The organism is Metabacillus niabensis, assembly GCF_020524345.1.
Lineage (GTDB): Bacteria > Bacillota > Bacilli > Bacillales > Bacillaceae > Metabacillus > Metabacillus niabensis_B.
Genome location: NZ_JAIVLH010000012.1, coordinates 115,076 through 172,746, shown reverse-complemented (window position 1 = coordinate 172,746; position 57,671 = coordinate 115,076). Strand labels below are relative to the sequence as shown.

Sequence of the window (57,671 nt, the reverse complement as noted above, 5' to 3'; positions counted from 1 at the left end):
GTACAGATTCAGATGTGGAAAAAGAAAAAAGATATATGAATGTTCTAATGGGAAAACGAATAGATGGCTTAATCATTTCCTCAGCAGGAACTGGAGAGCATTATAACGACTTAATCAATGCGAACGTTCCTCTAGTATTTCTAAATCGTTGCCCAGATCATATAACCTCGAACATGGTCATGACCAATAATATTAAGGGTGCATATCAAGCAACTGAACACCTAATTAAACATGGCTACAAGAAGATAGGAATTATTACTGGCCCTATGCATCTTAGCACTGGAAGAGATCGATATATTGGTTATGAAAGAGCACTTGATGATTATGGAATTCCCGTTAAAAAGGAACTTGTATTTGAGGGGAAACTTGATATTGAAAGTGGTTATGAGGTAACGAAAAAAATGATTGAGTCAGAAGTTGAAGTAGATGCATTATTTATTTCGAATAACTCCATGTCTCTAGGAGCTTATAAATATATGAAAGAAAAGGGTTTGAATATTCCGCAGGATATCGCTGTATATGGATTTGATGATCCTGAATGGGCTGATATCGTAGATCCACCTTTGTCAGGTATTAGGCAACCGGCCTATGAACTGGGTGTATTAGCAGCCCGAAACATCATCAATATTCTTCAAGGAGATCAGGAGGAAGTACAAAGTATTCAATATCTTGATCCAGAAATGGTCACTAGAAAATCTTGTGGGTGTTAATATTGTGTTTTTAACGTTTAACGCCATTTTTTTGAAGGTTAGTTAAACGTTTAAATATATATCAAATTAGTAAAAAGGGGATGCTTAATGATGAAAATAGCGGTTGGAGGGGACCATGCAGGGTTTCCGTTGAAGGGTCATGTGATTGAAGTATTAAAAGAGTTAGGACATGAAGCAACCGACTGTGGAAGCTATACGCCAGAACCCATTGATTTTCCAGACATTACAAAAATTGTTTGCGAAAAAGTGCTAGCTCAAGAAGCGGATAAGGCAATCCTTGTTTGTGGGACTGGGGTAGGAGCGTCAATTGCAGCAAATAAGATTCCAGGAATCAGGTCTTCCGTATGTCATGATATCTATTCCTCACATCAATGTGTTGAACATGATGATGTGAATGTTATGTGTATTGGTGCTCAAATCATTGGTCCTGCTTTAGTAAAAGAGTTGGTTGAATCCTTTTTAACTGCAGAGTTTAGCACGGAGACAGAATTTAGAAGAAGAGTAGAAAAGCTTTCCATTATGGAAGTGGAATATGCAAAGCAATTAGTAGAAGTAAATAAAAAATAGGGGGTAAAAAAATAATGATAAAGAAAGCGTTAACATTAATTGTGAGCATGATCTTGTTGTTTGGTTTAGCTGCATGTGGTGACTCAACAGAATCGTCGACAGATGCCGCCTCTGGTTCAGGGAAAGAGGTTATGAAAATTAAATTAGGTCACGTAACAAACGACCAATCTGCTATCCACAAAGGTGCCGTAAAGTTTAAAGAAATAGTAGAAGAAAAATCAGATGGAACGATGGAAGTAGAAGTTATTCCTGGTGGCCAACTTGGAAGTGAGAAAGATTTAGTTGAAAGTACTCAAATTGGTACAATTGAAATAACAATACCATCTGCAGCGGTTCTTTCTAATTTTGTCCCTAAAGCAGCAGTCTTAACACTACCTTATGTGATTAAGGGAGAAAATGAGCGTGAAAAATATAAAACATTTGTTGAATTAGGTAAATCAGAAGCATACAAAGAAATTGCCACTCAAGCAGAAGATGCAAAATTAGTAGCATTTCCTGAAGCGATTTGGTGGGTTGGTGATCGTCATGTAACAACGAGTGATGAGCCGGTAAAAACTCCTGAGGACATAAAAGGATTGAAAATTAGAACACCTGACGCAACAGCACACACTGAGCCATTTAAAATCATGGATGCTAACGTAACGCCAATGAATATCTCTGAGGTGTATTACTCTCTAAAAAGTGGAACCATTGCAGCGCAAGAAAACTCTGTAAATCAAATCTATACTAACAATTTCCATGAAGTTCAAAAATATGTAAACCTTACTGGTCATATGTCTCAAAATGAACTTCCGGTGGTTAGCTTACAATGGTGGAATACGCTAAGTGAAGACCAAAAGAAAATTGTGACAGAAGCGATGAATGAATCCGGAGAATATATGTCTGAGCTACAGTTAACAGCCAATGAAGAAGAATTAGAAATATTAAAAGAAGAAGGCATGGAAGTTGTAGAAGTGGATATTGAAGCATTTAAAGAGGCAACAAAAGACACGTATAAATCTTTTGAAGACGTATTAGGGAAAGGTTATTACGAGAAAATCAAATCAGCCCAGGAATAACCAAGAAATATTGGAGTGATGAGCCATGAAGCTTGCTAAAAAAATGTTTTTCAATATAGAGGAAATTGTAAGCAGTGTGTTTTTTACGATCATGTGCATCTCGGTAGCTCTGGGGGTTTTTGCAAGATTTTTTGAACTTTCCTTAGTTTGGACGGATGAACTGGCCAGGTATACATTTATCTGGTCAGTCCTTTTAGGAACAGTCGTGGCTTATAAACATAAAAAACACATCGTGATTGATGCTCTTAGTAGTTTGTTACCAAAAAAAGTGAACGCCATTATACAAATAATCGTACGTTTAGGTCTACTATATTTATTTTTTATTCTATTAAAATATGGTTGGGGTTTAACCATTCAAACCTGGGGTGTACCAACAACAAGTTTAGAAATACCCACAGGGTTTGTTTATCTAGTCGTACCGTTAGCTAGTTTTCTGTTAATCGTCTATACCTTAATTGAGCTATATCAAATTATTATTAAAAAAATAAGTAATCCAACATAGGAAAGGAGGAAAGGATTTATGCTTATTATACTCATTGCATCTTTATTTGGGCTACTTCTCTTAGGTGTTCCTGTTGGATTTTCATTATTAGGTTCTGCTTTGATTGCAATTCTCGCACAAGGGACAATTCCGTTAGAAGCTATTCCGCAGAGACTTGCTTTAGGTCTTGACTCCTTTCCGATGTTAGCCATCCCGTTATTTATCTTGGCTGGTACATTAATGGAGGCAGGAGGTATTACCAAACGGTTAATTACTTTATCGGAAGTGCTCGTTGGTCATATTAGAGGAAGTTTAGCACATGTAACCGTTGTTTCTAACGTGTTTATGTCTGGAGTTTCTGGGTCTGGGGTTGCAGATGCTGCGGCAACTGGATCTGCCTTAATTCCATCGATGATCAAAAGAGGTTATGGTAAAGGATTTGCAGCAGCGATCCTAGGTGCTAGTGCGACGGTAGGACCTATTATTCCTCCGAGTATCCCGATGATTCTCTATGGAAGTCTAGCAGGTGTATCGATCGGGAAGTTATTTTTAGGGGGAGCCATTCCTGGGTTACTAATGAGTGGTTCATTGATGATCGTATCTTACATGATTGCTAGAAAAAGAGGGTTCGAGAAAAGAGAAAGAGCAAGGTTAAAAGAGATTATTAAAGCGTTTAGGGATGCTTTATGGGCACTATTAATGCCAGTTATTATCGTTGGTGGAATTTTCACGGGATTCTTTACGGCAACAGAGTCAGCTGTAATTGCTGTTATCTATTCCTTAATTATCGGTCTTTTTGTTTATAAAGATCTGAAACTAAGGGAATTGCCTAAAAAATTATTAGAAGCGGTTAGTATGTCATCTTCAATTGGGGTTATCATCGCTGCTTCTGCACCATTTGCTTGGGTAATGGCATATGCACAAGGACCAGCAAAAGTATTAGCAATGTTCCAAAATATCTCTGATTCAACGATTGTCGCTTTACTACTTTTAATGTTGATTCTTCTTGTATTAGGATGTTTCCTAGACGGTATGGCAATTATCATTATTACGACACCTGTTATCATGCCAATTTTGACACAATTCAACATTGATCCTTTACATTTTGGGGTCATTTTAGCCATTAACGTGATGATTGGAACGATTACCCCACCGGTAGGAACATTAATGTATGTAGCAATAAGTATCGCAAAAACATCAGTTTTTCAATTTACAAAAGAAGTATGGCCGTTTTTCTTAGTCTTAGTGTTATTATTAGCTATTTTTGCCTTATTCCCTCAGCTTGTCTTATTCTTGCCTAATTTACTAATGAAATAGAAAGAAATCTTAAATCTAGGTGATAAATTATGAAAAAACCTGTAATCACAATAATCGGAAGTCTCAATATGGATTTAGTTACTGTTACAAAACGCGTTCCTGAAAAAGGAGAAACGATCACTGGTCAATCCTTTTTAACCTTTCCTGGTGGTAAAGGAGCAAATCAAGCGGTTGCTGCTGCTAGATTAGGTGCAGAAGTATATATGCTAGGAAAAGTAGGGAATGATTCTTTTGGAAAACAACTTATAGACATACTAACACAAGAAGATATACATGATGAGTTTGTAAAGGTATCTTCTACTAAAGAAACAGGTACAGCTTCTATCACTATTTCTGAACAAGATAATCGTATTATCGTCGTTCCGGGAGCTAATTATGAAGTAACACCTGAATGGGTGAAGAGCCGAGAGTCCATTATTGCTAAAAGTGATTTGTTGTTAATTCAGTTAGAAATCCCACTTCATACGGTTATTAAAGCAACAGAAATTGCTAATAAATACGGAATTCCAGTCATTTTAAATCCTGCTCCTTATCAAAAGTTGCCGAAAAAATTAGTAGAGAGCGTTACTTTCATAACACCTAATGAATCTGAGTTTGAGCGACTATTAGCAGATATTCCTATTGAAGAAAGGGATAAGGTTGTAGCGAAATGCATTGTGACAAAAGGAGAAGAGGGAGTAGACTTTCATATTAATCATGAAAAGCAAACAGTCCCTGCGGTAAAAGTTGAAGTTGTCGATACCACAGGAGCCGGCGATACCTTTAATGGTGCGCTAGCTGTCGCTTATGCTAAAACAGAAAATCTAGAAGAGTCTATTTTATTTGCAGTCCATGCTGCTTCATTGTCAGTGATGAAAATGGGAGCGCAAACTGGGATGCCTTTAATCGAAGAAATAAAGGATAAAAGGATTCATCTGTAGGGAATTGTCACACACTTTGTATAGTCGTATAGATTTTTATGAATTTGGTTCTTCTTTACTAGGATAGGAGAAAGCTATTGAATTTTAGGGGAAAACATTTGCACCTACAAAAGGTTAGTTTTGGCTGAGAGTCCTTCTGTTTTATAAAGAATAAGAAATAATTAACCATATGATGAGTGCTCTGGATGAAATGATCCAGAGCTTATTTTTGTTCATAACGGCAAAAAAATTTCACGTCACTAATCCCATGTATAGATGATTAGATAAAGAACAAATAATATAAAGACTTTTCGACATTATTACCCATTGACAAAATCCTAACACTTCTTTCCAAAATTAATCTTGTCAACATTGTGTCAGACAAAATCGAATTTAGTTTAAATTGTTTCTCCACTGAAATCGCTTTATTATTAAGACAAGAAATAACAAAGAGGTGACTTACATGGAAGCGAATCAAAAGCAAGGTGATTTTCGCGTTAAAATACAAAGATTTGGTAGCCATTTAAGTGGAATGATCATGCCAAACATCGGTGCTTTTATTGCATGGGGGATTATTACAGCACTATTTATCCCAACAGGCTGGGCGCCAAATGAAACACTAGCATCATTAGTTGATCCAATGATCAAATACCTACTTCCACTATTAATCGGTTACACAGGTGGTAAGATGGTATACGATGTCCGCGGTGGTGTCGTTGGTGCAACCGCAACAATGGGGGTTATCGTGGGAGCGGAAATCCCGATGTTTCTAGGAGCCATGATTATGGGTCCACTTGGTGGATACTTAATTAAAAAGCTTGATGGCTTATTAAAAGATAAAGTTCGTTCAGGTTTTGAAATGCTCGTGAACAACTTCTCTGCAGGTATTTTAGGTGCACTGTTAACATTAGCTGCCCTAGTTGGAATTGGTCCTGTTGTTGAAGGATTAAACAAGGTATTAGCAGGCGCAGTTCAAGGTATTTTTGATGCAGGTTTACTGCCATTAGCAAGTATTTTCATCGAGCCGGCAAAGGTTCTGTTCTTAAACAATGCAATCAATCACGGTATTTTAAGCCCGATCGGTATTGAGCAAGCTTCAAGTGCAGGTAAATCTATTTTATTCTTACTTGAGTCAAACCCTGGCCCTGGTTTAGGTATTCTTTTAGCTTATATGTTTTTTGGCAGAGGTTCGGCGAGACAAACAGCTCCTGGTGCAGTGATTATTCACTTCCTGGGCGGTATTCATGAGATCTACTTCCCGTACATCTTGATGAAACCTATGTTACTTCTTGCAGCAATCGCAGGTGGAATCAGTGGTGTATTCACATTCTCAATCTTCAATGCTGGTTTAGTAGCAAGTCCATCACCTGGTAGTATCATTGCTTTACTAGCAATGACGCCAAGAGGCGGCTACGTAGGAGTAATTCTAGGTGTCATTGTAGCTGCAGCTGTATCATTCTTAGTTGCATCACTTATTTTAAAAACAAGCAAGCAAAAAGAAGAAGATTTAACAGAAGCTACAGCGAAAATGGAAGCAATGAAAGGGAAGAAAAGCTCTGTAAGCAGCAATCTTACAGCACAACCGGAAGCTGAAGTGGTAGCAACAACTTCTAAAGAGTTCGATTTCGGTCATGTGAAAAAAGTCATCTTCGCTTGTGACGCAGGTATGGGTTCAAGTGCAATGGGTGCATCTATTTTACGTAACAAAGTGAAAAAAGCAGAGATTGAAGGAGTAGATGTGACAAATACATCAATCAACAACATTCCTTCTGATGCTGATATCGTTATTACACACAAAGATTTAACAGATCGTGCAAAAGCTAAATTACCTTCTGCATACCACGTATCTGTTGATAATTTCTTAAATAGCCCGAAATATGATGAAATTGTGGGTAAACTAAAATAAGATCGTGAAAAAAATGGTGCGGCTACCTTGGTGGGGAGTGGCACCATTTTTATGTTAGTGCTGATGAATGCATGATGAAATGTGTCGGATTTTGGCAAATAGCAAATAAAACTTGAAAATTGAAAATGAATTTACAGAATAGTAAATAAAATCTCAAAATCAAAAATAAATCCGAAAAATTGAAAATAACCCGCTTCACCCAGGGTATTTTTAAACCCAAAGGACATTCTAATTAAATAATGTCAGCAACATAATTGAAAAAACTGCTCTTTCTATCTTTTGAAACCTGTATATATACATGCGTATAATTAAACTATGTCAATAACTCATATAAAAGAGAGTTGATTTCCATGATTGTTTCCGCAAGAGAGCGTCTGATCGTGCAATTGCTGATGGAAGACGCAGATCAGGAAGTGACGATTAAGGAGCTTGCTGAACAAATCGATGTTAGTGAGCGGACGATTCATCGTGATTTGAAAAATATTGAATCTGTCCTGCATAAATTCAATCTTCAGCTCGTGAAGCGGGCGGGGATCGGAATCAAAATGGTGGGAAGTGAAACAAGTCTCACAGAACTAAGGTTTGCGATTCAAAAGCAGGATTATAAAGAATACACGCCAGATGAGCGGATGATTGTTGCCCTTTGTACACTGCTTGATCATCATGATCCAATTAAGCTCCAAAGCTTGGCGAATGAACTCGGCGTGACAACAGCTACGATTAGCCATGATTTAGATAAAATGGAGCCATTTGTTGAAGAATACGGCCTTACTCTTATTAGAAGAAGAGGGTATGGAATTGAACTGACAGGTTCGGAAGAAGCAAAGCGAAAGGCTATTAAAAGCTTAATTTCTGACAGGTTTGATGTGCCGGACTTTTTACGAATGGTACGGGAAAATATAGAACGAAAATCAACAAATAAGATTGATTCCATATCTGAGCGTTTACTGGGACTTGTACAAAAGGAAAAGCTCATCATCATTGAGGATTTAATTAACAAAATTAATTCACGCCTGCCATACCCATTGGCAGACAGCTCATATGTTGGGCTTGTTGTTCACCTTGCACTTGCAATTGAGCGTATACAACGTGGTGAAAACATCACAATAAAAGGTGACTATCTAAAAAAATTAAAAGTATCAAGGGAATTTACCTTTGCAGAGGAAATTGCCGGAAAACTTGAGGAGACCTTTCAGATTCAGATTCCTGAGGATGAAAAAGGATATATTACGATGCATCTGCGGGGTGCAAAGCTGCGGTTCGAAGGTAAAGTCGATATTCAGGATGAAAATGTTGAGATTGCTTATCTTGTACAAAGGTTAATTGAACAAGTAGAACAGCTTACAAACAAAGAATTAAAGCATGATACATCTTTATTTCATGGCTTGCTTGCCCATCTTCAGCCAGCGGTGTATCGCCTGAAACAAGGAATGAAAATCACGAATCCGTTATTAAAAGAAATAAAACGTGATCATCATGAGCTTTTCGGAGTTGTTCAACAAGCTGTAAAAGTAGCTCTTCCATTTGATGCAGTTCCTGAGGAAGAGATAGGATATTTAGTATTACACTTTGGAGCAGCCTTAAATAAAAGGAAATCGATCCGGAAATTAAAAGCACTTATTATTTGTTCAAGTGGGATTGGCACGTCAAAAATGCTGGCAACGCAAATTAACAATCAGTTTCCACATATTGCAGAGCTGCGAAATATATCAGCATTTGAACTGAAGGAAACAGATGTGACCAAATATGATCTCATTCTTTCAACAATACCAATCGAGGACATTTCAACAGATTATCTGCTAGTAAGTCCAATTTTAACGACTCAAGAGTTGGGAAAAATCAAAGGATATATTGAAGAAAAGGGTCTTGAAATCGAACAAAGTACGTCGTTTGAAGAATCTGATGAACGGGTAGACATTACAATTAGCTTTGAACAATATGAACGATTTACAAGTCAGTCACAACGGTTGATCAGACTTTTGAAGGAACTCGAAGTTTTTCAACTGAATAACACAAATCATGTTGAAAGTATTCTACTACCTGTCAGTAAGCAGCTAAAGCAAATAGGACTTGTAGACAATGAACAAAGAATTGTAGAGGCACTGTTGGAACGGGAGCATATAGGAGGGCTTGCCATTCCGGAAACAAAGCTGGCTCTGTTTCACGCGCGAAATGAGGCTGCTGTGAGACCGAGCTTCCACATGATTGATCTTCAAACACCGATGAAGCTAAGGGCAATGGACAATGAATTAAATGAAGTATCGAGAATTCTTTTGCTCATTGCACCTGAAAATGCTGAGGCAGAAGAGCTGGAAATCATGAGCTTTATTAGTGCAATTATTATTGAGTCACAAGAAAGTATCCATATGTTTGAAAAAGCGACAAAGAGTGGATTATCTCATTATATAAGCCAAAAATACTTCACAAACTATTTACAACAACTAAGGAGTGTTTAATACATGTCAATTTTAAAAGAAGAAAATATTTTATTAAATCAACAATTTGATCACAAAACAGATGCGATTAAAGCAACAGGACAAATTTTAGTCGAAAAAGGTTATGTAGAAGCTTCTTATATTGATGCCATGATGCAAAGAGAAGAATTATCTTCTACATATATGGGGAACTTTGTTGCCATCCCACACGGAACAGAAGATGCAAAATCAGCTGTGCTAAACTCAGGCTTATCTGTTATCCAAGTACCGGGCGGCGTTGACTTCGGCGGCGGAAACATCGTGAAATTTTTAATTGGAATTGCCGGAAAAGGTGACGAACACTTAGAAATCCTTTCAAAAATCGCGATTGTGTTATCTGAAGAAGAAAATGTAGAAAAACTTGTCCAAGCACAATCAAAAGAGGAAATCATCGAACTTCTTAGCGAGGTGAACTAACTTGAAAGCAGTTCATTTTGGTGCCGGTAATATCGGAAGAGGTTTTATCGGCTTATTGTTACATCAATCAGGCTATGCGGTCGAATTTGTTGATGTGAATGAAACATTAATCAATGAATTAAACAAAGAAAAAGCGTACCGGGTGATGTTGGCAAACGAGGATAAGCAGGAGTTTTTTGTTGAAAATGTATCAGGAATTAATAGTCAGCAAAACCCTGATGCTGTTGTTGAGGCGATCTCAAAAGCGGATATCGTGACAACAGCTGTCGGACCAAACATCCTAAAATTCGTTGCTCCGCTTATTGCTGAAGGGTTGAAAAAACGTCAGCAAATGAACGGAGGCCCGGTGAATGTCATTGCCTGTGAAAACATGGTCGGTGGAAGCAGTGAGCTAAAAAAACATGTTGTTGAAAAACTTGGTGCAGGAGAAGTCGCTTGGGTTGAAGAAAATGTCGGTTTCCCGAACTCAGCAGTAGACCGCATTGTACCAAATCAAAACAATGAACGCTTACTAGATGTATTGGTTGAACCTTTCCATGAATGGGTCATCGATTCAACTGGGATTAAGGGTGAGCAACCTAAGATTGAAGAAGCTCTATTTGTGGATAATCTTCAAGCATATATCGAACGTAAGCTATTTACTGTAAACACAGGTCATGCGGCAACAGCTTACTTAGGTAACCTAGCTGGATATAAAACAATTGCAGAAGCTATCTCCCAAGATGAAGTGAAGCAGGACGTACTTGGTACTCTTGGTGAAACAGGAAAAGTGTTAACAACAAAATATGGTTTTGACGCAGACCAGCATAGTACTTACATCGAAAAAATCATTGGACGCTTTGCTAACCCTCATATTGTCGATGATGTACAAAGGGTAGGAAGAGCACCTCTACGTAAGCTTGGCGCAAAAGACCGATTGGTTGCACCAGCACTGGAGTATATAGATGAATTCGGTAACGTACCAGAGAACCTTGTAAAGGTAATCGTAGCTGCCCTGCAGTTTGTTTCTGAGGAAGATCAGGAATCTCTAACTCTTAAGCAGATGGTCGAGGAAAAAGGCACTGCTGCAGCATTTAGTGAGGTTTCAGGTTTAGCGATGGATCATCCGTTAGTTGTGAGCGTAGCGGAGAAGTTTTAGTATAGGTAAAAGCCAGCATCTAATATGGTGCTGGCTTTTTTGATAATTTGAGCCAGATAAAGGCTGAATCGACCTGAAAAACTAAATAATGCCCACTACCAAACGGCAGTGAGCATCCTATCAGTCACAAATTACTGCAAATCAGCAGCACCTTGAGCGATTAAGTCAAATAATTCTTCAATATCCTCTTCTTCTACACAAGAGAACGCAATACGTAAATCGGTTGAGTTGATGGAAATGGTTCCAACTCCATATTGATCTAACAGATGCAAACGTAATTTCTCAGCATCGATGTTGTGAAGCTTCAAGCACATAAAGTAGCCTGAGTTGAATGGGTAGTATGTCCAGTATTTTTGATATTCTTCTTTTGCCAGCACTTCTTTTGTTTTGTCTGCACGGCTTTTCATTAAAGCGAATTTCTGTTCTTTTTCAACAGCAAATTCGTCTGATTTTAATGACTGTAAAATCAGTGATTGTGAAGGGTGTGAGCTGCTTGAGATTGTACCCCTGATAAGACCCTTAGTTTTTTGCTCTAATGCATTCAGCACGTTCGCTGATTTGCTCGCATATGTGATAAAACCAACGCGGAAGCCCCATACATAGTTTTCTTTTGTAGCTCCGTCAATTTTTACGGCTAAGATACGCTCGTGAGCATCTGCTAGGTAACTGAAAATGGATTCAGTCATGGAGTCTTCATAAAATAATCCGAAGTAAGCATCATCGATCAGCACAACGATGTTTAACCCTTCATCTGCTGCTTCAGTTAGGACAGCGGCAATTTCTTTTGCTTCAGATTCCAACGGTGTATAACCAGTTGGATTGTTCGGGAAGTTTAGAAGAACAATCACTTTACCGGATGATTTATGTGCGTCGATTGTTGCTTTTAAACCTGCTGTGTTAAAACCGTTTTCTTCATTAAATAATGGGAAGGTGGCAACAGTTGCACCACGGCGTGTTTTAAATGTGATGTTGTAATTTCCCCAATATTTATCAGGTACAATAACCGGTGTACCTTCATCAGCAAATAAATCTGCTGCAATGCTTAAACCGTGAGTAAGGGCATTTGTGACAATTGGTGAACCTACGACATCTTTATTTAAACTTGGGTTATCGTTAAAGATTTTTTCCTGCCATACTTTACGTAATTCTTCTTTTCCTTGAGGTGGTGCATATGGATAAAGATCCTTTGGTGCTACTTTATCGCCAAAAAGGTCTTGCAAGTGTTGAAAGTGCATAGGCTGATTGTTTTCAGTTGCAATTCCGATTGTTGCATTAAAACGATGAGCTTTTTTTCCTGCTTCTGCCGATTGACTTAAGATACCTTTTGGATAGAACATTTCCTTTCCAAGCTGAGACAACATGTTATAAACGTGTTCGTTATCTTCTTTCATTGCTTGATTTAAAGCTTGTGCTAATTCATTCATGATCCTTTTTTTCACCTCTATAGGAAATAAAAATTTTTGAAAATTCATTAAGAGATATTTTATCACAGTGAAGAGTGTTCTCACAGTAGTTAGATGAAAAAAACTGACAAATAATTTATCTTTCAAGATATACTATGATTGATAGTAGAAAAAGAGATGTGAGGAATTCATATGGAAATTGGTTCAATTTTACTCGGGTTTATATTCCTTTTAAATACGTTTTTTGCGATTGTCATGATTTTTAGAGAACGAAGAGATGCCTCATCATCTTGGGCATGGCTGTTGGTCTTGTTTTTTATTCCGTTATTGGGGTTTTTGCTGTACTTGTTATTTGGTCAAAATTTAAGCAGATATCGAATGTTTCAATGGGAAGATCGGAAGAAGCTTGGAATTGATAAGCTGCTTGCTACTCAATTAGAAGAGATTAGAAATAATTCGTTTGTTTTTAAAAGTGAGATCGCCAAAAAATATAAGCAAATGATTAACATGCATGTGCTCAATAATGATGCCTTGTTAACAGACGATAATGAAGTCGAGATATTTACAGATGGAAATGAGAAATTTGAAACATTATTGAAGGATATCGAGCAGGCAAAGCATCATATTCACCTTCAATATTATATTTTTAAAAAGGATGAACTTGGCAAACGATTAGGTTCGGCGTTAACAAAGAAAGCAGAGCAAGGTGTGAAGGTCAGGGTTTTATATGATGATCTTGGGTCAAGAAGCTTAAGGCCAAGATTTTTTAAAGAACTACGGAAAGCAGAAGGAGAAGTTGAAGTGTTTTTTCCATCAAAACTTAGATGGATCAATTTGCGGCTTAATTATCGAAACCATCGTAAATTAGTGATTATTGATGGAAACATCGGGTATGTTGGAGGTTTTAATGTTGGTGATGAATATTTGGGGCTTGATCCGTCTTTTGGCTATTGGCGTGATACACACCTGAAAATTCAAGGAACAGCTGTCCATGCGATTCAAGCCCGGTTCATACTTGATTGGAACCAAGCAACAGAAAAACGGGTGATTTCCTACAGTCCTGAATTGTTTCCGGAGCAGCCGAAAACAGGTGATAGCAGCATCCAAATCGTGACAAGCGGACCTGATTCAGAATGGGAGCAAATTAAAAATGGCTATATGAAGATGATTTCATCAGCGAGTGAGTCTATTTACATCCAAACACCTTACTTTATCCCTGATGCAAGTATTTTGGATGCCTTAAAGATTGCGTGTTTATCAGGTGTTGAAGTGAAATTGATGATCCCGGATAAACCTGACCATCCATTTGTGTATTGGGCAACACTTTCATACTCTGGTGAGTTATTAAAATCCGGAGCTGAAATCTACATTTATGAAAATGGATTTATCCATGCAAAAACAATTGTCGTTGATCATGAAATTGCATCAGTGGGAACAGCAAACATTGATATGAGAAGCTTTAGATTGAATTTTGAAGTGAATGCCTTTTTATATGATGTTGATATAGCGACAAAGCTGTATGAGTCATTTATCGAGGATATGGAGAAATCAAGACAATTAACCATCGAGGCCTATGTTCAGCGTTCAAGAACAATCCGGATTAAAGAATCTGTTTCGCGGCTTCTTTCGCCAATCTTATAATATGAAACAAGGACCTGAAAAAGGTCCTTGTTTGCTTTAGCCTTCAGTTTCCTTCTTATTTTTACCCCAAATAAAATTCAACTTTCGTTTTGAGTCTATCCCCTGATAAAGGAGAATAGCTGAATAGATGGTCGTTAAAATGAGGCCAAAGATCGCAATCCAAAACAGCGTATTAATCTTTTTTCCTAGTCCAAACATTCTCATCCTCCTTTTCCTATCGATTATGAACTAATATTCCCAAAAGGTGATGGAATATGAGGGATATACATACGAACATCCGGATGGAGAAGTTAAGATTGATTCAAAATTATCGATTAACTGATTACCTTTTTCAATTTTATATAGCCCTTTTCCCTTTTGAAAAATGCACCATATTGTGGAGCCTACAAGTATATTTCGCACGAAGTACTGACATTTTCACAAATCCTTTGTGCGAGTCTGCACTTAGGGGAGTTTATTTAATCCGATCTTAGCCGCGCTGATACTTGGTTTTTAGAAGCATTTGTTAAGTGGTTAAAACCAACAAATTTTTTGCCTTCTTCATCCCATAGACGGAACTTTAACGACTTAAGACTTGTAGCCAGTGTAATGGTTGGAACGTTTTGCAATGGTTCAGTGTTGTTATGTACTTCTTCAAGTTTGTAGTTTGGGACTCTTGGGCTTAAATGATGAATATGATGGAAACCGATATTGCCTGTTAGCCATTGCATAACTTTTGGAAGCTTATAAAAAGAGCTTCCTTCAACGGCTGCTTTTACATATTCCCAGTGTTCATCTTCTTCAAAATAAGAATCCTCAAACGTATGCTGAATATAAAACAACCAAATTCCGAGGGATCCCGATATCATAAAAATTGGTACCTGTACCAGTAGGAAGCTTTGCCAGCCAATGGCCCAACATAAAAGTGCTGCCAAAGCGAAGATTCCGAGATTTGTTACATACGTGTTCATCCGTTCTTTGCGTTTAGCTCCTTTACGATTAAAACGATTGGTAATTCCGAAGACATAAATCGGCCCAATGACAAACATAACAAACGGATTTCTGTACAGGCGGTACAATATTTTTGTCTTAGTTGAGGCCTCCTTATATTCCTCAACAGTCAGTACCCAAATATCGCCTGTCCCGCGTTTGTCCAGATTGCTGCTAGTCGCATGATGGACAGAATGATCGTGTGCCCAATGGTCAAAAGGATGTAGAGTCAGAATTCCTGTTATTGTTCCAAGGATTCGATTCGCCTTTCTGCTCTTAAAAAAGGAATAGTGGCAGCAATCATGAAAGATGATGAAGGTTCTTACTAAAAAACCTGCTACAAAAACCGAAATCGCTAATGTAAGAAAATATGAAATCGACAAGCTCTTATATGCCAAACACCATAAGAGGAAAAAAGGTACCAATGTGTTAATGATTTGCCAATTGCTTTTTTGTAAATCAGACTTTTCATAAGGGCTAACCATTTTTCTCAAAGCCCTTGGGTTTTGTTCATTCATTTTTTAAGGTTTCTCCTTTCCTGATGTTGTTTATCTATGTCTAGAAAACGATTATTGCCTTTGAAGGATTAGTGGAAATACAAACCTGATTTCCGGTTCAATTAAATCTATATTAGCAAAGCCAAAAGGGATACATAGGGTGTATCAAGATTATACCCGGCTGATTATCGGGCCAAACTCTCCCATTTACGGGAAAGCAGTTAATATTTTCTCAATTAGCTAGCTTTTAACTTGGGATTTACGCTACAATACGTAGTAATTTAGATAGATAAGGTATGTTTGATTGATAACATGCGTACTCATAATATAGGACAAGGTTTTACCGATGGAGGATTCGTACTATGATGTTTTCAAAAGGGAAAAAAGATAAATTTTCAGAGCTATTATTAAGCATGACAAGCAACCTGCAAGAAACAACATACTTCTGTGTTGAAAAAACGATTTCAAATCATCATGAATTGCAACTTTTTTTAGAAAATGTAAAAGAGTATGAATCAACCGGTGACGAATTGATTCAAAAAATAACAAAAGAACTGAATCAAACATTTATTACACCGATTGACAGGGAAGATATTTTACAGCTTGCCCTGCATATTGATGATGTTTTAGACGGAATTGAGCATACCGCGGCATTGCTTGAGATGTATTCAGTTACTAGCATGACAGAACAGATGAAAACGTTTTTTCGCATCAATCATCAATGTGCGACCGAAATCACAGAAGCAATCACATTATTATCATTGAAAAAATTACAGTCTATTCCGGTCCATTCATCAGCATTAAAAGAACATGAATCAAACAGTGATAACCTGCTGCGGACCGCATTGAAAAATTTATTTGCAACAGAAAAAGATCCGATTAAAATCATTCAATATAAAGATATATATGAGTCACTAGAAGGGATTGTGGATAGCTGTCGTAAAGTTGCCAATACATTAGATAGCATCGTCATGAAGAATGCGTAAGGGGACATAGATATATGGATGTAACGTTAATAATTACGGTGTTGATTGTGATTGGAGCGTTGGCTTTTGATTTTATTAATGGCTTTCACGATACAGCAAATGCCATTGCAACAAGTGTTTCAACAAAAGCTTTGAAGCCAAGGCATGCGATCATATTAGCATCGTTAATGAACTTTATCGGGGCACTAACGTTTACAGGTGTTGCTAAAACCATTACAAGCGGGATTGTGGATCCGTTTACGATACATAATGGGTCTGTTGTCATTTTATCAGCCCTTATTTCAGCGATTGCCTGGAACCTTATCACATGGTACTACGGAATACCGAGCAGTTCCTCACATGCCATCATCGGTTCTATTGTTGGAGCAGCGATTGCCGCTTCAGGGTTTGGCAGTATTAATTATGCAGGTTTTTCTAAGATTGCACAGTCTCTTTTTTTATCACCAATCTTAGCCTTTGTCATCGGATTTCTCGTATTTAGTATCTTTAAGGTCTTATTTAGAAATCATTCTTTAACGAAATCCAATAATCGATTTCGCAGAATTCAAATTGTCACAGCGGCATTTCAGGCATATACACACGGAACAAATGATGCTCAGAAAGCAATGGGCATTATTACACTTGCCTTAATTGCCAATAACTATCATAAAACAATGGATATTCCGTTTTGGGTTCAGCTATCCTGTGCGCTTGCAATGGCACTCGGTACGTCAGTAGGCGGCTGGAAAATTATTAAAACGGTTGGAAATAAAATTATGAAGATCAGACCTGTTAGCGGAGTTGCTGCCGATGTTTCATCAGCATCCATTATTTTAGGTGCAACCTTTCTTCATCTCCCGGTCAGCACAACACATGTGATTTCTTCATCGATTCTCGGGGTAGGAGCGTCTAACCGAGTCAAAGGAGTTAATTGGGGAACAGCTCAAGCCATGGTGTTTACATGGATCGTTACCCTGCCTGCATCAGCGGTTTTTGCAGGGGTTGTGTATTATTTTCTTAACTTCGTTCTTTAAAAAAGCAAGGCAGAATTCGACAGAATTCTGTCTTTTTGGTTAATTTCTTCCAAGTTATAAGTTAAACTAGAAGTAGTAGCTTTCTGAAAAGGAGTAACCTAATGAAAAAGGTCATCACATTCACCCTGCTCGTTCTTCTAGTTTGTGGACTGGGCTTATATGTTGGCAAACAAGCATCAGCGCCTGAAAATCAAATTGTTAAAGTGGAAGAAAAGCAGGATCCACAGATTGTTGAGAAAGAGAAGGAAAAAGAGGAAGTCATAACGACAACGGCTTCGATCTCGGCTATAGGTGATATTTTAATCCACGACCGTGTGTATGAGCCTGCACAAATTGGTGATGAAAAATATGATTTCACCCCTCATCTGAAAAATGTTCGGTCCCTATTAAGCCATGCGGATATAACCATTGCCAACCAGGAATCTATGATTGGCGGTACAGAAATTGGGCTTTCCACCTATCCATCATTTAATAGTCCGTATGAAGTTGGAGATATATTAAAAGAAAGCGGTATCGATCTAGTAACAATAGCAAACAATCATACATTGGATCGAGGCGAAAAGGCCATACAAAGTGCAATTTCACATTGGAATAAACTAGGGATTCCTTATACCGGAGCTTTTTTATCGGAAAAAGATAAAAAGAACATTCGAACTATCGAAAAGAATGGAATTGTTTTTTCATTCCTTGCTTATACATATGGAACGAATGGAATTGAAACTCCGAAAGGTAAGCCTTACTTAGTAAATCGAATTGATGAGAACAACATCGAACAAGAGATTGAACAAGCAAAGACAATCTCTGATGTCGTCGTGGTAAGCCTTCATTTTGGAAAAGAATATGAAAGATTGCCAAATGAAGAGCAAAAACAGTTAGCCATCAAAACAGCAAATGCAGGAGCAGACATCATCATCGGACACCATCCACACGTTCTCCAACCGATGGAATGGATCGAAAGAGGTGATGGACAACGCTCATTTGTTGCCTATTCACTCGGCAATTTCTTTACAGGTCAAACCGAAGATTACAAAGATATCGGAGGAGTTCTAAAACTAAACGTCGAAAAAAAACTCGAAACCGGTGAAATCGTTCTAAAAGAACCATCCTTCGTCCCAACCTTCGTAAATGAAGTGTACCATGTTCAACCGCTCGAGCAACTATCAGGTAAAGAAAAGCTTTACGAAGAAATCAAAAAGCATATGAATCAGTGGGTACCAGAACTTACATTTTCATTTACATGATGGTTAAAAACAATCATGTTTCCCCATCTCAAACATATACATGTGTACAAGAATGATTGGGGGAACGAAGATGGACATTTTATTTCTAATTGTTAGTCTATTAATTCTATGCTTTATAACCGGAATGAAAATGCTCATTCAAATCTGGGGAAAAAAATACCGATACACCACCGCATGGAATCTAGTTGAAACGGAGAAAAATAAAGGGAAAATAAAACAAAAAAGAAAGTATCAGCGCTAACAGGGGAGATGATTCCCCTGTTTTATTATGTTAAATATGTTGCTTTTAACACTTACTCTAAAACTTTAGTGTCTGGAGCGCAATGGAACGGTCTCGTATTAAAAACAGCCTTAATAAAATTGTTCTTTGAAGCGCTTTGTAGTATATTTGAAGCACGAATTTAATTAAAAGAGGTTATTGCGAATGAGCTTACAACAGGAAATAAATAAACGACGTACGTTTGCGATCATTTCCCACCCGGATGCAGGGAAAACGACGTTAACAGAAAAACTCCTTTTCTTTGGTCAAATTATCCGTTCAACAGGAACAGTTAAAGGAAAAAAATCAGGAAAATTTGCCGCATCTGACTGGATGGAAATTGAAAAAAAACGTGGAATCTCAGTAACATCAAGTGTCATGAGCTTCCCGTACCATGAATTCCACGTCAATATTTTGGATACACCGGGACACGAAGACTTTAGTGAAGACACATACCGTACATTAACCGCGGTAGATAGTGTTGTCATGATCATTGATTCAACAAAAGGTGTTGAGCCTCAAACCATTAAACTTTTCAAAGTTTGCCGGATGAGAGGAATTCCGATCTTTACATTTATCAACAAGCTTGACCGTGAAGGAAGAGATCCTTTGGAATTACTTTCTGAAATAGAGGAAGTACTTGGGATTGAATCATATCCAATGAATTGGCCGGTTGGAAGCGGGAAACGTTTCTTAGGTATCCACGACCGCTTTAATAAGCAATTTGTTCGCTTTAAAGGCGATGAAGAAGAAGAAGTGATTTCTCTAAGCGAGTTATCTGGAACAGATATAGAGGAAAATGTCATCTATCAAGATACATTAGGTGAGCTGGAACTGCTTGAAGAAGCAGGGAATGAATTTTCACCGGAGCGAGTGGAAAAAGGAGAGTTAACCCCTGTCTTCTTTGGTAGTGCCCTTGCTAATTTTGGTGTGCAAACATTCTTTGATACATTTTTACAATTTGCTGCACAACCACAGCCGCGTAAAACAGATCAAGGCTTAATCGAGCCGGAAAAAGATCAATTTTCAGGCTATATCTTTAAAATCCAAGCCAATATGAACCCGGCACACCGTGACCGTATTGCCTTTTTCCGTGTATGTTCCGGAAAATTTGAACGCGGCATGAGTGTGAACTTAAGTCGGACAAATAAAACGATTAAGCTAAATCAAACGCAGGCCTTTATGGCAAAAGACCGTGATACGGTAGATGAAGCTTATCCTGGTGATATTATTGGAATTTATGACCCGAATATCTATCAAATCGGTGATACATTAATCGGTGGAAAAGACTCTTATCAATACGAAGAGCTGCCACAATTCCCACCTGAGCTATTCAAGCGAGTTCAGGCGAAAAACGTCATGAAGTCGAAGCAATTCCGAAAAGGTATTGAACAGCTTGTGCAAGAAGGCGCGATTCAACTATACCGCCAAGAGTTAAATGACTCGATCATCCTTGGCGCAGTCGGTCAGCTTCAGTTTGAGGTATTTGAATACCGAATGAAGGCTGAATATAATGTGGAGATTGAATTCACCTCCCTTGGAGAACGAATTCCAAGATGGATCAAGAGCGAGAAGTTTGATAAACGGTTCTTTGATTCAAGAAGCATGCTAGTTCGTGACCGCTTTGGTGCTTATGCGGTATTATTTGAAAATGAATTTACATTGCGATACTTTTTAGAAAATCAAAAAGACATCGAGTTAGTTGATCTTTTAGAAGAAAACGACTACCAAGGTGTTACATCACAGAAATAAACGAAGAGGGCTAATGATGTGAAAATTAGCCCTCTTTTGCTCGGTTTTCATGATAGAATTGGCTATATATGATTAGAATCGAGGGGAAACATGTGAATATTTTAAAAGCCACAATTTCAGACTTGGACGATGTCGCAGGATTATTTAACAATTACCGAATTTTTTATGGACAATCATCTGACCTGGAAGGAGCTAAAGCCTTTCTAAAGGAAAGAATGGAGCAAATTGAATCAACCATATTCCTGGCAAAGGACAAGGATGGACGTCCTGCCGGATTTGTTCAGCTTTATCCCATTTTCTCTTCCGTCGGAATGAAACGAAAATGGCTGCTGAATGATTTGTTTGTTGCTGAAGAATATCGTCGTCACGGTGTAGGCAAAGCACTGATGAACCAAGCGAAAGAATTTGCGGTTGAAACGAATACGGCAGGAATTTTACTGGAAACGTCGAAAGACAATGTAAACGCACAAGCTCTCTACGAATCGGTAGGTTATGAAAAAGAGGATACTGTGTATTTTTACAATTTATCACTATAATGAAAGAACAGGTAATATAGATGATGATTAAGGTGATTTTAGCACTTATTATGCCTTTTCTTCTTGTCCTTCTTTTTACTCGGGTTAGCTATAATCATTATGTTGGAACGGCATTAACAGCGGCTCTGCTTCTTGCTTCCTATATGAAAGGCTATACACATGGACCGAGTATCTTTTTTATCGACATCGTTTCACTTGCTGTCGGGTTTTTCTATGCAAGAAAAATGAAGGAGGACCTGCTGAAGAAGAAATAGGTTTGAGGTTTCACAAAAAAAGAAATACTTAAGTAAGAAAGGGCTGTGCTAGCTCTTTTTTTATATAAAAAAATGGTTTCATCCCGAGGTTGCAAGAAAATAAAAGAAAGTTGCAAAAAAATCCCGGATCCTGCAAAAATAAATGCAAACCTGCAAAAAAAACCGAGATAGTTGCAAAAATACATGAAAAGTTGCAAAATTCCTCTATATGAGGAAAGCTCTCAGCATACTAATACATAATAAAAATAAAATACGAACTATAGTTCGTATTTTTAGTGTTTTTCCACTATTATATGGTAAACTATTCATAGAGATAAAACGGAATGGAGGCTTATGAGTGAGCGATCAATTTGAATTAGTCTCAAAATACAAACCGCAGGGTGATCAACCTAAGGCCATTCAGTCATTAGTTGAAGGAATCAAGCAGGGCAAGCGATTCCAAACATTGCTGGGGGCAACAGGTACAGGTAAAACCTTTACTGTTTCAAATCTGATACAAGAAGTGAATAAACCAACATTAATTATTGCCCATAACAAAACATTAGCAGGACAGCTCTATAGTGAGTTTAAAGAATTTTTCCCGAATAATGCTGTTGAATATTTTGTCAGCTACTATGATTATTATCAACCGGAAGCCTATGTGCCGCAAACAGATACATTTATCGAAAAAGACGCCAGTATTAATGATGAAATTGATAAGCTTCGTCACTCGGCTACATCATCGCTTTTTGAACGGAAAGATGTCATCATTATTGCCAGTGTGTCCTGTATTTATGGCCTCGGTTCACCTGAGGAATATAAAGAGTTAGTTGTTTCATTACGAACAGGAATGGAAATTGAACGAAATCAATTGCTAAGAAAACTGGTCGATGTGCAATATGAACGAAATGATATTGATTTCCGAAGAGGAACATTCAGAGTTCGCGGAGATGTGGTAGAGATTTTCCCTGCTTCCCGTGATGAGCACTGTATCCGTGTGGAATTTTTCGGCGATGAAATTGACCGGATTCGTGAAGTGGATGCATTAACAGGTGAAATTATGGGAGACCGTGAACATGTAGCCATCTACCCGGCTTCCCACTTCGTTACCAGAGAAGAAAAAATGGAAAAAGCCATCAAGAACATTGAAGTGGAGCTTGAAGAGCGACTGGAAGAATTGCGCGAAAATGGCAAGCTTCTTGAAGCACAGCGTCTTGAGCAACGAACAAGATATGATCTGGAAATGATGAGAGAAATGGGTTTTTGCTCAGGAATCGAAAACTATTCTAGACATTTAACTTTGCGCCCGGCAGGATCCACACCATATACGCTGCTGGACTTCTTCCCGGAGGACTCACTTATTGTCATTGATGAGTCACATGTTACTGTGCCGCAAATTAGGGGTATGTTTAATGGAGACCAAGCGCGTAAACAAGTTCTTGTTGACCATGGCTTCCGTTTGCCATCAGCAAAGGACAACAGACCGCTGCGTTTTGAGGAATTTGAAAAACATATCGAAAACATCGTATTTGTATCGGCCACACCTGGTCCATATGAAATAGAGCATTCACCTGAAATGATTCAACAAATTATCCGCCCAACAGGGTTGCTTGACCCAACAATTGATATTCGTCCAATCGAAGGTCAGATCGATGATTTAATTGGAGAAATTCAAACAAGAGTAGAAAAGAATCAGCGTGTACTTATTACCACATTAACGAAGAAAATGTCTGAGGATTTAACAAATTACCTGAAGGAAATCGGGATTAAAGTCAACTATCTTCACTCAGAAATTAAAACATTAGAGCGGATTGAAATCATTCGTGAGCTCCGTCTTGGAAAATATGATGTATTAGTAGGGATTAACCTTTTAAGGGAAGGGTTGGACATCCCGGAGGTCTCACTTGTTGCAATTTTAGATGCGGACAAAGAAGGATTCCTGCGCTCGGAGCGCTCGCTTATCCAAACAATTGGTCGTGCAGCCCGTAATTCAGAAGGCCATGTTATTATGTACGCAGATAAAATGACAAACTCAATGGAGATCGCAATCAATGAAACAAAGCGTCGCCGTGAGATTCAAGAGGCTTATAACAAACAGCATGGTATTACTCCGCAAACGATCCAAAAAGAAATTCGTGACGTGATTCGTGCAACAATGGCAGCGGAAGACCAGGAAGAGTATGAAACAAATGCTGCAAGTAAATTAACGAAGTTAACGAAGAAAGAACGAGATAAAGTCATAGCTGAAATGGAAAATGAAATGAAGGAGGCAGCAAAATCGTTGAACTTTGAGCGTGCTGCCGAGCTCCGTGATTTAATTTTAGAACTGAAAGCGGAAGGATGAAGCAATTATGGCAATGGAACATATTGTTGTGAAGGGAGCGCGTGCCCACAACTTAAAAAATATAGATGTGACCATTCCGCGTGATAAGCTTGTTGTTGTAACAGGCTTATCTGGTTCAGGTAAATCATCGTTGGCCTTTGATACCATCTATGCTGAAGGACAACGACGTTATGTTGAATCCTTGTCAGCATATGCCCGTCAATTTTTAGGCCAGATGGACAAACCTGATGTTGACGCAATTGAAGGGCTATCACCAGCCATCTCAATTGATCAAAAAACAACAAGTCGAAATCCGCGTTCAACTGTTGGGACTGTGACGGAAATCTATGATTACCTGCGCTTGCTTTATGCAAGAGTTGGTCGTCCAACCTGTCCTGTTCACGGAATTGAAATTTCCTCCCAAACAATTGAACAAATGGTTGACCGCATATTGGAATATCCGGAACGAACAAAGCTTCAAGTCCTTGCTCCTATTGTGTCTGGACGAAAAGGAACACATGTGAAAGTATTTGAAGATATTAAAAAACAAGGGTATGTCCGTGTTCGGGTTGATGGGGAAATGCATGAGCTTTCAGAAGAGATTGAGCTTGAGAAGAACAAAAAGCACTCTATTGAAGTTGTGATTGACCGTATTGTTGTGAAGGAAGGAGTTGCTTCACGATTAGCCGATTCCCTTGAGGCTGCTTTAGGTCTAGGAGAAGGCAGAGTGATCATCGATGTGATGGGAGAAGAAGAGCTTCTGTTCAGTGAGCATCATGCCTGCCCGCAATGTGGCTTTTCAATCGGGGAACTTGAACCGAGAATGTTTTCGTTCAATAGCCCGTTTGGTGCTTGTCCTGAGTGTGATGGTTTGGGATCAAAACTGAAAGTAGACTTAGACCTTGTGCTTCCGAATAAAGAACTGTCTCTTAAGCAGCATGCAATCGCACCTTGGGAGCCGACAAGCTCACAATATTATCCTCAAATGCTTGAAGCTGTATGCAATCATTATGGAATTGATATGGATATCCCGGTTAAGGATATTCCGAAGCATTTATTGGATAAAGTACTATATGGCAGTGATGGTGAGGAAATTTATTTCCGTTATGAAAATGATTTTGGCCAAGTTCGCGAAAACTATATTCAATTTGAAGGTGTTATTCGTAACGTTGAAAGACGATATAAGGAAACAACCTCAGACTTCATTCGTGAGCAAATGGAAAAGTATATGGGCCAGCAAAATTGCCCGAGCTGTAAGGGATATCGTCTTAAAAAGGAAACTCTTGCTGTTTTAATCCAGGGAAATCATGTTGGGGAAATTACAAAACTATCTGTTCAAGATTCACTGGAATTCTTTCAAAATCTATCCTTGACAGAAAAAGAAATGCAGATTGCGAATCTTATTTTGAAGGAGATTTGTGAAAGGTTAGGGTTCCTAAATAATGTTGGACTTGATTATCTAACCCTTAATCGTGCTGCTGGAACATTATCTGGGGGAGAGGCACAGCGAATTCGTCTTGCTACTCAGATCGGGTCGCGGTTAACAGGTGTTTTATACATTCTTGACGAACCTTCCATCGGCCTTCACCAGCGAGATAATGATCGCTTAATTCAGACCCTTCAAAATATGCGTGACATTGGAAATACACTTATTGTTGTTGAGCATGATGAGGATACGATGGTGGCTGCAGACTATTTAATTGATATTGGTCCGGGTGCCGGAATCCATGGTGGAGAGGTCATTTCTGCCGGAACGCCTGAAGAAGTGATGAATGATGACAATTCCTTAACAGGGCAATACTTATCCGGGAAGAAGTTTATCCCGCTTCCGTATGAACGCAAAAAACCTGATGGCCGTTATATCGAGATAAAAGGTGCAAAGGAAAATAATCTCCGCAATGTGAGTGTGAAGTTTCCATTAGGAACTTTTATCGCGGTAACGGGTGTGTCAGGTTCCGGAAAAAGTACGTTAGTAAACGAGATTCTTCATAAAACATTAGCACAAAAGCTTCACAAGGCAAAGGCGAAGCCAGGTGAACACAAAGAGGTAAAAGGAATCGAACATCTAGAGAAGGTCATTGATATTGATCAATCACCAATCGGCCGGACACCTCGATCAAATCCTGCAACATATACAGGTGTTTTTGATGATATCCGTGATGTTTTCGCAACTACAAATGAAGCAAAGGTGAGAGGCTATAAAAAAGGGCGCTTCAGCTTTAATGTAAAAGGCGGACGTTGTGAAGCATGCCGCGGTGATGGAATCATTAAAATTGAAATGCATTTCCTTCCTGATGTGTATGTTCCTTGTGAAGTGTGTCATGGGAAACGATACAACCGTGAAACACTAGAGGTCACATATAAAGGCAAAAACATTTCTGACGTTCTTGAGATGACGGTAGAGGATGCTGTTTCGTTCTTCGAAAATATTCCCAAAATCAAGCGTAAACTGCAAACAATTTATGATGTAGGTCTTGGCTATATAACTCTTGGACAGCCTGCAACCACTCTTTCCGGCGGAGAAGCCCAAAGGGTAAAGCTGGCATCAGAGCTGCACAGACGATCATCAGGTCGTTCTTTATATATTTTGGATGAACCGACAACGGGTCTTCATGTGGATGATATTGCACGATTATTAAAAGTCCTGCAACGCCTGGTAGATAATGGTGATACTGTCCTTGTCATTGAACATAATTTAGATGTAATCAAAGCAACAGATTATTTGGTTGACTTAGGTCCTGAAGGTGGAGACAAAGGCGGTCAAATCGTTGGCTATGGAACTCCGGAGGATATTATGAACAATGAACAATCCTATACGGGAAAATATTTAAAACCGGTTATAGAACGCGACAGGGATCGAATGAGAAAATTAATAAAAGAAAAAGAAGAGGTAGCACAAAGCTAATCTTCTGGATGAAAAGCTGATTTCTTTGGGAATCAGCTTTTTACGTTTATATATAAAAAATAATCCTCGATTTCCTAAATAATAGAAAAATATAGCCGATATAATATTCTGGAAGGGATAGAACGTGTACAAGGTTTTTTAAGGGTCAAATGGATTACCCTGATGCCGAAGCACAAACCAGATGATAAAAGTGAATATTTTTATAAAATAAACCATTAACAAGAAATAGCGAACCTGTTTCTTTTTAACCGTTTATTTACATTCTGCAAAAGTTAATTTGGTACAAGGGTAGCGATCCTGCCACTTGCTAAAGGCGCGTTTGATTCCAGGCTGACGTATATTTTCCTAGGATTAGAGGTGTTTTTTTACTGTGCAAAAAGGCATCACCAAAATAGACCATCCAGAATAACAAGAAGAAAGGATTTAGAACACATGAATTTATCAATCAAGCGAAAAATAATTGGGAGCTTTTTGATTGTCTCCATTATTTTTGGGGCAGCTTCGTTGTTTTCCTATCACAATATGAAACAATCAAATGAATCATATGAATATGTGATCGAAACGGTGGCAGAGTTAAGAGCCATTTCTCAAGCAATTCAAACGGATACAGCCTTACAGTCGGGGTATTATCGTGCCTATATGCTTTACGATGATGAGAGCTTTAGAGACAAGATGAATGAAGCAAATACTCAATTAAATGAAAGTATATCCAGAGGACTTGAGCTATCAACCTTACAAGAAACAAAGGATCGTCTTCAGTCCATTCAAGAGCTAAATGATCAATTTAAAGAAACCGCGAACCGTGTCATGGATGAAAAATCAATCGATGAAACAAAGGCAAATAAGGATGGCTTAAACCTGATTGTCCCAATTAGTACGAGCTTAACAGAGGAAGCTCTTTCTATGAATACCTGGTTAAGGGATGATATCTTAGAAGAAAGAGTAAAAGAAACGAAGGACGAGTCTGATCGGGCACAATTAACTCTAATCATTCTAAGCAGTGTTGCTGCTGTTTTTGCCATTGTGTGTGGAGTAGGTATCTCTATTTTTATTACAAGACCTATCTTTCGATTGGGTAACGCAGTGAAGCAGGTGGCTTCAGGAAATCTCCAAGTAGAAAAGATCACCATAAAGAATAAAGATGAAATCCATGATCTTAACGAATCATTCAATGCCATGACAGATAACTTGAGGGAAATGATCCGCTCGATAGCTGATCATTCAGATCAAGTAGCAGCATCTGCAGAACAATTGAATGCTAGTGCAGAACAATCGAGCAAAGCAACAGAAACTGTTTCTTCTGCAATTCAAGAAATTGCAAGTAGTGCAGAGAAAACAACGACAAAGTTGGAACTTAATTCAAGCTCATTACATGAAGTTTTACAAGGAATTCATCATATTTCAGAAAGTTCCGCAACTGTTTCTGAGCTTTCAAGAGAAACAACAAAGGAAGCAGAAGAAGGCGGAAATTATGTGAAAAACAGCCTAACCCAAATGAGGTTTATCCGTGAATCAGTTGGACGTTCAAATGAAGTTGTTCAAACACTATCACAGCGTTCGACGGAAATAGGTTCAATATTGGATGTGATTAGTGATATTGCAAATCAAACGAATTTACTGGCGTTAAATGCAGCCATTGAAGCGGCAAGAGCTGGTGAACATGGAAAAGGTTTTGCTGTCGTTGCTGATGAAGTTCGGAAGTTAGCAGAACAGTCTCAAGCATCAACAAAGAGTATTGCAGATTTAATTACATTCATTCAAAAAGATACCGAAGAATCCGTAAATATTATGAATGAAGTTGTTCATAATGCGGAGGAAGGGGTAAAAGTATCAGAAATAACCTCTGAGAAGTTTGCTCAGATCCTGACAAGTACAAAGAATATTACCCCGCAGATTGAACAAGTAACAGCAACGGTGCAGCAAATTTCGGCTAGTATTGATGAAATTGCGAACTCGGCGATGGAGGTTTCCCGTTTGGCTCAGGAGAATGCGGCTAGTTCTGAAGAAGTGGCTGCATCAACGGAGGAACAGTTGGCGTCCATGCAGGAAATCGATGCATCAGCCCAGGCTCTTGCCCATATGGCTGAAGAGTTAAAAACAGTTGTTGGTCGTTTTAAGATTTAATTAGATATAAACGGAAACCCGTCTTTGTTGGCGGGTTTGTTATATTACACTGGTCAAAATGACACAATCGCTCCCTTCTAACTATTTTTTATCATACTAACTCACCTTCTAGTACAATAGGTTCATTTCTTTCAAAAAGAAGGAAGGGACCTTTCGTTTAGTAACCGTTCACAAACTCTATTAAATTAGGAAATAGCTCATTTTTGGTTGTTGGTTTTACACATTTATCCAAGTTGACGAAAGCTTAAAAATAGACTTAGATATGGTAAGAAGAGATTTGGTTTTATGGAAAGGAGCATATGAATGAAGAGCATCAGAAGTCGTTTATTCCTTATGCTTCTTATTTTTATTATCATCCCGTATTTTTTATCTGTTTTTGTCATTTATGGATATACAAAAAATAGAGTGGAACAGCAAGCCCTTAAGGCTAGTCATAGCCAGATGGATAAACTTTCGGAGGAATTGGAGCAATATTTTGATGAAATGGTTAATCTGCCTTACCTGATTTACCGAAATCCTGATTTTTTTACGATTTTCACAGACGAGTCAGAAGACCTTCCTCCACAATCAAAAGAAAACAGTGTGGAAACATTTTATTTGATGAGAAATGAAATCCGTCAAGTGCGTTTTTATCTTGATAAAAGGAAAGAGTCGATTACAGCTTATCATGCAAAAGTAAGTGCTCCAAAGCAAAAACCGGACGTATTGAATGAAGAATCTATTAAAAAACTATACAATTCGAACAGTTCTGATCTGATTGAACCGCCGCATCAGATTGAAAATTATAATGATGCAGCGATTGTACCGGAGTCTGACAAGACGGTTGTATTGACGATTCACCATAAAATAGTTGATATTTTATCAAATGAAGTTCTTGGCTTCATTTCCATTGATCTTGATCTTGATGTTTATGCCAGGTTGTGTAGTAGCTTGATTGAGGAGAATGAAGAATCAGTGCTGCTTATTGATGCCAATGATCATGTCATGTACGCAACTGATGCATCATTAATCGGAAAATCAGCACCTGAAGGGTTACTGGAGCAAATAAATGCAAGAAACACGAATTCAAATGGAGAGATTATCTTAACTAAATCATTATCCGGACCACTAGATCAATGGAAATTGGTGAAAATCACACCTAGTCAATATTTATTTCAAGAGGCGAGGCAAACAGCAATCATCAATATCTTAGTTGGTATCGGAGTCGGATTAATGGGACTTTTGATGATTGGATATGTTTCCTACAGAATTACTCGTCCGATAAAAACTCTTAGCCAAAAAGTTCGGTCCATTGAGGGCGGAAATAGGCAGGTGCCGTTTGGTAGTGAGAGAAAAGATGAGATCGGCCATTTAGACAATCATATGAAGGAAATGATGGATCGAATAAACCTTCATATTGACAGGGAATATAAACTGGAAATTGAAAATAGAAAAAATCAATTTAGAGCACTGAAAGCCCAGGTGAATCCACATTTCTTATTTAATGCCCTGCAATCAATCGGGGCTGTGGCATTAAGGTCTGATGCTCCAAATGTCTATAAATTAGTAACCACTTTATCCAACATGATGAGGTATTCCATCCGAGCGGATCAATGGGTATACCTGCGTGAAGAGGTTGAGTATATTGAACGCTATCTTTCTCTCCAGAGAGAGCGTTTCGGCCACGAACTTAATGTTTCCATACAGTTAAACAAAGAACTGCTAACTATGAAGATTCCGAGTATGATCGTACAACCGCTAGTTGAGAACTTTTTTAAGCATTGCTATGAAGAAGGTTTCTATGATGCCAGGTTAAGTATTTATGGAAAAAGAACAGGTGAGAACGTCATCCTTACCGTGGAAAATGACACGTCAAGTGTTTCTTCTTCCAAATTGAACTCATTAAGAGAACATATCTATTCCTCTTCTTATGAGGGAACAAATTTACACGAGCATATCGGCCTGAAAAATATTCATGATCGCTTAGTTTTAAACTATGGAGAGAATGCAGGCCTAAAGCTCGATACGAAGAATGGGGAAGGCTTTTGTGTGGAACTTACAATTCCGCTTGAGACTGACCTGCCAAAGGATGAACAGACGATCTTTTTAGATAAATCTAACATCTATTGATTTTTTTCTACATCAAAGGAGGATGGGATAAAGTGAAGGCTCTCATGATCGATGATGAAATCAATGTCCGTTTTGTGATGAAGCAATTAGGTGATTGGGCGAAATATGGAATTACGACTCTTTTTGAAGCGGCAAATGGACAAGAAGCCAAAAGAATCATAGAAAAGGAAAGTCCGGAGATCATTTTCACTGATATAAAAATGCCTGGAATGAATGGGATGGAGCTGATTGAATGGCTGCATGAAAACTCTTATACAGGAAAAGTGATTTTCATCACTGGCTATGACGACTATTCTTTCATGCGAAAAGCGATTCAGTTTAGCAGCTTTGACTATTTATTAAAGCCTATTGAAGCAGAGCCGTTTAATCACACATTGGCTGCAGCAGTTGAAGCCTGGAAAAAGGAAGAAAAAGAACGAAACAACAAAGAAGATGGAGATATGGAAAGTGTTAAAAGGTTTCGCATGAACCAGGTCGTGACACAAGCCTGTATAGGAGAACAGTTTGATGAGCTGGAAATAGCTTCATTTCTTCCTCATGCGAATCAATACGAATTAACACTTATGTCTTTTTATCAAATGCATCATGCTGAACCTTACGTACAGCAGCTAGCTGATGAGCTTTTGAAACAAGGATGGGGGAATGCCTTTGCTCTTCAGCATGATTCAACACTTTGTCTCGTGATGTCAAAAGAATCGGACTGGATTTTCATTGAAGAATGGATTAGTCAGAAGTTTGATATTCCGATCAGACTTGTAAGCGGCAAGCCGATCAGCTTTTTAAATGAAATTACAAGCTCGTTTCGGGATTTACAAAGGGAAATGGAAGGTCAAAACTATCGATCAATTCATCGTGTAAATGACTTGGATGATGCTCGCCGGATGCAGGATATCGTAGCATATGTAGAGATGTATTATATGGAAGAACTAAGTTTGGAAAAACTGGCAAACCGCTTCTTCTTAAGTCGTGAACATATTTCAAGAAAGTTCAAACAACAAACAGGATTGCCACTGTCCAAATATGTCATGAACCTAAGAATTAATCAAGCGAAAACGTGGCTTATGGAAACAGAGGAGAGTATCCTTTCTATTTCATTAATGCTCGGCTATCAGGATGAAAAATACTTTTCAAAACTGTTCAAAAAAGTGGTTGGTATGACACCTTTTGAGTACCGAAATGCAAAAGAAAAACAAGCATTGACCAGTAGGGAATGTGAAACATACTGAGGTGAAAGAATGAAAAAAAGGATCGCAGGTTTATTATTAGTTGGAGGCCTAAGTCTAACCCTTTCAGCATGTCAGGAAGCGACGAAGCTAAAGGAATCCAAAGCAGCAGCTGAGCCCAAATTGACATTACATGTTCGGAATCCAAAAGTGGAAATTTCAACACAGTTTGAGCAAATGGTGAAGGCTTATGAAAAGGAAAACCCAAACATAGACATTCAAGTTGAAACGGTTGGGGGAGCAACAGATGATCTTGCTGATCTAAAAGCCCAAATTGCAGCAGGAAAAGGTCCAGACATTTTCACGAATAATGGATATGAGCAAGGTAAGCTATGGAAGAACCTTTTAGAAGATCTATCAGATCAGTCATGGGTCAAACAAGCCTATGATGAAACTCTACTTCCTATGACGTTTGATGAAAAGTTATATGGAATGCCTGTCAATATGGAAGGATACGGCTTTATCTACAATAAAGATTTATTTGAAAAAGCGGGAATTCAAACACCTCCAAAAACACGAACAGAATTAGAAAAATCCGCGGAACAATTACAAAAGGCAGGCATTACACCTTTTGCCAATGGATATTATGAAGAGTGGAAGCTCGGAGTTTTTCTATTAAATATAGCCTTTGCTCAGCAAGATGATCCTGATGAATTTATAAAAAATCTTCATGCAGGAAGTGAAAAAATCACAACAAATCAGGTATTCAAAGAGATGGTTGACTTGCTCGACCTAACCTTAAAATACGGAAATGAACAACCATTAACAACTGATTATTCAATGGAGTTAAACATGTTTACAAAAGGTGAAGCAGCCATTCTCCTTCAAGGCAACTGGGTTCAACCGATGATTGACCAAGCTTCGCTAAATATGAATATTGGTTTTCTCCCAATCCCAATCAATGATGAACCAAAAAACGATGCTCTTGTCGTGAGCGTTTCGAATTATTGGGTCATCAATAAACAATCATCATCTGAAAAGAAAAAAGAAGCAAAGAAATTTTTGAATTGGATGGTCTCATCTCCACAAGGAAAATCATTTATGACCGAACAATTTAAATTCATCCCGGCGTTTAAAAACGTTGAAACCAATCATCTAGGCCCACTTGCACACGACACCTTAACGTACTACAAACAAGGAAAAACCCTATCCTCCAACTGGTTCCACTTTCCCGTCGGCATCAGAGAAGAATTCGGCTCCTCCATGCAGCTATACATCGACAACCAACTAAACCGCGACCAACTACTCCAAGAACTTCAACAATCCTGGGACTAGGGGACAGGTCCCTTGTCCCATTCAGGGACAGTGGACCTGTCCCTTTGTCCCATCCAGCCCCAGCGTCTTTGTCCCCATGTCTTATCAATATACGACGAAATTCCGGTCAATTCGTGACATATCCTCGGATAACACTACTACCCTATAATTTTAGTTGTAAACAAAAACTTGCTAGGAGGATAAGCGATGAACTTTAAGAGTTTTGCCAAACAAGCAACAGTCGTAACACTTAGTACAGCTATTTTATTAGGGGGCGGTGGGTCTTTTGCGTCTGCGAAAGAAAAAGATTCCCGTGATCACAAAGAGGACTATGGAATTTCTCATATCACACGTTCTGATATGCATAAACTCATTGAACAGCAGGGGAATTCTAAATACACTGTTCCTGAATTTGATGAGTCAAAAATTAAAAATATCTCATCTGCAAAAGGATACGATGAGCTAGGAAATTTAATTAATTTAGACGTATGGGATACATGGCCATTACAAAATGCCGACGGGACAGTCGCAACCTATAATGGCTACCAAATTGTTTTTGGTTTAGCAGGTGACCCTGACAGAGGGTGGGACACATTCATCTACATGTTCTATAAAAAAGTAGGCGACAATTCAATTGATAGCTGGAAAAATGCAGGAAGAGTCTTTAAAGATTCCGACAAATTCAAATCAGATGAACAAAATTTAAGAGACCAAGCAGAAGAATGGTCTGGTTCTGCAACATTAACATCTGACGGAGAAGTTCGCTTATTTTATACAAATCGTCATGGATGGGATCCTGCAAATGGATTCTTTGGTAAGCAAACATTAACAACTGCACAAATCAATGTGTCTGAGCCAAGTGAAAACACATTGAAAGTAGATGGAATTGAAGACCACAAATCGATCTTTGATGGAGACGGAAAAAACTATCAAACAGTTCAACAAGCATTTGGCGGTGGAGATTATTCAGATAATCATACATTAAGAGATCCTCATTATATTGAAGAGAATGGTCGCAAGTACCTTGTCTTTGAGGCAAACACTGGAACAGAAACAGGTTACCAAGGTGAGAACTCATTATTTAATAAAGCTTATTATGGTAAAAGTGAAGCATTCTTCCGCAGTGAAAAAAGCAATCTATTAAATAGTCCTAAAAAGGATTTAGCAGAAATTTCAAACGGAGCACTTGGAATAATTGAAATTAATGATGATTACTCTTTAAAGAAAGTCATGAAGCCGCTGATTGCGTCAAACACAGTAACAGATGAAATTGAGCGTCCAAACATCTTTAAAAAGGATGGAAAATGGTATCTATTTACAAGCTCAAGAGGATCTAAAATGACGATTGACGGTATTGATGATGAAGATATTTATCTATTAGGTTATGTGTCTAACTCATTAACAGGTCCATACAAGCCATTAAACAAAACAGGACTTGTGTTACATCAAGATCTTGATCCATATGATGTGACATGGACTTACGCGCATTTTGCGATTCCGCAAGAAGGAAGCGACAATACAGTCGTAACAAGTTATATGACAAACAGAGGATATTTTGAAGACCATCAATCTACCTTTGCACCAAGCTTCCTATTAAACATTAAAGGTGATAAAACATCTGTTGTGAAAGATGGAATTCTTGAGCAAGGTCAAATAACGATTAAATAATTCAGTTGAAAAGAAAATGCCGCTGTACATATGGCATTTTCTTTTTCTATATACTGAAGCTAAACGTGGTGATAACTATGCAAAAACATAAAAAAATCGGCTTCCTTCTTATTTGCTTCCTAATTGTAGGTGTAATTGTATTTGTGATGAATGTCAAAAAAGATACACCATCTCAAACCAATAAAAAAGATACAGAAACGTCCTCCATTCGTGCTCACTACCATTTTACCGTACCTGATAAATGGAAAAATGATCCTCAAAGACCCCTCTATGTGAATGGGAAATATCATTATTACTACCTTTATAACCGTGATTACCCAGACGGAAATGGTACAGAATGGCGGCATGCCAGTTCGGAAGATCTTGTGCATTGGCAGGATGAAGGTGTGGCTATCCCAAAATATACGACTGAAAATGGAGACCCATGGTCAGGCTCGGTTGTCATAGATTCGGAGAATACAGCAGGATTTGGAGAAGGGGCTTTTGTGGCCATTGTGACACAGCCTTCAGCTGATGGTGAGAAGCAGGAACAATTTTTATGGTACAGCACCGACAAAGGACAAACATTCACTCCTTATGGAGATAAACCAATTATGGAAAATCCGGGAACACATGACTTCCGGGATCCAAAGGTGATGTGGGATAAGCGGGATGAAAAGTGGAAAATGGTTATGGCAGAAGGAGCTAAAATAGGGTTCTACGAATCAAAAAATTTGATAAACTGGGAATATACAAGTGGTTTTACAACCGGGGGAATGGGTATTGTAGAATGCCCGGATCTCTATCTTATGCAAGCGGATGATGGGGCTTTAAAATGGGTGCTTGGAGTGAGTGCAAACGGACTTTCTACAAACAAACCAAATACGTATGCTTACTGGATCGGTGATTTCAATGGAAAAGAATTCATTGCTGAACAGAATGATCCCCAATGGCTTGATTACGGGTTTGATTGGTATGGTGGAGTTACCTTTGAAGATGGAACAGAAAAAGATAACCTAACAAGACGTTATGCCTTCGCCTGGATGAATAATTGGGCATATGCTCATAACACTCCAACATTACAGGAAGATTTTAATGGGATGGATTCAATTGTCCGTCAAATAGAATTAAAACATGAAGGTGACAATCACTATTATCTGGCCTCACAACCTATTGAAGCTCTGAACAAGTTGGAAACAACAACAGAATCAATCAAGAACATAAACGTAAATGGAACTAAAACTCTCCCATTAAAAGGAGACGTCTACCAACTAGAAGCTGATATCTCATGGGAAAAACTCAAAAATGTCGGTCTAAGACTACGTGAATCGGCTGATAAGAAGAAACATGTTGATGTTGGAATTTTCTATAACCCAAAGCAGCCTTACTTTTATGTGAATCGTTCCAATACGGACCATCCTGATGAAAATCAGCAATTAGTAGAAAGTACATCACCATTTAACACAAATAAGAAACAGGTGCATCTGAAGATCCTCGTTGACACAACCAGCATTGAGGTTTTTATTGACGATGGAAAAGAAGTGCACTCACAAGTTATTTTTCCGGAAGAAAAAGCTCAAGGTATCTCACTCTTTTCAGAAGGAGGAGAAGCTGTTTTTTCCAACCTTACGTTTACGAATATGAAGCCAGCCAACCACTAACAGACCAAATCGCTTGATGATTTGGTCAAACTCCCTTACCATTAAATAAAAAAATTCATGAAACAATACTGAAACCTCTTCCTTTTTCATACGTACTAAAGATAAGGAGAGTGAAGGAAATGGATAATACGAATAAATTCCTTGCTTCATTAAATTATTTTAGTGTGTTTATTGCCCCATTGTTATTACCTATCATCATTTATTTTGTTGTCGATCATCTCGAAGTAAAACAGCATGCCAAAAAAGCCCTTGTTTCACACATTATTCCTTTCTTATCTATTATAGGTCTATTCATCACGATCTTCTTTGCAGCAGCCTCTAGTTCTTCAGGAGATACCGCCTTTTTTCTTATTATTACTGGTTTTGTACTAGTCGGGTTAATCAATCTTATTGTATTTATTTGGAACATTGTCAAAGGAATTAAGATTTTTACAAAAGAATCATAAGGAGGAGTTTGGATGAAAGAGCAAAGAAAACGAATTTTAAGATTAGTGGAAGAAGGAAAACTTTCCGCGGAAGAAGCATTATCACTTATTGAAGCCTTAGAAAATGAGGAAGCAGTCAAGGAAGAAAAAATAACGGCTTTGTCTACTGAGGTTTTGGGAAATAAGCAGTCTTCTAATGATGACCACGATTCAGCAGAACAAAAGCAATCAATAGGAAACAAATTAATGGATTGGGTCGATTCAGCCGTCAAAAAGGTAAAGGATATGGATTTAGATCTTAATTTTGGTAAATCAATCGGTCTTCAGCATATTTTTCAATTTCAAGGTGATTCGTTCCAAGATATTGATATTCAGCTTACAAATGGAAGTGTCAGCTTTGAGCCTTGGTCTGAAAAGGATATTCGGGTTGAATGTGATGTAAAAGTGTTCCGTGTGGAAAACACTGAACAAGCAAGAGAAACCTTTTTAGCCGGTGTTGATTGTCAAGTGGAAGGAAACCGTTTTGTATTTTTTACAGAGAAAAAGACGATGAAAATAAATATGATCGTCAGACTGCCAGAACAGACATATGAACAAGTTAAAGTGAAATTGTTTAACGGACCGATTAGAGGGGAAGATTTAAGAGTAGAAGCCATAAGGGTAAAAACAGCAAACGGTGTTGTTTCTTTTTCTTCACTCAATGGTGCTAAAGGAGAATTTGAAACAGCAAACGGGCAAATTAAACTTTCAGATGCTCAGTTTGATAAACTTGAACTGGAAACAATCAGCGGTCATATTCAATTTAATGGATCTGCAGAAAAGCTGGATGCGCAGAGTTTTAATGGCAATGTACAAGTAAAGCTTAACGATGATCGTTGTGAAACCTTCTATGCAAAAACAGCGACAGGAAATATTGATATTACAGTTCCGGAAGAAAGTACAATAGTTGGAGAGCTAAAATCAAATTTAGGCTCCTTATCTGCACTGCTTAATGATGTAGAGATTTCCTATGAGAAAAATGAAACAATTCAAAAAGAGCTTAAGTTCCGTACAGCACAGCAGGCAAAAATGACCCTTTTTGCCGATTCGAAAACAGGCTCTATTGAGATTAAATAATTTAAGGATGATGAAACATGAAGAAACTAACAAGATCTCGCCAGAATAAGAAACTAACCGGAGTATTAGGAGGTTTATCAGAATATCTCGGAATGGACGCATCTTTAGTACGTATCCTATTCGTGATTGTTTTACTTTTCACAGGCTTCTTTCCAATGGGAATCATCTATTTGATCTCCATTTTCTTAATCCCGGAAGAAACGGACGTAATGTAAGATGAAAAGGTGGATTGTGAGCATTCTTGTGAATGCTCTCATTTTAATTGTCGTAGCCGGGTTTTTTGATTCCTTTCATTTAAGCGGGATTTGGGCAGCGATAGGAGCGAGCTTTATCTTGTCCATCCTGAATGTGCTTGTGAAACCATTTCTCATTTTATTAACATTACCTGTGACGGTTCTGACTTTAGGGTTATTTCTTTTTGTTATTAATGCTGTCACGCTAATGATTACAGAAGGGTTGATGGGTGATGCGTTTAATATAGATGGTTTTGGAACTGCATTACTTGCCGCTGTTTTTATTGCGATCTTGAATGTGATGATTCAAAAAGGGATTGTTGAACCGATGAAGAAGGATAAATAAACGTTTGTTTAAAAAGAGCAGGGGAGGGAATCTTGCTCTTTTTTTAGTACTATCAGAAAGTATAAGATTTTATGGATGATAGTATAAGAAAAACAAAGGCTTTTCGCCATTAGGACTTGGCGATAAGCCAAGTTTTTCTAATGAAAATACCAAAACCTGCACATACTAAGTGCGGGTGAGTTGCATGGATAAACGAAGGCTTCAGAAGTTGTTAATGATTACTTGTTTTATTTTTCTTTTACCTGCCATTGTCCCAACTAGTGGTAATGAAAGTTCTTCTTTGAGTGTCGAAGCAAGTGCTCCACAAAATTATTTTCATGCTCATCAATACACCTCAACAGATAGGGGGGACATGATGGTAAGTGAAAATACTGCAAAAACAGAACCTCCCCGCTCTTATTCTCCACCAGGAGAGCGTGAATTTTCCAAAGAAAAATATCAGTCATTAAAAAGGATGTACATGTCTGAAAATGAAACACAGTCACAAGTTGGATTTCCTTATCATCGTTTTGATGTAAAGGTTCACCGGGACATAAAGCCATCTGATAAAATCACCCTTTATTGGAAGGGGAAATCATTACCAGGAAGACAAGTCACAATGTATGGCTGGAATGTAGTAAAAGGAAAATGGGTGGAAATTGAAGGTGTAGTGGCAGGTGATACATCCTTTGAATTAAAAGGGAATGTAAATGCCGAGGAATTTGTTCAAAATCGAAAAGTAAGTGTAATTGTCCAGGATCAATTGCCACAGAAATCCAAAAGCTATGATTACTCATTTGTATGGATGTCAGATACTCAATATTATGCACAGGACTACCCCGCAATTTTTAAATCGATTACGGAATGGATTGCTGAGAATAAAGATGTGATGAATATTAAATATGTGTTTCACACGGGAGATATTGTGAATAAAGGAAATGATGAAAGACAATGGAAACGGGCAAGTGCTTATATGAATACGTTGGACGTAGCACGTATTCCTTATGGAGTTCTGCCGGGAAATCATGATGAAGGACATGACTTTAATCGTTATAAAGCCTATTTTGGAGAGAAGCGGTTTATGAAAAAATCCTATTACGGAGGATCTTTTGACCAAAACCGGGGGCATTATGATTTGATTTCAGCAAATGGAAAAGATTATATCTTCGTTTATATGGGCTGGGGGATTGGAAAAAAAGAAATCGAGTGGCTCAATAATGTGCTTGAACGATATGCTGATCGAACAGCGATCCTCTCCTTTCACGAGTACTTAAAAAAGAATGGTGAAAGAAGTCATAAAGGTAATGAAATTTTTGAAAAAGTCGTCAAGCCAAATCAACAGGTTGTGGCGGTGCTTTGTGGACATTATCATAGCAGTCACCTTGCGATAGATGCGCTTGATGATGATGGTGATGGTACAGTTGATCGCAAAGTCTATCAAATTTTAGCCGATTACCAAAAAGGTCCTGAAGGCGGAAGCGGTTTTCTTCGTTTACTTCATGTGGACGAAGAAACGAACACAATTGATGTGCGGACCTACTCTCCTTATAAAAATAAGTATCATTATTACAACCCTGAGAAACATCCGAAAAAAGAACAATTTACAATGGATATTGATGTGGAAAAAACAAATAAAAGTGTTTCAACAACCTATTTTGAGTTGAACATTTACAAACAACTATCAAATGAAAAGGTTGCTGCGGGAAGTAGACCATAAGAAAAGCGCAAGCGCCTTGGTCAGCCTCAGGCAAATAAGACGCAAATGAATAGAAGACGTTCTTTGTCTTCCATTCATTTGTGGCTAGACCCTAGAGGCAGTCAAAAACGCGACATCAATCGCCATGACTGCACTTGCACGTCCTGTGCGATCTAGGGCTAGGCGCTGGAGCTGGACACTAAAAAAGGAGGGACAGTCATAATCGTGACTGCCCCTCATTACTTACTTCACAATAAACGTATCATATCCTTTTGATTTTAGTTCGTTTGCAAGTGCTTCCGCATTTTGTTTGTTTGAAAAAGCACCAACTTGAACTTTGTAATGGGTAGATGATCGTGTGCCTTTTGTGTTTGTTAGTTGATAATATTTCACTATTGCATCAACAATGGCTTTTGCGCATGTCAACCGGTAGCTGGAGGTTTGAAGCAGTGCTGCCTCTTCTTTGTTTGTCATAAATCCACATTCACATAAAATAGCTGTCATGGAGGTTGCTTGTAACACATGGAAATTAGCTGTTTTCACGCCACGATTTTTCCGTTTTGTGCTTGAAATAAGCTCATTCTGAACCATTTGGGCTAACCTGGTAGCCGTTTTTGGCTTAGTTGTATAAACATAGGTTTCAATTCCTTCAGCACTTGTCCATTGTTTTCCATGGCCGTGGGCATTTGCGTGAATGGAGATAAAGACATCCACTTTTTCCTTATTCGCCTTTGTGGTTCTCTCATTCAGAGGAACATCCCGTTGGTCAGAGTGAGTAAATAAAATGGTCACTCCTTCATACTTCATCAATAACTTCTTCATTTCACCTGCAACAGCACGATTAAACTCATACTCCTTCATACCATCAACCGTCCGTTTTCCCGGTGTTTCATACCCATGTCCCGCATCAATTGCAATTTTCATGAACATTCCTCCTTGTCATCATATTCAACCTTTATATAAGGCTTTCTACGAAAAAAGTAGCGCATAAGTTTTATAAGAAGAATAAATTAATTTTTATTTTGGAAAGTATGGTACAAGTGCTAGAATAGAAACAGAAGTTATAGGCTCTTTACTAAAGGTTGTTTTTCTCAACAACGTTCTATGAATGAATAATGATTTGGTTGATTGAAGCAGAAAGCGAGCAACCTGGAGCTGCAATCAACCATGCGCAATCAAATTAAGAAGCAACAATGTTTGCGGTAATACATCACTTGCTTTTCATGTCCATAAAGGAGGATACATCATGCCAAAAGTTCGCACAAAAGATCTAGTTGATAAATTTAATTTCGAAATCGTTAGTGGAGAAGAAGGAATCAATCGTCCGATAACAACAAGTGACCTGTCACGTCCTGGAATTGAAATGGCCGGCTTTTTTACATACTACCCAAAGGAACGTGTTCAACTGCTCGGGAAAACTGAGCTATCGTTTTTCCATCAGCTTTCACCACAGGAAAAGACACATCGCATGGACGAGCTTTGCACAGATATTACGCCTGCGATCATTGTGACAAGAGAAATGGAAACGCCTCAAGAGCTTATTGAAGCATCGGAACGAGAAGGGGTTCCTGTATTGCGATCTCCAATGAAAACAACGCGCTTATCAAGCCATTTAACAAATTTCCTTGAAGGAAAATTAGCGCCGACAACTGCGGTTCATGGCGTATTAGTTGATATTTACGGAGTCGGAGTGTTAATTATAGGAAAAAGTGGTGTCGGGAAAAGTGAAACAGCTCTTGAACTTGTCAAGCGTGGACACCGTCTTGTTGCCGATGATTGTGTTGAAATTCGCCAGGAAGACACCGATACACTAATCGGTAGTGCGCCTGAGCTAATTGAACATTTGTTGGAAATTAGAGGACTGGGCATTATCAATGTTATGACATTATTTGGTGCAGGTGCTGTTCGAAGCTTCAAACGTATCACCCTTGTGATTAATCTTGAAATATGGGATAAAAATAAACAATATGACCGTTTGGGACTAGAAGAAGATAAAATGAGGATCATTGATACAGATATAACAAAGCTAACAGTTCCTGTTCGTCCTGGACGAAATTTATCCGTTATTATTGAAGTAGCTGCGATGAACCATCGCTTAAAAAGAATGGGTGTAAATGCGGCTGAGCAGTTTACAAACAAGCTTGCAGGTGTGATTGAAGAAGGAGATCACGAAGAGGAATAATCAACTTAAAATGGAATCGGAAAACGACCGATTCCCACTCCTTTTTAATTGGAAACATTAGGTAGATATCAATACATAAAAGAAGTAAAATAAATATGATTGTGCTTACGGAAACTCCTGAATGAAGAGGATAAAAAAGCAACAATCATACATAGAGGGAGATGAAGACATGGAAGAAAGTATTAAGCCTCTTGATCCGATTGCCCTTGAATTAGGGCCACTGCAAATTCACTGGTATGGTGTGATTATTGGTCTTGGAGCATTACTCGCACTGTTCATTGCGGTAAAGGAAAGTGAAAGACGCGGATTACATAAAGACACATTTGTGGACCTTGTGTTGTTTGCGATTCCAATTGCTATCATCGGGGCGAGAATCTACTATGTTATCTTTCAGTGGGATTACTATTCTCAAAATCCAGGTGACATTATTAAGATCTGGAATGGCGGACTAGCGATTCACGGTGGATTAATCGCTGCCGTTATAACTGGGGCAGTATTTGCCAAAGTGAAGAATATTTCGTTTTGGAAATTGGCTGATATTGCGGCACCAAGTATTATTCTAGGTCAAGCGATCGGCCGTTGGGGAAACTTTATGAATCAGGAAGCACATGGAGGACCTGTAACAAGAGAGTTTTTGGAAGGTTTACTTTTACCTGATTTTATCGTCAATCAAATGTATATAAATGGACAATATTACCATCCAACTTTTTTATATGAATCATTATGGAGCCTTGTTGGATTTATCGGTCTCATGTTGCTCCGAAAAGCAAACTTCAGACGCGGGGAGCTTTTCTTAACATATGTGATCTGGTATTCCATCGGACGCTTTTTCGTTGAAGGACTTAGAACAGATAGCTTAATGCTGACAGATACATTGCGAATTGCACAAGTGATTTCTATTGTTCTGATCCTTATTGCTGTAGGAGTGATCATTTTCCGACGGATGAAGGGCTATTCAAAAGAACGCTATTTAGATGCGAGTCAATAAAACCCTGGCCGATTAGCAATTTTTACATCAAGGGAGAGGGTCAAAGTGTTTGACAGTTTGAAAACAGGCTTGAAGGCAGGATTGCAGACAACCTGGACATTAGGAAAAGTTATTTTTCCAATTACATTGATTGTAAGCCTGCTGCAATATACACCCGTATTAGGGTGGATTGTAAAGCTGATTTCACCATTGATGGGGATTTTCGGATTATCAGGTGAAGCAGCTATCCCGCTTGTCATAGGGAACTTTCTTAATCTATATGCTGGAATTGGTGCCATATTATCTTTGGAATTAACCGTGAAGGAAGTATTTATCTTAGCGTTGATGCTTTCCTTTTCACATAATTTACTCGTGGAATCCTCTGTGGCGGCAAAGGTTGGGTTGAAGCTATGGATCATTTTGATTGTAAGACTCGGTCTTGCCATAAGTTCCGCCATCGTCGTAAACCTTGCCTGGCAAGGCGGAGGTGAAACGGCACAATACGGATTTGTTAGTCAAACGAGTGTGGTACCAAACGGTTGGTTTGAAATCATCGTCCTTGCGTTACAAAAAGCAACACTTGGTATTGTTCAATTAGCGTTAATTGTTATCCCGTTAATGGTGGTTATTCAATACTTAAAGGATTATGGAATTTTAAATGTATTTACCCGTTGGATGGCCCCTGTTACAAGAATGCTTGGTATGAAGGAAAACACATCGATGACATTGGTGGCAGGATTAACAATTGGGTTGGCATACGGAGCAGGTGTTATGATCCAAGCAGTCAAAGAAGATGGTGTAAGCTATAAGGATTTAACATTGGCTTTTATCTTTTTAGTATCCTGTCATGCAGTTGTAGAGGATACATTAATTTTTATTCCATTAGGAATTCCGGTATGGCCGTTGCTTGTTATTCGTTTGTCTGTGGCGATTATTCTTACGATGACAGTAGCAGCTATCTGGAGAAAATTCGAAACAGCACCTAGAAGAAAGGAAGCGACATATGAAAATTAATACACTATTATTTGACCTGGACGGAACATTGATCAATACAAATGAATTAATTATTGAATCCTTTCTCCACACACTACATTCGTATTATCCGGACCAATATAAAAGAGAAGATGTTTTGCCGTTTATCGGCCCAACTCTTTATGATACATTCACAAGTATCAACCCGGAGAAAACAGAAGAAATGGTGAAGGTGTATCGCAAGTTTAATCATGAACAACATGACACGCTTGTAACGGAATACGAAACAGTGTTTGAAACAATCAAAACACTTAAGGAGCATGGCTTCAAACTCGGTATTGTGACAACGAAAATCCGCGATACCGTGAACATGGGGCTAAAGCTTACAAAGCTTGATCAGTTTTTTGATGTTGTTGTCACTCTTGATGATGTTGAAAACGCAAAGCCGCATCCGGAACCTGTTTTAAACGCATTAGCACAGCTTGATTCAAAACCGGAGGAAGCGATCATGGTCGGTGATAATCACCATGATGTGGAAGCGGGAAAAAATGCCGGTACCAAAACAGCCGGTGTTTCCTGGAGTATAAAAGGCAGAGAGTATATCAGCAGCTACAATCCGGATTATTTACTAGAAAGAATGAGTGATCTACTTCCAATTGTTGGAGTGAAATAAGGTGAGGAGAACAACAAGATACCCTGTGTCAGGAGCCAACTCGCTTTGGCATGTGTATAAAACCGTCCCGTTTTGGAAGGTTGTTCGGAACTTTGTTGTGATTCAACTTGCACGTTATACACCATTTTTAGCAATGAAAAATTGGCTCTATCGTACTTTTTTACACATGAAAATCGGTGATCAAACCTCATTCGCGCTTATGGTGATGCTTGATGTCATGTTTCCGGAAAAGATATCGGTTGGAAGAAACACGGTCATCGGCTATAACACAACCATTCTCGCTCACGAATATTTGATTAAAGAATACCGGCTTGGTGATGTTCAAATTGGTGATGAAGTAATGATAGGAGCAAATACAACAATCCTGCCAGGTATCATCATTGGCGACGGAGCTATTGTCTCAGCTGGAACTCTTGTTCACAAAGATGTCCCCGCAGGAGCCTTCGTCGGTGGAAACCCGATGCAAATCATCTATACAAAAGAAGAACTGGCAAAAAGAGAAGAAGCTGCTAGTACAAACTAGTGGCTTTTTCTTTTAGTTGAACAAGTGATTTAAGGTTCATGTTATATACTTTTTTAATCAAAAGGGTCTCTAGCAGAGACTATTTAGGTTGATTGAAGCGAGCAACCTGGAGCTGCAATCAGCCACCACAACACTTTTTACATAAGCATCTAAGTGCCAAACTTGGCCTTAATCAAACGTTTGTTTAAACACTCAAAAGTCAGAATAATATGTAAACTAAACAAATTTCACCTAATATATAGTAATTCCTTGAAATATCCCCTTCACTTTGGTAGTATATTAGCATATTAGCGAAGTAAAGGATTCTGAAAATTAACTTAGTATTCAATGACGACGGGGGTACTGACACATATGTTTATGTTTGAAAAACCACTTGGGATGGTTGATACATTACCAAATCTATATGAAGTAAAAAAGAAAACACGAAATGAAATGACAACCGAAATTGAAGGCTGGGGATTTGAATTTATCGAAACACCAACACTGGAATATTACGAAACAGTCGGCGTTCAATCCGCTATCCTGGATCAACAGCTTTTTAAATTACTTGATCAACAAGGCCACACATTAGTGCTTCGTCCTGATATGACAGCACCAATTGCACGTGTAGCTGCTTCAAAACTATTTAACAACCTCTATCCGCAACGACTTGCGTACTCAGCAAATGTATTTCGTGCCCAACAGCATGAAGGTGGACGTCCTGCTGAATTTGAACAAGTAGGGGTAGAACTAATCGGTGATGGCACTTCAAGCGCTGATGCTGAAGTGATTGCCTTAATGGTTTCAGTGCTAAAGAAAGCAGGACTGAATAATTTCAAAATTGCGATCGGCCATATTGGTTACGCAAATGCCTTATTTAAAGAAGTGCTGGGAAATCAGGAACGGGCAGATGTGTTAAGACGATTCCTGTATGAGAAAAACTATGTAGGCTACCGCGAGCATGTAAAAAGCTTACCTTTATCCTCTATTGATAAAGAGCGTTTGTTTACTCTATTAACACTTCGTGGAGGCATTGAAAAAGTAAATGAAGCGAAAGAACTTGTTACCTCACAGGAAGCTCTTAGCTCTTTAGAAGAAATCTCACAAATTTGGAGTGCACTTGAAGCATATCAAGTAACAGACTATCTAAAACTTGATTTAAATATCGTCAGCCATATGAGCTATTACACAGGTGTTTTATTTGAAGTGTATGCAGATAATGTTGGATTTCCGATTGGAAATGGCGGACGCTATGACCACTTATTTGAAAAGTTCAACCGTGCGGCACCTGCAACAGGGTTTGGTCTGCACCTGGATCGTTTAATCGAAGCCCTTAACGTTACAGAAGAAGCAACACTTCAATGTGTGATATACAGTCAAGAACGTCGTGCTGAGGCAATTATCTTTGCAACAGAGCTAAGACAATCAAATAAACGAGTTGTCATGCAGGATATTACCGGTATTAAAGATGTTGATGCATATACAAAAAAATTTGAAGAAGTAAGTTATTTTATTGGTTCTCGAAAGGAGGAGCTGTAAGATGAGTCAACAGTTAACAATTGCGATGCCAAAAGGAAGAATTTTTGAAGAAGCAGCAGATATGCTTCGCAATGCAGGCTATCAGCTTCCTCCCGAGTTCGATGAATCCAGAAAATTAATTTTGGATGTTCCAAACGAAAATATCCGCTTCATTTTAGCGAAGCCGATGGATGTTGTGACATATGTTGAGCATGGGGTAGCAGATGTTGGAATTGCCGGAAAAGACGTCATGCTTGAAGAAGATCGGGATGTGTATGAGGTACTTGATCTGAAAATCAGTGAGTGCTATTTAGCAGTTGCTGGTCTTCCTGATACAAAAATCTCCAATGTTGCGCCTAAAGTGGCTACAAAATATCCAAAGGTAGCATCAAGCTACTTCCGCGAGCAAGGTGAACAGGTGGAAATTATTAAGTTAAATGGATCAATCGAGCTTGCACCTTTAATCGGATTGGCAGAGCGGATCGTTGATATTGTGTCAACAGGAAGAACATTAAAAGAAAACGGGTTAGTCGAGCTTGAGCATATTTGCCACATTACATCGCGATTAATCGTAAATCCGGTAAGCTATCGTATGAAGGATGAACCGATTGATGAATTAGTTGAGCGACTATCAAAGGTCATTGGGGGCTAATCAATGAAAATTACAACCATTACAGATAAAAAGGTTAGTTTAAGACGAACGATTGATACGGGGACAGAGGAACAACGGAAAATTGTTCAATCCATCATATCGGATGTACGCGGACAAGGAGATGCCGCTCTATTTTCCTATACAGAAAAATTTGATCGTGTTTTACTAGATTCCTTGAAAGTAACAGAAGCTGAATATGCAGCAGCCTATGAAGCTTTAGATCAAGAATTAGTAGACATCATCCGCGAAGCTGCAGCTAATATTCGTTCTTTCCATGAAAAACAAAAGCGTGAATCATGGTTTAGCTTTAATGAAGAAGGAACAATGCTTGGGCAAAAAATCACCGCACTTGATGCAGTCGGTGTGTATGTACCGGGTGGAACAGCGGCATATCCTTCATCTGTTTTAATGAATGTCATTCCAGCACAAGTTGCAGGTGTAAAGCGAATTGTCCTTGTTTCACCGCCAAATCAAGAAGGAACACTACCGGCAGGGGTCCTTGTTGCTGCTAAAGAACTTGGTATTGAAGAGATTTATAAAGTCGGGGGAGCCCAGGCGATTGCAGCGTTAGCATATGGAACGGAAACAATCGCTGCCGTAGATAAAATTATGGGTCCAGGAAATATTTTCGTAGCCTTGGCAAAGCGAGAAGTCTTTGGAAACGTTGATATCGATATGATTGCTGGACCGAGTGAAATTGTTGTTCTAAGTGATGAAACCGCGAAAGCGAATGAAATTGCGGCAGATCTTTTATCACAGGCAGAACATGATAAACAGGCATCAAGCATCCTTGTGACAACTTCAATGAAGCAGGCTGAAGAAGTAAAAGCTGAAGTGGAGCGACAAGTCGAATTATTACCGAGAAAAGAAATCGCGAAGGCTTCAATTGAAGCATATGGACATATTTATGTTGCTGAAGATCTTGAAACAGCGATTGCGGTTGTCAACGAGCTTGCACCGGAACATCTTGAAGTTCTAACGGAAAATCCATTAGCAAGCCTTAATGAAATCCGCCATGCGGGAGCAATTTTCCTTGGTCGTTATAGCTCAGAGCCTGTTGGTGATTATTTTGCAGGACCGAACCATGTGTTACCAACAAACGGAACAGCTCGTTTTTCAAGTCCATTGAATGTTGATGATTTTATGAAAAAATCGAGCATTATCCAATATAGCGAGAAAGCATTCCACAACAACTACGAAAAAGTGGCAAAGTTAGCAAGATTAGAAGGCTTGGAAGCACATGCGCGTGCAATGGAAGAAAGGCTTAAATAGGAGGAAACGAAATGACAAGAACAGCTTCAATTAAACGTGATACAAAGGAAACACAAATTTCCTTGTCCTTTTCTATTGACGGGACAGGTCAATCTTCTTTAAAAACGGATGTACCATTTATGGACCATATGCTTGACCTTTTTACAAAGCACGGGCAATTTGATTTATCAGTTGATGCAAATGGTGATGTTGAAATTGATGATCACCATACAACAGAGGACATCGGCATTTGCTTAGGGCAGGCTATCCGTGAAGCATTGGGTGATAAAAGAGGAATTAAGCGCTATGGAAGTGCATTTGTTCCGATGGATGAAGCATTGGCACAGGTTGTTGTTGATTTGAGCAACCGTCCGCATCTTGAATACAGAGGAGAACTTCCAAGTACAAAAGTTGGAACATTTGATACTGAAAATGTCCATGAATTTCTTTGGAAGTTTGCATTAGAGGCTCGTATGAATTTACATGTTATTGTTCACTATGGCCGTAACACACACCATATTATTGAAGCAATTTTCAAAGCATTAGCGAGAGCGCTTGATGAAGCAACAATGGTTGATCCACGTATGGAAGGAAAGCTTCCTTCAACGAAAGGGATGTTATAAGCATGATTGCAATCATTGATTATGGTATGGGAAATCTGTACAGTGTCAGCAAAGCGTTGGAACGGATGGATGCTGAGTATATTATGACAAGTGATCAAGAAGCACTTGCCAAAGCTGACGGCTATATTTTACCAGGGGTTGGCTCATTCAAAGATGCTATGGAAATTCTTAATGAAACAGGCTTAACTCAGTTCGTTCAAAAAGTTGTTTCAGAAGGAAAGCCATTATTAGGTATTTGCCTTGGGATGCAGCTATTATTTGATGAAAGTATTGAAAATGGTGAAGCAAAGGGACTTTCTCTTTTATCTGGCCGGGTCATTCGGATTCCTGAGTCTGTAAAAGGTGAATCATTCAAGGTACCACATATGGGCTGGAACGATTTGACGATTCGAAATGAGAGCCCATTGTTAGCGGGAATATCCAGTGGTTATGCTTATTTCGTTCACTCGTATTTTGTGGATGCTGCTGATGAGGATACATTGTTGGCGACGGCAAGCTATAGTGTTGAGGTGCCTGCTGTTGTGGGACGCGGAAATGTGTACGGAACACAATTTCACCCGGAAAAAAGCAGTGAGTTAGGTCTGGCGATTTTAGAAAACTATATTAACCTGGTGGAGGGAGAAAAACGATGAGTCAGTTTATTATTTATCCTGCAATCGATATGCGCGGCGGGAAATGTGTTCGATTGCTTCAAGGAGATTATAACAAGGAAACGGTTTATGGCGATTCTCCTTTCGATATGGCAAAACAATTTGATGATCAAGGAGCAAACTGGATTCACATGGTTGATTTAGATGGTGCAAAGGAAGGCAAGCTTGTAAATCATCAGCATGTTATTGATGCAGCTGTGAAACTATCAGCGAAAATCCAAATTGGCGGCGGAATTCGTACGGAGGAAGATGTTGAGTATTATCTTTCAAATGGCGTAGACCGGGTGATTTTAGGAAGTGCAGCCATTTCAAATCCTGAGTTCGTGAAAAAGATGCTTGCTACATATGGTGAGAAAATCGCGATCGGAATCGATGCAAAAGACGGTTATGTCTCGACAGAAGGCTGGTTGAATACATCAAATGTAAAAGCAACAGATCTTGGAAAAGAGCTTGCAAATGCTGGTGCTGAAGTGTTCATTTTTACAGATATTGCAACAGATGGCATGCTGTCTGGTCCAAATGTGGAGGCAGTTGTGGAGATGGCAAAAGCAACTGGTAAACAAGTCATTGCTTCAGGTGGCGTCAGCTCTCTAAAGGACTTGGAAACTCTTTCTGAAAACAAACAAACAGGTGTGGCAGGAGCGATCGTTGGAAAAGCCTTATATACAAATCAATTTAGTTTACCAGACGCATTAAAGGTAGGCGCATCATCATGATTACAAAGCGTATTATTCCGTGTCTTGATGTGAAGGAAGGCCGTGTGGTCAAAGGAATTCAATTTTTAGGGTTACGAGATGCCGGAGATCCTGTAGAGCTGGCAAAGTTTTATGATAAAGAAGGGGCTGATGAGCTCGTTTTCTTAGATATTTCTGCTTCACACGAAGGACGGAAAACAATGGTTGATGTTGTGGAACAGGTGGCAGCACAGCTTGCAATCCCGTTTACAGTTGGCGGAGGAATCAACTCATTGGAAGATATGAAACGTATCCTGCGTGCCGGAGCTGATAAAGTATCTCTTAACACGGCTGCATTATTGAATCCTGATTTAATTACAGAAGGTGCCAGCTTTTTCGGTTCACAGTGTATAGTTGTTGCTATTGATGCCAAATACGACGATCAGTTAGGCAGCTGGAGAGTCTTCACACATGGCGGCAGAAATGCAACAAAATGGGAAGTCGTCGAGTGGGCCAGGGAAGCTGTGAAGCGTGGTGCTGGTGAAATTCTATTAACAAGCATGGACAGTGATGGAGAAAAAAGCGGCTTCAATCTTGCTTTAAATAAGGCTGTCAGTGAAGCGGTAACTGTTCCTGTCATTGCCTCTGGTGGTGCAGGAAATGCCGAACACTTTTTACATGCCTTTCAAGAAGGAAAAGCTGATGCAGCATTGGCCGCATCCATTTTCCACTATAAAGAAACATCTGTGAAAGAAGTAAAAGCATATTTAGATCAACAGGGGGTGAATGTACGATGATAGAATCGATTAAATTTGATCAAAACGGCTTAGTGCCTGCCATCGTGCAAGATGCAGTTAGCAAGGAAGTTTTAACATTAGCTTATATGAATGAAGAATCGTTTAAAAAAACGATCGAAACAAAGGAAACTTGGTTCTACAGCCGTTCACGTCAAGAGTTGTGGCATAAAGGTGCAACAAGCGGAAACACGCAAACAGTTGTGGAGATGAGATATGATTGTGATCAGGACGCGATTTTAGTACTTGTTCAACCTGAAGGACCGGCATGCCATACAGGTGCCTACACATGTTTTAGTGAAACAATTGATAAGCAGGAAGTACAAGCACCACAAGATCGTTTCCAGATTCTAAATACATTGGAAACATTGATTGCCGAGCGTGAAAGTGAGCTTCCGGAAGGATCTTATACGACATATCTCTTTACCGAAGGTGTTGATAAGATTTTAAAGAAGGTCGGTGAGGAAGCAGGAGAAGTGATCATTGCGGCAAAAAACCGTGATCATGGTGAGTTAAAATGGGAAGTTGCAGATCTATTGTTTCACTTAATGGTGTTATTGCGTGAACAAAAGCTTCCGCTGGATGATGTATTAAAGGTGCTTGAAGAACGACATATCGGGAAATAACGAAGAGGCCTGTCTCATTCTTTAGGGTGAGGACAGTCCTCTTTTCATTTAATGCTTTTTTGATAAGTAATCCCGATTTATCGCTTGAGGCGGACGCTCAAACCAACTGTTTTTAATCATAATGTTAGCGGAATCTTCTGCATATGATCCAATATCTTTCATCATTTTCAGGTATTTGGCAGATAAGTCACGGCGTAAAGATAATGCTAAAGATCCTCCAATATTCCCTAGACCAATTGCATTTAGAGAGTTAACATGAAAAAGCATTAATTTATCTGAAAATGGAGAAACGGTGGAATCTGTTACCTCTGTGTCCCATGTAGCTGGTGATGGCAATGAACATTCCTCGAGAAGTCGTCTCAGAGTTTCCATAATCGAACCGGCAATGTTAATTCCCCGAACAAAATGACTTCTTAATTCTTCTGTTGCGGCTGTTTGAGAAAAACCCATTAGTAATGTTTTTCCTAGTGCATTGTTCGAATAATTCATTGAGATATGGGAAATTTCAGTGGCGGTTAACGTACGTCTTTCCCCAAACCAACCGCGGAGAAATCCCTGACTTTCTACCATCGTTGCTTTATCAGGTTTTGACAGGTATGGTGTGCGTACAAATAATCCTTTGGAAAGCTCTATTTCTTTTGCCATATCCTCAACTTCGCAAGCCTCAGTTAAATAGTGATAATAGAGTTCACGTATATCTTTCCGTGCAGACATCGTAAGCGCCATGCCATCTGCTGCAATCGCAGCTTTTCCAAAATTACGGAGAAAATAGAGGATAAAAGAATCAGAAAACAATCTTGGTGCATCCATGTTTACATCCCGCTCTGAAAAACCGATAGGAAGCGGGTATGTTTCTTTAGCAAAAAGCTTAGTTAATGTTGAAATATGTTCAGTACACTTCGCTAAAGCAGTGTCGATAAGTTCTTTTATTTCGGAATCCTCGACAATTTGATTAAAGTAGAGTAAGACTGGCTTGCTCGCACTTTCCGACATATATGAAGCCCACAATGCCCCGATTTCCGAAGAGGTAAGCTCAATATGGTGAGGTGATAATTCTTTTTGGTCCATTTATACATCCTCCTGATCTTGATCTATTTCTATTCTTCACTCTTTTAAAATGAATATTTGCCATTTTGGAATTTGGAAGTAATTTTCCAAAAGTGGAATATGTATCGTCTTTACATTTACCCACTATTTTGAAAGCATATCTTGTGGTATACTTACGTACGGTGAAATGAATGAAATGGAGGATTTCAGTGGGAAAACAATTGAGCAAACAACAAAAAAACGCACAGGTTGTCCCGTTTCTCCAAGATGGACAATATTATTATAATAAAGGTCTTAAGGCATACCGAGAGCAAAACTATCAAAAAGCAAGTAAATATCTACAAAAGGCTGTTGAGTTGGATCCAATGGATTCAGGTAAGCTCTCCCAGCTCGCGACGATCTACACAGATATGGGAAAATACAGTCAATCAAATGAATTGCTTTCATATATACTTGATGAACTTGATAAAGAAATGACGGAATGTCACTACTTTATGGCAAACAATTACGCACATCTTGGATTATTTCAGGAAGCATATAAATGTGCAACAGAGTATTCAAGAATCGATCCGTATGGTGAATTTATTGAGGAAAATGAAGATTTGATCGATCTCTTAACAATGGAAGATGATGATGAGGAACCATTTTTAAAAGATCCTGATGATTTGATTTTAAAACAAGATGCAGCCAAATCTCTTCTGGAAACAAGCCAGTTTGAAGAGGCTATCACATTACTTGAAGAAATTGTTGAAGAATATCCTGAATTTTGGTCGGCACACAATAATTTATCCCTGGCTTATTTTTATGTAGGGGAAGTGGATAAAGCCAAACAATACTTGCAAACAGTTCTTGAACAGAACCCCGGCAACCTTCATGCATACTGTAATTTATTAGTTTTTTATTATTATGAACGCCAGGACGAAAAGGTTGAAGAAATCGCAAAGGTATTATCAACAGTACATCCGCTTTTATTAGAACACCGCTATAAGCTTGGAGCAACTTTTGCATTGGTCGGGCATTATCCGCTTGCTTACAAGTGGCTTCGCTCTCTCTATAAACAAGGCTTTGAAGGTGATGAAGTCTTTTATTACTGGTTATCATATTCCGCATATTTTACAGGAAATGTGACATTTGCTGAACAAATGTGGGAGAGGGTCATAAAGGAAAACAAAGAGAAAGAAGGCTCAGAGCCGTGGAATGTGTCAGGGGATGCTAATCATCGTGTAGGCAGCATGACACTTGAAGAGCGTCTTTACGCAATTTTTCTTGCCGTTCAAACGAACAATCATAATGAGATCAAGCTCTACCAATCATCAACTGTACCGCAATCACAGCTTGAAAAAGAATTTATAACGTTTGCTTTATCAAACGATCATCACATGCATGAAAAGATAGCTGCACTCTATCACATTGCCGAATCTTTATTTGCTCACTCAAAGCAGGATGAATTGTTTTTATTTTCTTTCCGTATTCTTACAAAAGTTTACAAAGAAAATATCTCATTACAAAATCATCAAGGCTGGGCAGCTGCACTGGAATATGTATGGAGAACCGAAGCAAATCAACCCATAACTCAAGCAACCATCGCAACCCAATACACAACATCCGTTGCAACCATTGGGAAATATGCAAAACTCATCAAAAACATGCTCTCATAAAAACCCGCCTTGTGGCGGGTTTTTTGGTGCGGAGTGGTCCGGAGGGACAGGTTCCTCGTCCCAGTTGTACTGTAAAAATTAATGAGTAATCAAGTTATTTGCGGTTTTGAAATTTTGTTTGCGATTTGCGGATTTTATTTGCGATTTTCAACAATTTATTTGCGATTAGACAATATTCGCCCGAGAACGACAAAATTCTGAAAATCTGTGATCCCCTTTTGAGCAAAAAATTGGCATCATTCTCGTTAATTTAATACGATGTTTATAGCAGAAAATGATGAAGATAAAATGAAGGGTATTTGTCTTCTCGAAAAAGCAGATAATCAAAGTAAAGGTTTTACTAAGGAGTGAAAAATCGTGTCAGAAGAAAAAATTTATGACGTTATTATAGCAGGAGCAGGTCCTGCGGGGATGACAGCAGCTGTCTATACTTCACGCGCAAACCTGTCAACACTTATGATTGAACGTGGAATACCGGGCGGTCAAATGGCTAACACGGAAGAAGTTGAAAACTACCCTGGATTTGACCACATTTTAGGGCCGGAACTATCAACAAAAATGTTCGACCATGCGAAGAAATTCGGTGCAGAATATGCATATGGCGATATTCAGGAAATTGTTGATGGAGAAGAATACAAAATCGTCAAAGCAGGTAAAAAAGAATACAAAACAAGAGCCGTAATCATTACAACTGGTGCAGAATACAAAAAAATCGGTGTGCCTGGCGAAAAAGAACTAGGTGGACGCGGAGTTTCTTATTGTGCGGTTTGTGACGGAGCTTTCTTTAAAGGGAAAGAACTGGTTGTTGTAGGTGGAGGAGACTCTGCGGTAGAAGAGGGAGTATATTTAACTCGCTTTGCTACAAAAGTGACGATTGTTCACCGACGTGACGAACTAAGAGCTCAAAAAATTCTTCAACAACGTGCGTTCGATAACGAAAAAGTTGAATTTATCTGGAACCACACTATAAAAGAAATTCATGAACAAGATGGTAAAGTTGGAAAATTAACATTAGTGAATACTGAAAATGGTGGGGAACAAGAATTTAAAGCTGACGGTGTATTCATCTACATTGGAATGGTTCCATTATCAAAACCATTTGCAAACCTTGGAATTACAAACGAAAATGGTTATATTGAAACAAATGAACGAATGGAAACAAAAGTACCAGGAATTTTTGCAGCCGGTGATATTCGTGAAAAAATGCTTCGCCAAATTGTCACAGCAACTGGTGATGGTAGCATTGCTGCTCAAAGTGCACAACACTACGTAGAAGAATTAGCCGAAAAACTAAAAGCTGTTAATTAATTTAACCTAAATTGTAAAAGGTGCCGAAGTCTGATTAACAAATTCGTAATTGTGTTTTAACCCTCTTGTAACATGAGTGAAACAATTATGAGGTACTATATAAATAGTAATTGACCCCCTTTTATAAATAGACTTATTTTAGAGCATGGGCGCCCTTTCCCATGCTCCCTTTTTTTTGCCTGTCTGCTGTTTTTATTTTTTCTGCAAAAAAATGAAACAGTTTTACGATATAAACGTATATACATAGTAGTAATCCTCTTCTTAGTCTCTTTTCGTAATAAAAAAGAATAACCCCTATCACCATCGTTTTTTATTTTTGTATACCAGTCCTGTTCGTTGTGAAGATAATTTGAAATATAGTATAATGGAAGTAAAAGTACGTTGCTAGCAAGAGTAATGTTCTGTGGAAAATCGAGGTGGAGAATTTGCAAAGAGTAACCAATTGCGTCTTAATGGAAGGAAATAAAGTTCTTCTCCTGCAAAAACCCAGAAGAGGCTGGTGGGTAGCTCCAGGCGGCAAAATGGAGTTAGGAGAATCGGTGAAGGATACGGTCACTCGTGAATTCCGTGAAGAAACGGGCATATATATTAAAAACCCCCAGCTTAAAGGAATCTTTACCTTCATCATACAAGATGGAACAGATATTGTATCAGAATGGATGATGTTTACGTTCTTAGCAACAGATTACCAGGGAACAAATGTCCTGGAATCTGAAGAGGGAACGATAAAATGGCATAATAAAGATGTGATTCAGGAACTGCCAATGGCGCCTGGAGATCATCACATACTGGAATATGTTATAAAAGGAACAGGAATGCTTTATGGTACCTTTACATACACACCTGATTATGAATTACTTTCCTACCGTCTAGATCCGCAATAAAATAGGGAAAATCAGATGTGTGGCACATTTTCTTACAAACGTACATGATCAAAAGTAAAAAACATGGTAACGTAAAATATATGACGAGTGAAGAAAGAGGGGAGGATATGAAATGACCATTGAACAAACTGAACAACAAACACCGCAGGAAG

General features: G+C 38.7%; 53 protein-coding genes (2 of these 53 running past the window's edge). 48 read left to right on the top strand and 5 right to left on the bottom strand.

Annotated elements, in window-relative coordinates; translation table 11 throughout:
- From LC095_RS14765 to LC095_RS14720, 10 genes are all read left to right on the top strand, one after another.
- Window positions 1-710: the 3' portion of a LacI family DNA-binding transcriptional regulator gene (locus LC095_RS14765; RefSeq protein WP_226528865.1), read on the top strand. Its footprint begins 292 nt before the window's first position; only the last 710 of its 1,002 coding nucleotides appear in the window; its start codon lies off the left edge, out of view; the stop codon is at window positions 708-710.
- Between the two features lie 87 nt (window positions 711-797).
- Window positions 798-1,277, top strand: a complete 480-nt coding sequence (locus tag LC095_RS14760; protein ID WP_226528864.1) for an RpiB/LacA/LacB family sugar-phosphate isomerase — start codon at window positions 798-800, stop codon at window positions 1,275-1,277.
- A 14-nt stretch (window positions 1,278-1,291) separates the two neighbouring features.
- On the top strand, window positions 1,292-2,335 hold the full coding sequence (locus LC095_RS14755; protein ID WP_226528863.1) for a TRAP transporter substrate-binding protein: 1,044 nt from the start codon (window positions 1,292-1,294) through the stop codon (window positions 2,333-2,335).
- 25 nt (window positions 2,336-2,360) lie between these two features.
- Window positions 2,361-2,837 (top strand): TRAP transporter small permease, encoded by a 477-nt coding sequence (locus LC095_RS14750; RefSeq protein WP_226528862.1) that lies wholly within the window; start codon window positions 2,361-2,363, stop codon window positions 2,835-2,837.
- Between the two features lie 18 nt (window positions 2,838-2,855).
- Window positions 2,856-4,133: a TRAP transporter large permease gene (locus tag LC095_RS14745; protein ID WP_226528861.1), complete on the top strand. Its 1,278-nt coding sequence runs from the start codon at window positions 2,856-2,858 to the stop codon at window positions 4,131-4,133.
- A 29-nt stretch (window positions 4,134-4,162) separates the two neighbouring features.
- Window positions 4,163-5,053, top strand: coding sequence for a ribokinase (rbsK, locus tag LC095_RS14740; protein WP_226528860.1), 891 nt, complete (start codon window positions 4,163-4,165; stop codon window positions 5,051-5,053).
- 442 nt (window positions 5,054-5,495) lie between these two features.
- Window positions 5,496-6,938 carry a PTS mannitol transporter subunit IICB gene (locus LC095_RS14735; RefSeq protein ID WP_226528859.1) on the top strand — a complete coding sequence of 481 codons (1,443 nt, stop codon included), beginning with the start codon at window positions 5,496-5,498 and terminating at the stop codon, window positions 6,936-6,938.
- A gap of 350 nt (window positions 6,939-7,288) precedes the next feature.
- On the top strand, window positions 7,289-9,394 hold the full coding sequence (locus LC095_RS14730) for a BglG family transcription antiterminator (RefSeq protein WP_226528858.1): 2,106 nt from the start codon (window positions 7,289-7,291) through the stop codon (window positions 9,392-9,394).
- A gap of 3 nt (window positions 9,395-9,397) precedes the next feature.
- On the top strand, window positions 9,398-9,829 hold the full coding sequence (locus tag LC095_RS14725) for a PTS sugar transporter subunit IIA (RefSeq protein ID WP_226528857.1): 432 nt from the start codon (window positions 9,398-9,400) through the stop codon (window positions 9,827-9,829).
- Between the two features lies 1 nt (window position 9,830).
- Window positions 9,831-10,967: a mannitol-1-phosphate 5-dehydrogenase gene (locus LC095_RS14720; RefSeq protein ID WP_226528856.1), complete on the top strand. Its 1,137-nt coding sequence runs from the start codon at window positions 9,831-9,833 to the stop codon at window positions 10,965-10,967.
- A gap of 131 nt (window positions 10,968-11,098) precedes the next feature.
- Here the strand turns inward: LC095_RS14720 and LC095_RS14715 are convergent, their stop codons facing one another.
- A complete protein-coding gene (locus LC095_RS14715; protein WP_226528855.1) occupies window positions 11,099-12,391 on the bottom strand; it encodes an aminotransferase class I/II-fold pyridoxal phosphate-dependent enzyme in 1,293 nt (430 codons plus the stop codon).
- Window positions 12,392-12,562: 171 nt separating this feature from the next.
- Between LC095_RS14715 and cls the strand changes: the two genes are divergently transcribed.
- On the top strand, window positions 12,563-14,011 hold the full coding sequence (gene cls / locus LC095_RS14710) for a cardiolipin synthase (protein WP_226528854.1): 1,449 nt from the start codon (window positions 12,563-12,565) through the stop codon (window positions 14,009-14,011).
- A gap of 36 nt (window positions 14,012-14,047) precedes the next feature.
- Here the strand turns inward: cls and LC095_RS14705 are convergent, their stop codons facing one another.
- Both LC095_RS14705 and LC095_RS14700 read right to left on the bottom strand, forming a co-directional pair.
- Complete coding sequence (locus LC095_RS14705; RefSeq protein WP_226528853.1) at window positions 14,048-14,209, bottom strand: hypothetical protein; 162 nt, start codon at window positions 14,207-14,209, stop codon at window positions 14,048-14,050.
- 260 nt (window positions 14,210-14,469) lie between these two features.
- Window positions 14,470-15,465 carry a fatty acid desaturase gene (locus LC095_RS14700; RefSeq protein ID WP_413467491.1) on the bottom strand — a complete coding sequence of 332 codons (996 nt, stop codon included), beginning with the start codon at window positions 15,463-15,465 and terminating at the stop codon, window positions 14,470-14,472.
- A 377-nt stretch (window positions 15,466-15,842) separates the two neighbouring features.
- Between LC095_RS14700 and LC095_RS14695 the strand changes: the two genes are divergently transcribed.
- From LC095_RS14695 to LC095_RS14600, 20 genes are all read left to right on the top strand, one after another.
- Window positions 15,843-16,463: a DUF47 domain-containing protein gene (locus tag LC095_RS14695; protein ID WP_226528887.1), complete on the top strand. Its 621-nt coding sequence runs from the start codon at window positions 15,843-15,845 to the stop codon at window positions 16,461-16,463.
- A gap of 14 nt (window positions 16,464-16,477) precedes the next feature.
- Window positions 16,478-17,476 (top strand): inorganic phosphate transporter, encoded by a 999-nt coding sequence (locus tag LC095_RS14690; protein WP_226528851.1) that lies wholly within the window; start codon window positions 16,478-16,480, stop codon window positions 17,474-17,476.
- A gap of 101 nt (window positions 17,477-17,577) precedes the next feature.
- The gene (locus LC095_RS14685; RefSeq protein ID WP_226528850.1) at window positions 17,578-18,717 is read left to right on the top strand and encodes a CapA family protein; all 1,140 of its coding nucleotides are present in this window, start codon (window positions 17,578-17,580) and stop codon (window positions 18,715-18,717) included.
- A gap of 70 nt (window positions 18,718-18,787) precedes the next feature.
- Complete coding sequence (locus LC095_RS14680) at window positions 18,788-18,958, top strand: hypothetical protein (protein ID WP_226528849.1); 171 nt, start codon at window positions 18,788-18,790, stop codon at window positions 18,956-18,958.
- A 183-nt stretch (window positions 18,959-19,141) separates the two neighbouring features.
- Window positions 19,142-20,728 (top strand): peptide chain release factor 3, encoded by a 1,587-nt coding sequence (locus tag LC095_RS14675; RefSeq protein ID WP_226528848.1) that lies wholly within the window; start codon window positions 19,142-19,144, stop codon window positions 20,726-20,728.
- A 92-nt stretch (window positions 20,729-20,820) separates the two neighbouring features.
- Entirely contained in the window at window positions 20,821-21,264 is a 444-nt protein-coding gene (locus LC095_RS14670) for a GNAT family N-acetyltransferase (protein ID WP_226528847.1), read from the top strand.
- 20 nt (window positions 21,265-21,284) lie between these two features.
- Window positions 21,285-21,518, top strand: a complete 234-nt coding sequence (locus tag LC095_RS14665; RefSeq protein ID WP_226528846.1) for a DUF2198 family protein — start codon at window positions 21,285-21,287, stop codon at window positions 21,516-21,518.
- A 337-nt stretch (window positions 21,519-21,855) separates the two neighbouring features.
- On the top strand, window positions 21,856-23,841 hold the full coding sequence (uvrB, locus tag LC095_RS14660; protein WP_226528845.1) for an excinuclease ABC subunit UvrB: 1,986 nt from the start codon (window positions 21,856-21,858) through the stop codon (window positions 23,839-23,841).
- A gap of 7 nt (window positions 23,842-23,848) precedes the next feature.
- Entirely contained in the window at window positions 23,849-26,725 is a 2,877-nt protein-coding gene (uvrA, locus tag LC095_RS14655) for an excinuclease ABC subunit UvrA (RefSeq protein WP_226528844.1), read from the top strand.
- Window positions 26,726-27,157: 432 nt separating this feature from the next.
- Window positions 27,158-28,849 carry a methyl-accepting chemotaxis protein gene (locus LC095_RS14650; protein ID WP_226528843.1) on the top strand — a complete coding sequence of 564 codons (1,692 nt, stop codon included), beginning with the start codon at window positions 27,158-27,160 and terminating at the stop codon, window positions 28,847-28,849.
- Window positions 28,850-29,152: 303 nt separating this feature from the next.
- Window positions 29,153-30,958: a sensor histidine kinase gene (locus LC095_RS14645; RefSeq protein WP_226528842.1), complete on the top strand. Its 1,806-nt coding sequence runs from the start codon at window positions 29,153-29,155 to the stop codon at window positions 30,956-30,958.
- Between the two features lie 32 nt (window positions 30,959-30,990).
- A complete protein-coding gene (locus LC095_RS14640; RefSeq protein ID WP_226528841.1) occupies window positions 30,991-32,184 on the top strand; it encodes a response regulator in 1,194 nt (397 codons plus the stop codon).
- 9 nt (window positions 32,185-32,193) lie between these two features.
- Complete coding sequence (locus LC095_RS14635; protein WP_226528840.1) at window positions 32,194-33,456, top strand: ABC transporter substrate-binding protein; 1,263 nt, start codon at window positions 32,194-32,196, stop codon at window positions 33,454-33,456.
- 186 nt (window positions 33,457-33,642) lie between these two features.
- A complete protein-coding gene (locus LC095_RS14630) occupies window positions 33,643-35,103 on the top strand; it encodes a glycoside hydrolase family 68 protein (protein WP_226528839.1) in 1,461 nt (486 codons plus the stop codon).
- A 77-nt stretch (window positions 35,104-35,180) separates the two neighbouring features.
- Entirely contained in the window at window positions 35,181-36,743 is a 1,563-nt protein-coding gene (locus tag LC095_RS14625) for a glycoside hydrolase family 32 protein (RefSeq protein WP_413467489.1), read from the top strand.
- 119 nt (window positions 36,744-36,862) lie between these two features.
- Window positions 36,863-37,189 (top strand): DUF4870 domain-containing protein, encoded by a 327-nt coding sequence (locus LC095_RS14620; protein ID WP_226528838.1) that lies wholly within the window; start codon window positions 36,863-36,865, stop codon window positions 37,187-37,189.
- 12 nt (window positions 37,190-37,201) lie between these two features.
- Window positions 37,202-38,284 carry a DUF4097 family beta strand repeat-containing protein gene (locus LC095_RS14615; RefSeq protein WP_226528837.1) on the top strand — a complete coding sequence of 361 codons (1,083 nt, stop codon included), beginning with the start codon at window positions 37,202-37,204 and terminating at the stop codon, window positions 38,282-38,284.
- A gap of 17 nt (window positions 38,285-38,301) precedes the next feature.
- The gene (locus tag LC095_RS14610; RefSeq protein ID WP_216775386.1) at window positions 38,302-38,499 is read left to right on the top strand and encodes a PspC domain-containing protein; all 198 of its coding nucleotides are present in this window, start codon (window positions 38,302-38,304) and stop codon (window positions 38,497-38,499) included.
- A 1-nt stretch (window position 38,500) separates the two neighbouring features.
- The gene (locus LC095_RS14605) at window positions 38,501-38,863 is read left to right on the top strand and encodes a phage holin family protein (RefSeq protein ID WP_078431681.1); all 363 of its coding nucleotides are present in this window, start codon (window positions 38,501-38,503) and stop codon (window positions 38,861-38,863) included.
- 184 nt (window positions 38,864-39,047) lie between these two features.
- Window positions 39,048-40,559: a metallophosphoesterase gene (locus tag LC095_RS14600; protein WP_226528836.1), complete on the top strand. Its 1,512-nt coding sequence runs from the start codon at window positions 39,048-39,050 to the stop codon at window positions 40,557-40,559.
- 222 nt (window positions 40,560-40,781) lie between these two features.
- On the opposite strand, the gene LC095_RS14595 is transcribed toward LC095_RS14600, so the two are convergent.
- On the bottom strand, window positions 40,782-41,462 hold the full coding sequence (locus LC095_RS14595) for an N-acetylmuramoyl-L-alanine amidase (RefSeq protein WP_226528835.1): 681 nt from the start codon (window positions 41,460-41,462) through the stop codon (window positions 40,782-40,784).
- 322 nt (window positions 41,463-41,784) lie between these two features.
- Between LC095_RS14595 and hprK the strand changes: the two genes are divergently transcribed.
- The 13 genes from hprK to hisIE all read left to right on the top strand — a co-directional run bounded on the left by hprK (window position 41,785) and on the right by hisIE (window position 52,622).
- A complete protein-coding gene (hprK, locus tag LC095_RS14590; protein WP_226528834.1) occupies window positions 41,785-42,720 on the top strand; it encodes an HPr(Ser) kinase/phosphatase in 936 nt (311 codons plus the stop codon).
- 169 nt (window positions 42,721-42,889) lie between these two features.
- Window positions 42,890-43,708 carry a prolipoprotein diacylglyceryl transferase gene (lgt, locus tag LC095_RS14585; RefSeq protein ID WP_078431677.1) on the top strand — a complete coding sequence of 273 codons (819 nt, stop codon included), beginning with the start codon at window positions 42,890-42,892 and terminating at the stop codon, window positions 43,706-43,708.
- A gap of 45 nt (window positions 43,709-43,753) precedes the next feature.
- Entirely contained in the window at window positions 43,754-44,701 is a 948-nt protein-coding gene (locus LC095_RS14580; protein ID WP_226528833.1) for a nucleoside recognition domain-containing protein, read from the top strand.
- Window positions 44,691-45,332, top strand: a complete 642-nt coding sequence (gene ppaX / locus LC095_RS14575; protein ID WP_226528832.1) for a pyrophosphatase PpaX — start codon at window positions 44,691-44,693, stop codon at window positions 45,330-45,332. Before LC095_RS14580 ends, ppaX begins: the two co-directional genes overlap by 11 nt.
- Before the next feature lies 1 nt (window position 45,333).
- Complete coding sequence (locus LC095_RS14570) at window positions 45,334-45,855, top strand: acyltransferase (RefSeq protein ID WP_226528831.1); 522 nt, start codon at window positions 45,334-45,336, stop codon at window positions 45,853-45,855.
- A gap of 327 nt (window positions 45,856-46,182) precedes the next feature.
- A complete protein-coding gene (locus LC095_RS14565; protein WP_226528830.1) occupies window positions 46,183-47,373 on the top strand; it encodes an ATP phosphoribosyltransferase regulatory subunit in 1,191 nt (396 codons plus the stop codon).
- Window position 47,374: 1 nt separating this feature from the next.
- A complete protein-coding gene (gene hisG / locus LC095_RS14560) occupies window positions 47,375-48,004 on the top strand; it encodes an ATP phosphoribosyltransferase (protein ID WP_226528829.1) in 630 nt (209 codons plus the stop codon).
- Between the two features lie 3 nt (window positions 48,005-48,007).
- The gene (hisD, locus tag LC095_RS14555) at window positions 48,008-49,276 is read left to right on the top strand and encodes a histidinol dehydrogenase (protein WP_226528828.1); all 1,269 of its coding nucleotides are present in this window, start codon (window positions 48,008-48,010) and stop codon (window positions 49,274-49,276) included.
- Between the two features lie 11 nt (window positions 49,277-49,287).
- On the top strand, window positions 49,288-49,878 hold the full coding sequence (hisB, locus tag LC095_RS14550) for an imidazoleglycerol-phosphate dehydratase HisB (protein WP_226528827.1): 591 nt from the start codon (window positions 49,288-49,290) through the stop codon (window positions 49,876-49,878).
- 2 nt (window positions 49,879-49,880) lie between these two features.
- On the top strand, window positions 49,881-50,510 hold the full coding sequence (hisH, locus tag LC095_RS14545; RefSeq protein WP_226528826.1) for an imidazole glycerol phosphate synthase subunit HisH: 630 nt from the start codon (window positions 49,881-49,883) through the stop codon (window positions 50,508-50,510).
- Window positions 50,507-51,244 carry a 1-(5-phosphoribosyl)-5-[(5-phosphoribosylamino)methylideneamino]imidazole-4-carboxamide isomerase gene (gene hisA, locus LC095_RS14540; RefSeq protein ID WP_226528825.1) on the top strand — a complete coding sequence of 246 codons (738 nt, stop codon included), beginning with the start codon at window positions 50,507-50,509 and terminating at the stop codon, window positions 51,242-51,244. Before hisH ends, hisA begins: the two co-directional genes overlap by 4 nt.
- Window positions 51,241-51,999 (top strand): imidazole glycerol phosphate synthase subunit HisF, encoded by a 759-nt coding sequence (gene hisF / locus LC095_RS14535; RefSeq protein WP_226528824.1) that lies wholly within the window; start codon window positions 51,241-51,243, stop codon window positions 51,997-51,999. Before hisA ends, hisF begins: the two co-directional genes overlap by 4 nt.
- Window positions 51,996-52,622, top strand: coding sequence for a bifunctional phosphoribosyl-AMP cyclohydrolase/phosphoribosyl-ATP diphosphatase HisIE (gene hisIE, locus LC095_RS14530; protein ID WP_226528823.1), 627 nt, complete (start codon window positions 51,996-51,998; stop codon window positions 52,620-52,622). Before hisF ends, hisIE begins: the two co-directional genes overlap by 4 nt.
- Window positions 52,623-52,670: 48 nt before the next feature.
- Here the strand turns inward: hisIE and LC095_RS14525 are convergent, their stop codons facing one another.
- Complete coding sequence (locus tag LC095_RS14525; protein WP_226528822.1) at window positions 52,671-53,690, bottom strand: DUF3231 family protein; 1,020 nt, start codon at window positions 53,688-53,690, stop codon at window positions 52,671-52,673.
- Between the two features lie 188 nt (window positions 53,691-53,878).
- Here LC095_RS14525 and LC095_RS14520 point away from each other — a divergent pair, with 188 nt between their 5' ends.
- The 4 genes from LC095_RS14520 to rapZ form a co-directional block, all read left to right on the top strand.
- The gene (locus tag LC095_RS14520) at window positions 53,879-55,327 is read left to right on the top strand and encodes a tetratricopeptide repeat protein (RefSeq protein WP_226528821.1); all 1,449 of its coding nucleotides are present in this window, start codon (window positions 53,879-53,881) and stop codon (window positions 55,325-55,327) included.
- Between the two features lie 357 nt (window positions 55,328-55,684).
- Window positions 55,685-56,635: a thioredoxin-disulfide reductase gene (gene trxB / locus LC095_RS14515; RefSeq protein ID WP_226528820.1), complete on the top strand. Its 951-nt coding sequence runs from the start codon at window positions 55,685-55,687 to the stop codon at window positions 56,633-56,635.
- 425 nt (window positions 56,636-57,060) lie between these two features.
- The gene (locus tag LC095_RS14510) at window positions 57,061-57,519 is read left to right on the top strand and encodes an 8-oxo-dGTP diphosphatase (protein ID WP_078431662.1); all 459 of its coding nucleotides are present in this window, start codon (window positions 57,061-57,063) and stop codon (window positions 57,517-57,519) included.
- Between the two features lie 112 nt (window positions 57,520-57,631).
- Window positions 57,632-57,671, top strand: the 5' end (the start) of a protein-coding gene (rapZ, locus tag LC095_RS14505; RefSeq protein ID WP_226528819.1) for an RNase adapter RapZ. 863 nt of this gene lie beyond the right edge of the window; 40 of the gene's 903 nt are visible here — the first part of the coding sequence; its start codon is at window positions 57,632-57,634; its stop codon lies off the right edge, out of view.

Coding starts and splice junctions, on each gene's coding strand:
- LC095_RS14760 (WP_226528864.1), top strand. CDS start 798: ATGATGAAAATAGCGGTTGGAGGGGACCATGCAGGGTTTCCGTTGAAG.
- LC095_RS14755 (WP_226528863.1), top strand. CDS start 1,292: ATGATAAAGAAAGCGTTAACATTAATTGTGAGCATGATCTTGTTGTTT.
- LC095_RS14750 (WP_226528862.1), top strand. CDS start 2,361: ATGAAGCTTGCTAAAAAAATGTTTTTCAATATAGAGGAAATTGTAAGC.
- LC095_RS14745 (WP_226528861.1), top strand. CDS start 2,856: ATGCTTATTATACTCATTGCATCTTTATTTGGGCTACTTCTCTTAGGT.
- rbsK (WP_226528860.1), top strand. CDS start 4,163: ATGAAAAAACCTGTAATCACAATAATCGGAAGTCTCAATATGGATTTA.
- LC095_RS14735 (WP_226528859.1), top strand. CDS start 5,496: ATGGAAGCGAATCAAAAGCAAGGTGATTTTCGCGTTAAAATACAAAGA.
- LC095_RS14730 (WP_226528858.1), top strand. CDS start 7,289: ATGATTGTTTCCGCAAGAGAGCGTCTGATCGTGCAATTGCTGATGGAA.
- LC095_RS14725 (WP_226528857.1), top strand. CDS start 9,398: ATGTCAATTTTAAAAGAAGAAAATATTTTATTAAATCAACAATTTGAT.
- LC095_RS14715 (WP_226528855.1), bottom strand. CDS start 12,391: ATGAATGAATTAGCACAAGCTTTAAATCAAGCAATGAAAGAAGATAAC.
- cls (WP_226528854.1), top strand. CDS start 12,563: ATGGAAATTGGTTCAATTTTACTCGGGTTTATATTCCTTTTAAATACG.
- LC095_RS14705 (WP_226528853.1), bottom strand. CDS start 14,209: ATGTTTGGACTAGGAAAAAAGATTAATACGCTGTTTTGGATTGCGATC.
- LC095_RS14700 (WP_413467491.1), bottom strand. CDS start 15,465: ATGGTTAGCCCTTATGAAAAGTCTGATTTACAAAAAAGCAATTGGCAA.
- LC095_RS14695 (WP_226528887.1), top strand. CDS start 15,843: ATGTTTTCAAAAGGGAAAAAAGATAAATTTTCAGAGCTATTATTAAGC.
- LC095_RS14690 (WP_226528851.1), top strand. CDS start 16,478: ATGGATGTAACGTTAATAATTACGGTGTTGATTGTGATTGGAGCGTTG.
- LC095_RS14685 (WP_226528850.1), top strand. CDS start 17,578: ATGAAAAAGGTCATCACATTCACCCTGCTCGTTCTTCTAGTTTGTGGA.
- LC095_RS14680 (WP_226528849.1), top strand. CDS start 18,788: ATGGACATTTTATTTCTAATTGTTAGTCTATTAATTCTATGCTTTATA.
- LC095_RS14675 (WP_226528848.1), top strand. CDS start 19,142: ATGAGCTTACAACAGGAAATAAATAAACGACGTACGTTTGCGATCATT.
- LC095_RS14665 (WP_226528846.1), top strand. CDS start 21,285: ATGATGATTAAGGTGATTTTAGCACTTATTATGCCTTTTCTTCTTGTC.
- uvrA (WP_226528844.1), top strand. CDS start 23,849: ATGGCAATGGAACATATTGTTGTGAAGGGAGCGCGTGCCCACAACTTA.
- LC095_RS14650 (WP_226528843.1), top strand. CDS start 27,158: ATGAATTTATCAATCAAGCGAAAAATAATTGGGAGCTTTTTGATTGTC.
- LC095_RS14645 (WP_226528842.1), top strand. CDS start 29,153: ATGAAGAGCATCAGAAGTCGTTTATTCCTTATGCTTCTTATTTTTATT.
- LC095_RS14635 (WP_226528840.1), top strand. CDS start 32,194: ATGAAAAAAAGGATCGCAGGTTTATTATTAGTTGGAGGCCTAAGTCTA.
- LC095_RS14630 (WP_226528839.1), top strand. CDS start 33,643: ATGAACTTTAAGAGTTTTGCCAAACAAGCAACAGTCGTAACACTTAGT.
- LC095_RS14625 (WP_413467489.1), top strand. CDS start 35,181: ATGCAAAAACATAAAAAAATCGGCTTCCTTCTTATTTGCTTCCTAATT.
- LC095_RS14620 (WP_226528838.1), top strand. CDS start 36,863: ATGGATAATACGAATAAATTCCTTGCTTCATTAAATTATTTTAGTGTG.
- LC095_RS14615 (WP_226528837.1), top strand. CDS start 37,202: ATGAAAGAGCAAAGAAAACGAATTTTAAGATTAGTGGAAGAAGGAAAA.
- LC095_RS14610 (WP_216775386.1), top strand. CDS start 38,302: ATGAAGAAACTAACAAGATCTCGCCAGAATAAGAAACTAACCGGAGTA.
- LC095_RS14605 (WP_078431681.1), top strand. CDS start 38,501: ATGAAAAGGTGGATTGTGAGCATTCTTGTGAATGCTCTCATTTTAATT.
- LC095_RS14600 (WP_226528836.1), top strand. CDS start 39,048: ATGGATAAACGAAGGCTTCAGAAGTTGTTAATGATTACTTGTTTTATT.
- LC095_RS14595 (WP_226528835.1), bottom strand. CDS start 41,462: ATGAAAATTGCAATTGATGCGGGACATGGGTATGAAACACCGGGAAAA.
- hprK (WP_226528834.1), top strand. CDS start 41,785: ATGCCAAAAGTTCGCACAAAAGATCTAGTTGATAAATTTAATTTCGAA.
- lgt (WP_078431677.1), top strand. CDS start 42,890: ATGGAAGAAAGTATTAAGCCTCTTGATCCGATTGCCCTTGAATTAGGG.
- ppaX (WP_226528832.1), top strand. CDS start 44,691: ATGAAAATTAATACACTATTATTTGACCTGGACGGAACATTGATCAAT.
- LC095_RS14565 (WP_226528830.1), top strand. CDS start 46,183: ATGACGACGGGGGTACTGACACATATGTTTATGTTTGAAAAACCACTT.
- hisG (WP_226528829.1), top strand. CDS start 47,375: ATGAGTCAACAGTTAACAATTGCGATGCCAAAAGGAAGAATTTTTGAA.
- hisD (WP_226528828.1), top strand. CDS start 48,008: ATGAAAATTACAACCATTACAGATAAAAAGGTTAGTTTAAGACGAACG.
- hisB (WP_226528827.1), top strand. CDS start 49,288: ATGACAAGAACAGCTTCAATTAAACGTGATACAAAGGAAACACAAATT.
- hisH (WP_226528826.1), top strand. CDS start 49,881: ATGATTGCAATCATTGATTATGGTATGGGAAATCTGTACAGTGTCAGC.
- hisA (WP_226528825.1), top strand. CDS start 50,507: ATGAGTCAGTTTATTATTTATCCTGCAATCGATATGCGCGGCGGGAAA.
- hisF (WP_226528824.1), top strand. CDS start 51,241: ATGATTACAAAGCGTATTATTCCGTGTCTTGATGTGAAGGAAGGCCGT.
- hisIE (WP_226528823.1), top strand. CDS start 51,996: ATGATAGAATCGATTAAATTTGATCAAAACGGCTTAGTGCCTGCCATC.
- LC095_RS14525 (WP_226528822.1), bottom strand. CDS start 53,690: ATGGACCAAAAAGAATTATCACCTCACCATATTGAGCTTACCTCTTCG.